The sequence below is a fragment of the Bradyrhizobium ingae genome (assembly GCF_055791185.1).
In genome coordinates this window covers 1-52711 of the sequence record NZ_JBVUBB010000023.1, presented here as the reverse complement: position 1 = coordinate 52711, position 52711 = coordinate 1, and the positions used below count along the sequence as shown (strand labels likewise).

The 52711-nt window shown below is 63.9% G+C and carries 63 protein-coding genes and 1 riboswitch (1 of these 64 cut by a window edge); of the genes, 29 read left to right on the top strand and 34 right to left on the bottom strand.

Annotated features, from left to right (window positions below; all coding sequences use genetic code 11):
• On the bottom strand, positions 1-320 hold the 5' portion of the coding sequence (locus ACV1FX_RS27560; protein WP_473120711.1) for a VOC family protein. It extends 583 nt beyond the left edge of the window; the window shows 320 of its 903 coding nt (coding positions 1-320); the start codon lies at positions 318-320; the stop codon falls past the left edge of the window.
• A gap of 173 nt (positions 321-493) precedes the next feature.
• Here ACV1FX_RS27560 and ACV1FX_RS27555 point away from each other — a divergent pair, with 173 nt between their 5' ends.
• Positions 494-1222, top strand: a complete 729-nt coding sequence (locus ACV1FX_RS27555; protein WP_473120710.1) for a GntR family transcriptional regulator — start codon at positions 494-496, stop codon at positions 1220-1222.
• Here the strand turns inward: ACV1FX_RS27555 and ACV1FX_RS27550 are convergent.
• Both ACV1FX_RS27550 and ACV1FX_RS27545 read right to left on the bottom strand, forming a co-directional pair.
• Positions 1204-2697 carry a flavin-containing monooxygenase gene (locus tag ACV1FX_RS27550; protein ID WP_473120709.1) on the bottom strand — a complete coding sequence of 498 codons (1494 nt, stop codon included), beginning with the start codon at positions 2695-2697 and terminating at the stop codon, positions 1204-1206. The genes ACV1FX_RS27555 and ACV1FX_RS27550 overlap by 19 nt on opposite strands.
• A gap of 108 nt (positions 2698-2805) precedes the next feature.
• On the bottom strand, positions 2806-3255 hold the full coding sequence (locus ACV1FX_RS27545) for a cupin domain-containing protein (RefSeq protein ID WP_473120708.1): 450 nt from the start codon (positions 3253-3255) through the stop codon (positions 2806-2808).
• A gap of 174 nt (positions 3256-3429) precedes the next feature.
• Between ACV1FX_RS27545 and ACV1FX_RS27540 the strand changes: the two genes are divergently transcribed.
• Both ACV1FX_RS27540 and ACV1FX_RS27535 read left to right on the top strand, forming a co-directional pair.
• Positions 3430-4455 carry an AraC family transcriptional regulator gene (locus ACV1FX_RS27540; protein WP_473120707.1) on the top strand — a complete coding sequence of 342 codons (1026 nt, stop codon included), beginning with the start codon at positions 3430-3432 and terminating at the stop codon, positions 4453-4455.
• Positions 4456-4680: 225 nt separating this feature from the next.
• The gene (locus ACV1FX_RS27535) at positions 4681-6192 is read left to right on the top strand and encodes a helicase HerA domain-containing protein (protein ID WP_473120706.1); all 1512 of its coding nucleotides are present in this window, start codon (positions 4681-4683) and stop codon (positions 6190-6192) included.
• A gap of 36 nt (positions 6193-6228) precedes the next feature.
• On the opposite strand, the gene ACV1FX_RS27530 is transcribed toward ACV1FX_RS27535, so the two are convergent.
• Both ACV1FX_RS27530 and ACV1FX_RS27525 read right to left on the bottom strand, forming a co-directional pair.
• Positions 6229-8118, bottom strand: a complete 1890-nt coding sequence (locus tag ACV1FX_RS27530; RefSeq protein ID WP_473120705.1) for a hybrid sensor histidine kinase/response regulator — start codon at positions 8116-8118, stop codon at positions 6229-6231.
• Between the two features lie 219 nt (positions 8119-8337).
• A complete protein-coding gene (locus tag ACV1FX_RS27525; RefSeq protein WP_473120704.1) occupies positions 8338-9561 on the bottom strand; it encodes a polyhydroxyalkanoate depolymerase in 1224 nt (407 codons plus the stop codon).
• A 173-nt stretch (positions 9562-9734) separates the two neighbouring features.
• Between ACV1FX_RS27525 and ACV1FX_RS27520 the strand changes: the two genes are divergently transcribed.
• Positions 9735-10391, top strand: coding sequence for a glutathione S-transferase family protein (locus ACV1FX_RS27520; protein WP_473120703.1), 657 nt, complete (start codon positions 9735-9737; stop codon positions 10389-10391).
• Positions 10392-10647: 256 nt separating this feature from the next.
• Here ACV1FX_RS27520 and ACV1FX_RS27515 read toward each other — a convergent pair whose 3' ends face one another.
• Complete coding sequence (locus tag ACV1FX_RS27515; protein ID WP_473120702.1) at positions 10648-10872, bottom strand: hypothetical protein; 225 nt, start codon at positions 10870-10872, stop codon at positions 10648-10650.
• A gap of 189 nt (positions 10873-11061) precedes the next feature.
• On the opposite strand from ACV1FX_RS27515, the gene ACV1FX_RS27510 reads away from it, so the two are divergent.
• The 6 genes from ACV1FX_RS27510 to ACV1FX_RS27485 all read left to right on the top strand — a co-directional run bounded on the left by ACV1FX_RS27510 (position 11062) and on the right by ACV1FX_RS27485 (position 16545).
• Entirely contained in the window at positions 11062-11424 is a 363-nt protein-coding gene (locus ACV1FX_RS27510) for a hypothetical protein (RefSeq protein WP_473120701.1), read from the top strand.
• A 217-nt stretch (positions 11425-11641) separates the two neighbouring features.
• Positions 11642-12481, top strand: a complete 840-nt coding sequence (locus tag ACV1FX_RS27505; protein ID WP_473120700.1) for an AraC family transcriptional regulator — start codon at positions 11642-11644, stop codon at positions 12479-12481.
• A 220-nt stretch (positions 12482-12701) separates the two neighbouring features.
• Entirely contained in the window at positions 12702-13628 is a 927-nt protein-coding gene (locus ACV1FX_RS27500) for an SMP-30/gluconolactonase/LRE family protein (RefSeq protein WP_473120699.1), read from the top strand.
• Between the two features lie 109 nt (positions 13629-13737).
• Positions 13738-14331 (top strand): GNAT family N-acetyltransferase, encoded by a 594-nt coding sequence (locus tag ACV1FX_RS27495; RefSeq protein WP_473120698.1) that lies wholly within the window; start codon positions 13738-13740, stop codon positions 14329-14331.
• A gap of 16 nt (positions 14332-14347) precedes the next feature.
• The gene (locus tag ACV1FX_RS27490; protein WP_473120697.1) at positions 14348-15994 is read left to right on the top strand and encodes a GMC family oxidoreductase; all 1647 of its coding nucleotides are present in this window, start codon (positions 14348-14350) and stop codon (positions 15992-15994) included.
• 182 nt (positions 15995-16176) lie between these two features.
• On the top strand, positions 16177-16545 hold the full coding sequence (locus ACV1FX_RS27485) for a hypothetical protein (RefSeq protein ID WP_473120696.1): 369 nt from the start codon (positions 16177-16179) through the stop codon (positions 16543-16545).
• 260 nt (positions 16546-16805) lie between these two features.
• Here the strand turns inward: ACV1FX_RS27485 and ACV1FX_RS27480 are convergent, their stop codons facing one another.
• Positions 16806-17648 (bottom strand): AAA family ATPase, encoded by an 843-nt coding sequence (locus ACV1FX_RS27480; RefSeq protein WP_473120695.1) that lies wholly within the window; start codon positions 17646-17648, stop codon positions 16806-16808.
• Between the two features lie 93 nt (positions 17649-17741).
• Positions 17742-17987 carry a GlsB/YeaQ/YmgE family stress response membrane protein gene (locus tag ACV1FX_RS27475; RefSeq protein WP_473120694.1) on the bottom strand — a complete coding sequence of 82 codons (246 nt, stop codon included), beginning with the start codon at positions 17985-17987 and terminating at the stop codon, positions 17742-17744.
• 123 nt (positions 17988-18110) lie between these two features.
• Here ACV1FX_RS27475 and ACV1FX_RS27470 point away from each other — a divergent pair, with 123 nt between their 5' ends.
• The 3 genes from ACV1FX_RS27470 to sseA all read left to right on the top strand — a co-directional run bounded on the left by ACV1FX_RS27470 (position 18111) and on the right by sseA (position 20689).
• Complete coding sequence (locus ACV1FX_RS27470) at positions 18111-19286, top strand: vWA domain-containing protein (protein ID WP_473120693.1); 1176 nt, start codon at positions 18111-18113, stop codon at positions 19284-19286.
• A 37-nt stretch (positions 19287-19323) separates the two neighbouring features.
• Positions 19324-19737 (top strand): rhodanese-like domain-containing protein, encoded by a 414-nt coding sequence (locus tag ACV1FX_RS27465; protein ID WP_254097743.1) that lies wholly within the window; start codon positions 19324-19326, stop codon positions 19735-19737.
• 97 nt (positions 19738-19834) lie between these two features.
• Positions 19835-20689 (top strand): 3-mercaptopyruvate sulfurtransferase, encoded by an 855-nt coding sequence (sseA, locus tag ACV1FX_RS27460; RefSeq protein ID WP_473120692.1) that lies wholly within the window; start codon positions 19835-19837, stop codon positions 20687-20689.
• A 7-nt stretch (positions 20690-20696) separates the two neighbouring features.
• On the opposite strand, the gene ACV1FX_RS27455 is transcribed toward sseA, so the two are convergent.
• Entirely contained in the window at positions 20697-21479 is a 783-nt protein-coding gene (locus tag ACV1FX_RS27455; protein ID WP_473120691.1) for a hypothetical protein, read from the bottom strand.
• 360 nt (positions 21480-21839) lie between these two features.
• Between ACV1FX_RS27455 and ACV1FX_RS27450 the strand changes: the two genes are divergently transcribed.
• Positions 21840-23078, top strand: a complete 1239-nt coding sequence (locus ACV1FX_RS27450; RefSeq protein WP_473120690.1) for a L,D-transpeptidase — start codon at positions 21840-21842, stop codon at positions 23076-23078.
• Positions 23079-23135: 57 nt separating this feature from the next.
• Here ACV1FX_RS27450 and ACV1FX_RS27445 read toward each other — a convergent pair whose 3' ends face one another.
• Complete coding sequence (locus ACV1FX_RS27445) at positions 23136-24098, bottom strand: D-2-hydroxyacid dehydrogenase family protein (RefSeq protein WP_473120763.1); 963 nt, start codon at positions 24096-24098, stop codon at positions 23136-23138.
• Positions 24099-24236: 138 nt separating this feature from the next.
• Positions 24237-24449, bottom strand: a complete 213-nt coding sequence (locus tag ACV1FX_RS27440) for a hypothetical protein (protein ID WP_473120689.1) — start codon at positions 24447-24449, stop codon at positions 24237-24239.
• Between the two features lie 238 nt (positions 24450-24687).
• Here ACV1FX_RS27440 and ettA point away from each other — a divergent pair, with 238 nt between their 5' ends.
• Both ettA and ACV1FX_RS27430 read left to right on the top strand, forming a co-directional pair.
• The gene (ettA, locus tag ACV1FX_RS27435; protein ID WP_473120688.1) at positions 24688-26337 is read left to right on the top strand and encodes an energy-dependent translational throttle protein EttA; all 1650 of its coding nucleotides are present in this window, start codon (positions 24688-24690) and stop codon (positions 26335-26337) included.
• A gap of 7 nt (positions 26338-26344) precedes the next feature.
• Positions 26345-27571, top strand: a complete 1227-nt coding sequence (locus tag ACV1FX_RS27430) for a lytic murein transglycosylase (RefSeq protein ID WP_473120687.1) — start codon at positions 26345-26347, stop codon at positions 27569-27571.
• Between the two features lie 85 nt (positions 27572-27656).
• Here ACV1FX_RS27430 and ACV1FX_RS27425 read toward each other — a convergent pair whose 3' ends face one another.
• Positions 27657-27938, bottom strand: a complete 282-nt coding sequence (locus ACV1FX_RS27425) for a hypothetical protein (protein ID WP_473120686.1) — start codon at positions 27936-27938, stop codon at positions 27657-27659.
• Between the two features lie 212 nt (positions 27939-28150).
• Positions 28151-28486 carry a hypothetical protein gene (locus ACV1FX_RS27420; RefSeq protein WP_473120685.1) on the bottom strand — a complete coding sequence of 112 codons (336 nt, stop codon included), beginning with the start codon at positions 28484-28486 and terminating at the stop codon, positions 28151-28153.
• Positions 28487-28637: 151 nt separating this feature from the next.
• On the opposite strand from ACV1FX_RS27420, the gene ACV1FX_RS27415 reads away from it, so the two are divergent.
• The 3 genes from ACV1FX_RS27415 (at position 28638) to bfr (ending at position 30029) form a co-directional block, all read left to right on the top strand.
• On the top strand, positions 28638-28964 hold the full coding sequence (locus ACV1FX_RS27415; RefSeq protein WP_473120684.1) for a hypothetical protein: 327 nt from the start codon (positions 28638-28640) through the stop codon (positions 28962-28964).
• Between the two features lie 170 nt (positions 28965-29134).
• Positions 29135-29407: a (2Fe-2S)-binding protein gene (locus ACV1FX_RS27410; RefSeq protein WP_473120762.1), complete on the top strand. Its 273-nt coding sequence runs from the start codon at positions 29135-29137 to the stop codon at positions 29405-29407.
• 133 nt (positions 29408-29540) lie between these two features.
• Complete coding sequence (gene bfr / locus ACV1FX_RS27405) at positions 29541-30029, top strand: bacterioferritin (RefSeq protein WP_027522416.1); 489 nt, start codon at positions 29541-29543, stop codon at positions 30027-30029.
• Positions 30030-30234: 205 nt separating this feature from the next.
• Here bfr and ACV1FX_RS27400 read toward each other — a convergent pair whose 3' ends face one another.
• Both ACV1FX_RS27400 and ACV1FX_RS27395 read right to left on the bottom strand, forming a co-directional pair.
• Complete coding sequence (locus tag ACV1FX_RS27400) at positions 30235-31296, bottom strand: alpha/beta fold hydrolase (RefSeq protein WP_473120683.1); 1062 nt, start codon at positions 31294-31296, stop codon at positions 30235-30237.
• Between the two features lie 161 nt (positions 31297-31457).
• Positions 31458-31865 carry a nuclear transport factor 2 family protein gene (locus ACV1FX_RS27395; RefSeq protein ID WP_473120682.1) on the bottom strand — a complete coding sequence of 136 codons (408 nt, stop codon included), beginning with the start codon at positions 31863-31865 and terminating at the stop codon, positions 31458-31460.
• A 144-nt stretch (positions 31866-32009) separates the two neighbouring features.
• On the opposite strand from ACV1FX_RS27395, the gene ACV1FX_RS27390 reads away from it, so the two are divergent.
• The 3 genes from ACV1FX_RS27390 to ACV1FX_RS27380 all read left to right on the top strand — a co-directional run bounded on the left by ACV1FX_RS27390 (position 32010) and on the right by ACV1FX_RS27380 (position 33393).
• Complete coding sequence (locus ACV1FX_RS27390) at positions 32010-32702, top strand: ArsR/SmtB family transcription factor (RefSeq protein WP_473120681.1); 693 nt, start codon at positions 32010-32012, stop codon at positions 32700-32702.
• Between the two features lie 91 nt (positions 32703-32793).
• Complete coding sequence (locus tag ACV1FX_RS27385) at positions 32794-33060, top strand: DUF2277 domain-containing protein (protein ID WP_271585394.1); 267 nt, start codon at positions 32794-32796, stop codon at positions 33058-33060.
• 114 nt (positions 33061-33174) lie between these two features.
• On the top strand, positions 33175-33393 hold the full coding sequence (locus tag ACV1FX_RS27380; protein WP_473120680.1) for a hypothetical protein: 219 nt from the start codon (positions 33175-33177) through the stop codon (positions 33391-33393).
• 11 nt (positions 33394-33404) lie between these two features.
• Here the strand turns inward: ACV1FX_RS27380 and ACV1FX_RS27375 are convergent, their stop codons facing one another.
• The 3 genes from ACV1FX_RS27375 to ACV1FX_RS27365 form a co-directional block, all read right to left on the bottom strand.
• The gene (locus ACV1FX_RS27375; RefSeq protein ID WP_473120679.1) at positions 33405-33941 is read right to left on the bottom strand and encodes a collagen-like protein; all 537 of its coding nucleotides are present in this window, start codon (positions 33939-33941) and stop codon (positions 33405-33407) included.
• Between the two features lie 118 nt (positions 33942-34059).
• Positions 34060-34308, bottom strand: a complete 249-nt coding sequence (locus ACV1FX_RS27370) for a helix-turn-helix domain-containing protein (protein WP_473120678.1) — start codon at positions 34306-34308, stop codon at positions 34060-34062.
• A 207-nt stretch (positions 34309-34515) separates the two neighbouring features.
• Positions 34516-35283 carry an SDR family NAD(P)-dependent oxidoreductase gene (locus tag ACV1FX_RS27365; RefSeq protein WP_473120677.1) on the bottom strand — a complete coding sequence of 256 codons (768 nt, stop codon included), beginning with the start codon at positions 35281-35283 and terminating at the stop codon, positions 34516-34518.
• A 115-nt stretch (positions 35284-35398) separates the two neighbouring features.
• Here ACV1FX_RS27365 and ACV1FX_RS27360 point away from each other — a divergent pair, with 115 nt between their 5' ends.
• Both ACV1FX_RS27360 and ACV1FX_RS27355 read left to right on the top strand, forming a co-directional pair.
• A complete protein-coding gene (locus ACV1FX_RS27360) occupies positions 35399-35695 on the top strand; it encodes a hypothetical protein (protein WP_473120676.1) in 297 nt (98 codons plus the stop codon).
• A gap of 134 nt (positions 35696-35829) precedes the next feature.
• On the top strand, positions 35830-36318 hold the full coding sequence (locus ACV1FX_RS27355) for a DnaJ domain-containing protein (protein WP_473120675.1): 489 nt from the start codon (positions 35830-35832) through the stop codon (positions 36316-36318).
• A 4-nt stretch (positions 36319-36322) separates the two neighbouring features.
• On the opposite strand, the gene ACV1FX_RS27350 is transcribed toward ACV1FX_RS27355, so the two are convergent.
• The 4 genes from ACV1FX_RS27350 to ACV1FX_RS27335 form a co-directional block, all read right to left on the bottom strand.
• A complete protein-coding gene (locus tag ACV1FX_RS27350; protein WP_473120674.1) occupies positions 36323-36964 on the bottom strand; it encodes a hypothetical protein in 642 nt (213 codons plus the stop codon).
• A gap of 88 nt (positions 36965-37052) precedes the next feature.
• Entirely contained in the window at positions 37053-37307 is a 255-nt protein-coding gene (locus tag ACV1FX_RS27345; RefSeq protein ID WP_473120673.1) for a hypothetical protein, read from the bottom strand.
• 248 nt (positions 37308-37555) lie between these two features.
• The gene (locus ACV1FX_RS27340; RefSeq protein ID WP_473120672.1) at positions 37556-37813 is read right to left on the bottom strand and encodes a hypothetical protein; all 258 of its coding nucleotides are present in this window, start codon (positions 37811-37813) and stop codon (positions 37556-37558) included.
• A 306-nt stretch (positions 37814-38119) separates the two neighbouring features.
• The gene (locus ACV1FX_RS27335; protein ID WP_473120671.1) at positions 38120-38503 is read right to left on the bottom strand and encodes a RidA family protein; all 384 of its coding nucleotides are present in this window, start codon (positions 38501-38503) and stop codon (positions 38120-38122) included.
• Positions 38504-39076: 573 nt separating this feature from the next.
• Between ACV1FX_RS27335 and ACV1FX_RS27330 the strand changes: the two genes are divergently transcribed.
• The gene (locus ACV1FX_RS27330; RefSeq protein ID WP_473120670.1) at positions 39077-39511 is read left to right on the top strand and encodes a hypothetical protein; all 435 of its coding nucleotides are present in this window, start codon (positions 39077-39079) and stop codon (positions 39509-39511) included.
• A gap of 139 nt (positions 39512-39650) precedes the next feature.
• Here ACV1FX_RS27330 and ACV1FX_RS27325 read toward each other — a convergent pair whose 3' ends face one another.
• The 3 genes from ACV1FX_RS27325 to ACV1FX_RS27315 form a co-directional block, all read right to left on the bottom strand.
• Positions 39651-40340 (bottom strand): glutathione S-transferase family protein, encoded by a 690-nt coding sequence (locus tag ACV1FX_RS27325; RefSeq protein ID WP_473120669.1) that lies wholly within the window; start codon positions 40338-40340, stop codon positions 39651-39653.
• A gap of 138 nt (positions 40341-40478) precedes the next feature.
• Complete coding sequence (locus tag ACV1FX_RS27320; protein ID WP_473120668.1) at positions 40479-41129, bottom strand: glutathione S-transferase family protein; 651 nt, start codon at positions 41127-41129, stop codon at positions 40479-40481.
• A gap of 212 nt (positions 41130-41341) precedes the next feature.
• A complete protein-coding gene (locus ACV1FX_RS27315; protein ID WP_473120667.1) occupies positions 41342-41854 on the bottom strand; it encodes a mismatch-specific DNA-glycosylase in 513 nt (170 codons plus the stop codon).
• 97 nt (positions 41855-41951) lie between these two features.
• On the opposite strand from ACV1FX_RS27315, the gene ACV1FX_RS27310 reads away from it, so the two are divergent.
• Entirely contained in the window at positions 41952-42497 is a 546-nt protein-coding gene (locus ACV1FX_RS27310) for an HD domain-containing protein (RefSeq protein ID WP_473120761.1), read from the top strand.
• Between the two features lie 124 nt (positions 42498-42621).
• On the opposite strand, the gene thiC is transcribed toward ACV1FX_RS27310, so the two are convergent.
• The 6 genes from thiC to ACV1FX_RS27280 form a co-directional block, all read right to left on the bottom strand.
• Positions 42622-44520 carry a phosphomethylpyrimidine synthase ThiC gene (gene thiC / locus ACV1FX_RS27305; protein ID WP_473120666.1) on the bottom strand — a complete coding sequence of 633 codons (1899 nt, stop codon included), beginning with the start codon at positions 44518-44520 and terminating at the stop codon, positions 42622-42624.
• Between the two features lie 189 nt (positions 44521-44709).
• A complete protein-coding gene (locus ACV1FX_RS27300) occupies positions 44710-45318 on the bottom strand; it encodes a thiamine phosphate synthase (RefSeq protein ID WP_473120665.1) in 609 nt (202 codons plus the stop codon).
• Positions 45305-46087: a thiazole synthase gene (locus tag ACV1FX_RS27295; protein WP_473120664.1), complete on the bottom strand. Its 783-nt coding sequence runs from the start codon at positions 46085-46087 to the stop codon at positions 45305-45307. Before ACV1FX_RS27295 ends, ACV1FX_RS27300 begins: the two co-directional genes overlap by 14 nt.
• A 156-nt stretch (positions 46088-46243) precedes the next feature.
• On the bottom strand, positions 46244-46441 hold the full coding sequence (gene thiS / locus ACV1FX_RS27290) for a sulfur carrier protein ThiS (protein ID WP_473120663.1): 198 nt from the start codon (positions 46439-46441) through the stop codon (positions 46244-46246).
• Positions 46432-47442 carry an FAD-dependent oxidoreductase gene (locus ACV1FX_RS27285; protein ID WP_473120662.1) on the bottom strand — a complete coding sequence of 337 codons (1011 nt, stop codon included), beginning with the start codon at positions 47440-47442 and terminating at the stop codon, positions 46432-46434. Before ACV1FX_RS27285 ends, thiS begins: the two co-directional genes overlap by 10 nt.
• A riboswitch (TPP riboswitch) is annotated at positions 47430-47572 on the bottom strand. (Overlaps the previous gene by 13 nt.)
• A gap of 141 nt (positions 47573-47713) precedes the next feature.
• Entirely contained in the window at positions 47714-48244 is a 531-nt protein-coding gene (locus ACV1FX_RS27280; RefSeq protein WP_473120661.1) for a transglycosylase SLT domain-containing protein, read from the bottom strand.
• A 251-nt stretch (positions 48245-48495) separates the two neighbouring features.
• On the opposite strand from ACV1FX_RS27280, the gene ACV1FX_RS27275 reads away from it, so the two are divergent.
• The gene (locus ACV1FX_RS27275) at positions 48496-48723 is read left to right on the top strand and encodes a hypothetical protein (RefSeq protein ID WP_473120660.1); all 228 of its coding nucleotides are present in this window, start codon (positions 48496-48498) and stop codon (positions 48721-48723) included.
• Positions 48724-48781: 58 nt separating this feature from the next.
• Here the strand turns inward: ACV1FX_RS27275 and ACV1FX_RS27270 are convergent, their stop codons facing one another.
• Positions 48782-50110, bottom strand: a complete 1329-nt coding sequence (locus ACV1FX_RS27270; RefSeq protein ID WP_473120760.1) for an ATP-binding protein — start codon at positions 50108-50110, stop codon at positions 48782-48784.
• Between the two features lie 16 nt (positions 50111-50126).
• Complete coding sequence (locus tag ACV1FX_RS27265) at positions 50127-50867, bottom strand: response regulator (protein WP_473120659.1); 741 nt, start codon at positions 50865-50867, stop codon at positions 50127-50129.
• 180 nt (positions 50868-51047) lie between these two features.
• Here ACV1FX_RS27265 and ACV1FX_RS27260 point away from each other — a divergent pair, with 180 nt between their 5' ends.
• Together ACV1FX_RS27260 and ACV1FX_RS27255 are read left to right on the top strand one after the other, a co-directional pair.
• Positions 51048-51641 (top strand): hypothetical protein, encoded by a 594-nt coding sequence (locus tag ACV1FX_RS27260; RefSeq protein WP_473120658.1) that lies wholly within the window; start codon positions 51048-51050, stop codon positions 51639-51641.
• A gap of 235 nt (positions 51642-51876) precedes the next feature.
• Positions 51877-52410: a PRC-barrel domain-containing protein gene (locus ACV1FX_RS27255; protein WP_473120657.1), complete on the top strand. Its 534-nt coding sequence runs from the start codon at positions 51877-51879 to the stop codon at positions 52408-52410.
• A 17-nt stretch (positions 52411-52427) separates the two neighbouring features.
• Here the strand turns inward: ACV1FX_RS27255 and ACV1FX_RS27250 are convergent.
• The coding region (locus ACV1FX_RS27250) for a hypothetical protein (protein ID WP_473120656.1) at positions 52428-52711 on the bottom strand (284 nt) is incomplete at its 5' end.

Sequence of the window (52711 nt, the reverse complement as noted above, 5' to 3'; positions counted from 1 at the left end):
AAATGCTCGCCGCCCGATGGCGCAAGTGACGGGCCGGGTGGCGTGATGATCTCGCAGGCAGATTCGCGTGCGCACGCGAACAGGCGATCGAGGTCCTCGCGCGAGCGTGCGCGAAAGCTGACCTTGCGGAGCGCTGCGCGCTCGCCTTGTGTCAGTTCGAGAACGTGGAAGTCCGCACCAGTGGCGGCGAGATAGATCGTGCCGTCGGCTTCCGCGGCGAAATCGAGCCCCCAGACCTTGGTGTAAAAATCGGCCGAGGCACTCAGGCGAGGCGTCGTGATCTCGACGCTGCGCAAGGCCGCCACCGGAAAATCAGACATCGGGCTTCCTCGTCAAAGGTTCAGGCTGTCCGAGAACGCCGGATCGCTACGAAACCTGTTGTTCTTGGTGCATCGATAATCTATATAAAAACGGTCGTAAAGAGAAAATTTATAAATTATCGTGTCCTTAAGCGCTGATGTACAAAAAACGCCGGTGAATCAGTGGGCCTCTCATGAGCTCTGACCTGTCGAGCCAGAAGATGGAGCAGCCGGCGACGCTGGCAACGAGCATCTATGCCCGTCTCAAGGCGGACATTCTGACCACGCGTCTCGCGCCCGGGCGCAAGCTCCAGTCGCGCTTCCTGATGGAGCACTACAATGTCGGGCAAACCCCGCTCCGCGAGGCGCTCAACCGCCTGACCACGGAGGAGTTCGTCGTCGGCATGGAGCAGCGCGGCTTCTATGTGAAGCCGGTCAGCAAGGATGAGCTTCAGGAGCTGACCAAGACGCGCTGCTGGGTCGAGGGCCTCGCACTTCGCGAGTCCATGCAGAGCGCGACCCAGGCCTGGGAGGAATCCCTTCTGGTCACGCATCACCGGCTCGACCGCACGCCGCGCTCGCTGGATCCCGAAAAATTCGAGGACAATCCGGATTGGGAGAAGGCGCACCGCGCCTTCCACGCGACGCTGATCGGGCTATGCGGCTCGCGCCCGCTGCTCGGCTTCTGCGAACAGCTCGCCGACCGGCTCTACCGCTACCGCATGATGTCGATCGCAAAGGCCTATCCGGTCCGCAAGGTGGGCACGGAGCATGCGCAGATCCTTCAGGCGGTGCTCGACCGGAAAACGGACGAGGCCGTCGCGCTGCTGCAACGGCACTATCAGCGTACGGCCGACGTGATCTACTCCGATCTGGAGACCGTGCTGCCGAAATCCGACGTGGCTCACGCCGCCGCGCGATAGTCCGGCGCCGAGGCCAGATATCTCGCATAGGCATCCGCATCGGGCGGTAGGAAGCGCTCCGCGAGGCCCCCTCGCTTCTGCTCCTTCGCGCCGATGTCGGCGATCAGCTCGTCGAAATGCCGATAGTGGTAGGGCGCGACGCAGAGGCCGCCATAGACCCCGGCTGCCGGACGCTCGACGCGCTTGAAGTGCAGCATCATCTCGATGTTGTCGCGCATCGTTTGCGCCGTGGGTTGGTTTGCGAGCTGCCCATCGGCGTAGCGCACGAGCCAGTTGGCGGCGAGGTCTGCGCAGAGCACCGTGCAGAACGACGAGTTGAAGCCGACAAAGCCCATGTCCGGCAGATCGGGGTTGGCGATCAGGCGATAGAGCCGGTACTGGCCATCGGCGTCGACCAGTTTTGACTGATAGGCCGCAGGCAGGAATGGCACGCCGAGCTTGTAGCCGATCGCGAGTACGGCGACGTCGGCCTCGACGCGCTCGCCGCCGCTCATCACGATTGTGTTGCCCTCGTAGTGATCGAACGTGCCGAACACCGCCTTGATGCGGCCGTCGGCGACCATCGGGTAAAAGCCCGGAGTTGCGATCGGCACCGAGCAGTTGACGCCGTCCTCGATACGCTCCTTCGGCACCATCCTGCATTGCTTGAGCTTGAGCTGCGCCTTGAGCAGGCTCTCCAGCCCGCGCCAGTTCGCCCATACCAGCGGCGCCGTGATGCGATGCGCCAGGCGCGCCAGCGCGCTCGCGCCCCAGCCTGGAAACATCTGTTCCTGGGCGCGGATGTAGAGGATGCGCTTGAAGTTGACGAGCCCGCCGATGAAATAGGGGATGCGCCAGACCGGCTCGCGAAATACGATCGTGACCTCGCGCGCGCCAGCTTTCACAGCGTTCACCGCGATGTCGGTCGCCGATTTCGAGCCGCCGAGCACGACGACGCGACGGCCCTTGGCGATCGAAGAGTCGTTGTACTTGGAGGAATGCAGGATCTGGCCGCCCTGCGCCTTGAAGGTCTCTTCGCCGGGACAGCTCAGCTCGCGTGGCTCGTTGAACTGACCGGTGCAGACGGCAACGAAATCGAAGTCCTCCTTCGACGTCGCACCGGCCTTGTCCGACAGCGCGAGCGTCCAGCCGGGCTTGCCGTCGTCGCGTCGCTCCATGCCCGCAACCTTGGTGTTGAGGCGCAACATGCGCTCGAGGCCGAAACTTTTCGCGTAGTCGTTGAGATAGGCGTGCACCTGCGGTCCCGTCGGCCATTCCGGATAGGCCTCCGGCATGGCGCGGTCGGTGTAGCGATAGAGATCCTTCGGACTTTGCGTCTGTACCTCCGGATAGGAGCGTGCCGGCTCCCAGACGCCGCCGAGGTCGGCGCTGCGCTCGACGATGGTGACCTTGTGGCCGCGGGTGGAGAAGGCTTTAGCGGTGGCGAGGCCGGAGACGCCGGCGCCGATCACGCAGACATGCTTGGGGCTGACCATGGGCTTGCTCGCAATTGGTGATGTTTTGGACGCAGCAGGTCCCGTTCGGCCGCAAAGCGCGGCCGCTGGACTCGCGACGGACATGAATTGGACGAGGAGGTGTGCCGTCTAGTCGTTGGCCTCGGGCGGCAGGAAATCCACTTCGTGCTGCGCCGAAATGCGCACGACCTCGGCCGGATCGGCGAGGTTGTGAAGCATGTTGAACAGCGCTTCCAGCTTCTGCATCGGCGAGACCCAGAACATCGCGCGCGCCGGCTTGTCGGACTTGTTGAAATAACCGTGGGGAATACCGCGCGGCATGCGTACGAGGTCGCCGGCCTTTGCCTTCGTCCACACCCCGTCGAGCTTGAGGTCGAGCACGCCTTCCTGCACCAGGATGAATTCGTCCTGGGTGGGGTGGATGTGCACCGGCACGAACTGGCCGGGCTCGCTGTTGGTCTCGAACGCGAAGGTGGAGTCGCAGATGGCTTTGGGGAAATAGAGCTGCCCTAAGACGTTCCAGCTCTTGCCGCCAAAACCCGTACCGCTTGCAGTAATGCCTTTTTCGAGTGCAGTCATGGCTCCCTCCATAAAAAGACCGGCGGGAAGGAGCATCCGTCCGGGGCGAGGGGCTGTCTATCCGCTAAACGAATCTGCTGCCCTGCAGCACGATGTTTTTGCGGGGCGGCTCTTTTCGGAGCTGTGGAACTATTATAGGCTTAAAATAATCCGCATCGCCAAGCATGGTCGACGATGTCCGCAGCCGAGCTGAAAATGGGCGCGTCCAGGTCCCGAGCCGAAAGGCTTGCGGCCTTTGCCCGCGTCGCGACCACGGAAGTCGACGAGGCGGCCGACCAGATCGGACGCATCTTCTGTCCGCATCAATTGCAGCCGCTTCAGGCGAGGGCGCCCGGCTTCTACGCCCGGCACAATTGCGCGGCCTTTGACGGCTTTTCCATCAATTATGTCGCCTATGGCGGCTCGGTCACGATCGATCCCGGGTGCCTCGAGCGCTTTTTCCTGGTGCAGATCCCGCTTCACGGATCGTCGCGGATCAGGGTCGGCGCACGCGATCTGGAGACCTCTCCCGCTTCAACCGCCTCGCTGCTGTCGCCGACGAGGCCGATCCGGATGGTGTGGGAGGATTGCGCGCAGCTCATCCTGCTGCTCGACCGCCGCCTGGTCGAGCAGCGTGCCGCCGCGCTGTCGGGGCGTGCCGTCGGCACGGTGGAGTTCAATCCGGCGATCGATCTCAATGCCCGGACAGCGCGTAGCCTGTGGGCAAAACTCGACGAGGTGATGACGCTCGCCGAGCACCTGGGGCCGGCCGGAAAGCTTCCGGCGATCGTCATTGCCGACTGGCGCGAGATGCTGCTCGATTGTCTCCTCAATGGCCAGCAACATGGCTTGTCCGACGCCATCCGCACCTTCTCAGGGCGGGCCGAACGGCTGCCGCGCGCGCTTCGCGCCGCCCGCGATTGCCTCGAGGCCAAGGCGGCTGAGCCGCTGGACCTTTCGCAGCTAGCCGCGTCCGCGGGCATCGGCATCCGCGCGCTTCAGCTTGGCTTCCGCCGGCATTTCGGCCTGTCGATTTCCGAGATGCTGCTCGACATGCGCCTTGCCGCGCTCCACGCGCGTCTGTCGCAGGGCGCGCCGGACTGCTCGATCACCGATGCCGCCTTCGATCTCGGCTTCACGCATTTGAGCCGCATGGCTGGGGCCTATCGTGAAAAATTCGGCGAGACGCCCTCCGCAACGCTCAAGCGCCGGCTGAGTTGAGGCGGCAACCTCATCACCTCACGCGAATTGTGCGAGGCCACGGCCGACGGACCAATTTTCTTTCTCCGCCTCGAGCACATGTTGATGAACACGTTCTCCGCTACGGCTCAACGAAAAAAGCCGCCAGCACGCTAGTTCCTTTTGAACACTGAGCGGTGGGCGCTCGACGGCTCGCCATCAGCTTGATAAGCCCCTCCTCCGCGAAGGAAGGGCTTGAGTCGGGACATGACCGTTGCGATCGAGATGGGGCATACGACGGCAGGCGCCCCGGCGACCCTGGACCTCGAGGAACTGCTGGCGACTCGCCTTCTCGTGCAGGGAAATTCGGGTTCCGGCAAGTCGCATCTGTTGCGCCGGCTCCTGGAGCAGAGCGCGCCCTGGGTGCAGCAGGCGATTCTCGATCCCGAAGGCGACTTCGTCACGTTGGCGGAGCAGTTCGGGCATCTCGTGATCGAGGCCGAGGATCACACCGAGCGCGGTCTTCAGGTCGCCGGCGAGCGCGCGCGCATCCATCGCGTCTCCACGGTGCTCAATCTCGAGGGGCTGGACGCGGAGAATCAGATGCGCCGTGCGGCCGCCTTCCTCGGCGGGTTGTTCGAGACCGAGCGCGATCACTGGTACCCGATGCTTGTGGTGGTGGACGAGGCGCAGCTCTTCGCACCGGCTGTTGCTGGCGAGGTGTCGGACGAGGCGCGAAAGCTCTCGCTCGGCGCGATGACCAACCTGATGTGCCGTGGCCGCAAGCGCGGGCTTGCCGGGGTGATTGCGACCCAGCGGCTGGCAAAGCTCGCCAAGAATGTCGCGGCCGAAGCCTCCAATTTCCTCATGGGCCGCACCTTCCTCGACATCGATATGGCGCGTGCCGCCGATCTGTTGGGGATGGAGCGGCGGCAGGCCGACGCTTTCCGCGACCTCGAGCGTGGACAGTTCATGGCGCTCGGCCCGGCGCTCTCGCGCCGTCCGCTCGGCTTGCGCATCGGCGCGACCGAGACGAAGCCCCGCAATGCGACCCCGCGGCTCCTGCCGCTGCCGGAAGCGACGCTCGCGGACGCCCGCGCAATCATCCTCGCCGCCCCGCCGCCCGAGGCGAACAGGCCGCAGCGCCGGCAGGCGCCGGACCTGCTCGGCCAGCTCATGGCGGCAAAGTCGGCGGCGCCGGAGATCCGTCCTGAACCGGTGGAGCAGCAGCCGAGTGCCGAGGAGCTGGCGGAGCGGCGCGAGCGCCTCGACCGCATCCTGCGCGCCATTCTGGCCGAGCCGGATGCAGGCTTCCGCGCCATCGGCGTGCTCTATCAGGAGTTTGTGGTCCGCTGCCGCATCGAAGGCCTCGGTTCGGCCGCGCCTGACTTGAGCGAATTCCGCCGCATGCTGACGCGCGCCCGCGCGGGCCTTGCTACCGATATCGCGGAGGACGATGCCTGGCAGGACGTCACGTTGCGTGCCTCGATCCTGCCGGAGGACATGCAGGGCGTCTTCATGATGATCGCTCGCGCCGCCAAGGAGGGCTGGCCATGTCCGGGCGATGCCGCGATCGCGCGCGCCTATGGCTCGCACTCGCTGCGCCGCGCGCAGCGTCTCCTCACTTATATCGAGGAGCAGGGCCTCATCGTCTGCCAGCTTGACGGAGCCGGGCGGAGAATTGTGACTCTGGTCGAGCTCGCCTGGGCAACTGCGCCGGGCGATCCCAACGCCGACGAGCTGCCGGCCGAGCAGAGTTGCAGCAGCGCGTCGCTGTGATGCGATGATCAGCGGCTCTCCGCTAAGGTTTGTGTCTCAGTTCCGCGTGCGTCCCCGCGCCGAGTCGTTGTCGGATGCCTGCTTGCGCAGAAAGCGATCGCGCTCCGCTTCGACGGAGTAGGGTGTGGGGATCGGGTCGCCGACCGAATCCACGGCCGTGTCGAGGCAGCGGCGCAGCATGCGCGCCAGCTCGGCCTTGCGGTAGGGTTTTGTCAGAAGCGGCGCGCCTTGCCCCGCACGGCCCTGCGCGTACAACGAGTCGGAGGCGTAGCCCGACGTAAAGAGGACGCGCAAGGACGGCCGTGAGGCCACCATCTGTTCGGCGAGCTGCAGTCCGTTCATGCCGCCGGCCATCACGATGTCGGTGAACAGCAGGTCGAATTGCGCACCTTCGGCTGCGATCGCAAGCGCCTCGGCAGCATTGGCGGCGGCAATGACCTTGTAGCCGAGGTGCTCGAGCTGGACCGTGACGTAGCTGCGCACGTCGCGGTCGTCCTCGACGCAGAGGATGGTCTCATGACCGCCGGGCACCTTGCGTGCGTCCTCGCCCATCGGACGACGCGCGCGTGTATCGGCTTTGGGGAGGTAGATCTTGAACGTGGTGCCGTGCCCTTCCTCCGAAGCGACCTTGATGCTGCCACCGGACTGCTTGGCGAAGCCGAACACCATGCTGAGCCCGAGCCCCGTTCCCTTGCCGACCTCCTTGGTCGAGAAGAACGGATCGAAGATGCGGTCGAGGATGGACTGCGGAATGCCGGTGCCGGTATCGGTGACCTCGATCTCGACATAGTCGCCGGGATAGCCGACACCGATCGTCACTGCTTCGCGCACGCCGAGCACGACATTGCGCGTTCTCAGCATGAGCTTGCCGCCCGCAGGCATCGCGTCGCGGGCGTTGATCGAGAGGTTGAGCAGCGCCGAGCTGAGCTGCCCGCGGTCGACCAGCGCAGGCCAGACCGCACGATCGAGACTGGTAATGATCTCAATCTGCCTGTCGAACGTCGCGCGCAGGAGTCGGGTGGCCTCTTCGATGAGGTCGTTGACATCGATCTCGGTCGGTTGCAGCGCCTGCTTCCTTGCGAAGGAGAGCAGGCTCGAGGTCAGCGCCGCGCCGCGGTCGGCGGCCTCGCTGATCAGCTTGGTGATGGTCGAAAGGTGCGGGCTGTCCTTCACGGCATCGGCGAGGATCTCGATCGTCCCCGTGATGACCGTAAGCATGTTGTTGAACTCGTGCGCGATGCCACCGGTGAGCTGGCCGACCGCCTCCATCTTCTGGGCCTGGATGAGCTGCTCCTCGGCGACGCGCTTCTGGGTGACGTCCCTTGCAAAGGTGTTGACGATGGTGCGAGCGTCGAGACGCAAGCCCGTGCTCGACGCCTCGATCAGGATCTCGTCGCCGCTCTTGTGAAGCATGACCGCTTCGAAGCGCATGCCGATCGGGGTTTCCGACAATTCGTTCAGGCGTCGTTTCATGCGCTGCCGGAAGGCGGCGCGGAGCGGCTCCGGCACCACCAGCTCGACGACGTCGGCGCCGACCGCCTCCGTTCGCGTCCATCCCGACAGCGCTTCGGCCTGAGGGCTCCAGGCGACGACGACGCCATCTTCATCGGTCTGCACGAAGGCGTCGAGCGCCGTCCGGATCACGGCCTGCGTTTGCCGCGCGCTGTCCGCAAGCGCTCGCCGTACCTCCGCTTGGCCAGCATCCACCGCAGCGATGCGCTTGCTCTGCGATCTTTCGATCACGCGCGCGCAGCCGAACGCGAGCAGCGGGGCAACGAGGCCGCTTGCCAGCAGGGCGAGCAGTTGTGCCATGCCGAGCGCACGCAGGCTGTCCGCGCCGATCATGACGTAGGACGCCAACATGGCGGCGGCGGTCACCGCGGCCTGCGCGGCTATCGCGAGGATCAGAAGCCCCCTGAGTCTCATGCTCTCATACCCAAGGCTTCAGACCCAAAACCGGGGTCGGTCCCGACCGCTGGCCGGTCAATTTTCGAGCAGATCAAGCGGAGGACTTTCCCGAGAAACGAACGTTCACGTCGGGATTGTAGCGCAGATGCAGCGCAACGTAATCCTGGGACGGCACGGCTGACGCCGATGTACCGGACGCGTTGCATGCCGTCCGGGTTGGGGAGGAGCGCAATTGGTTCAGGAGTTCACGTGCACGAAATCCCGCAGGAGAGGATAGATCTCGTTATTCCAACGCTTGCCTGAGAACACGCCATAATGGCCGACGCCGGCCTGCATGTGATGGACGCGGCGGTAGGCGCGCACGCCGGTGCAGAGATCTTGAGCTGCGAGGGTCTGGCCGATCGAGCAGATGTCATCCTTCTCGCCCTCGACCGTCATCAGCCCCATGCGGCTGACCGCCTTCGGGTTCACCTCCCGTCCGCGATAGGTCATCTTGCCGAGCGGCAGGAGATGCTCCTGAAAGACGTCTCGCACGGTCTCGATGTAGAACTCTGCGGGCAGGTCCATCACCGCGAAATATTCGTCGTAAAAGGTCTTGATGGTCGCAGCCTTCTCCTTCTCGCCCTTGGCGATATGGTTGGCGAGATCGAGATGCTGCTTGATATGACGCTCGAGATTCATCGAGACGAAGGCCGTGAGCTGCACGAAGCCCGGATAGACCTTGCGGAATGCGCCGCGGCACTGCACCGGCACATAGTTGATCAGATTGCGCTCGAACCAGGTGATCGGCTTGCTTTTGGCGAACTCATTCACCTTGGTCGGCGCTACGCGCGTGTCGATCGGGCCGGCCATCAGCGTCAGCGTCGCTGGCCGCGAGGGATGATTGTCCTCGCACATGATCGCGGCGGCTGCGAGGGCGGAAACCGAGGGCTGGCAGATCGCGACCATGTGCGGGCGCGGGCCGAGTTGAGCGAGGAAGTCGATGAGGTGCTCGGTGTAGTCGTCGAGGCCAAAGCGGCCTTCACTGCGCGGGATGTCGCGCGGATTGTGCCAGTCGGTGATGTAGACGTCGTGATCCTGCAGCAGCGTCTGCACGGTGCCGCGCAGGAGAGTTGAGAAATGCCCGGACATCGGTGCCACCAGCAGCATGCGCGGCTGCTCGGGGCCATCGTCCTTCTTGAAATGCAGCAGCGAGCCGAACGGCGTGGCGTAGGCGATCTCCTCCCGGACGCCGACCTCGCGATTTCCCACCATCACGCGGTCGATGCCATAGGCCGGCCGGTCATAGGTGATGGTCGAGCGCGAGATCAACTCCAGCGCAGCCGACAGGCGGCCGACCACGGCACCAGACATCCCCTGCGGCACCAGGTTGAGATATTTCAGGGCAGATGAAGCCCCGGCCCGCCATGGCTCCGTCAGATCCATGTGGTTCTGAAAGGCCTGATAATACATCGACATCATACTGATACGCCCACCCTGACCCAAGGCCATCATGCAATATCGACGCCAGATTCGAGTCAATTCGCCCTGAAAACTGGCACGTCGCTTGCTGTGGAATACGGGGAAGCACAAACCGTGGGCACCGCGCATATCGGGACGGCGGCGTCGGGAATTCAGGCGCGAGGGAAGGCCATATGGCGAAGGCGACACTGACCATCAGCAGCAAGAACTACTCGTCCTGGTCGCTGCGTGGCTGGCTTTTGACGAAATTCTCCAGGCTCGATTTCGAGGAGATCGTCACTGCGCCGGACGACCCGTCGGCGCGCGCCGAGATCCTGCTCTTGTCCTCCTCGATCCTGGTGCCGTGCCTGCGGCACGAGGGCGCCACCATCTGGGATACGCTGGCGATCGGCGAGTATCTCAACGAGGTAATGCCGGACGCCGGGCTGTTGCCGGCCGACCGCATCCAGCGCGCCCATTGCCGCTCGATCTGCGGCGAAATCCATTCCGGCTTCACCACGCTTCGCGCCTCGCTGCCGGTCAACCTCAAGGGCCATTTCCCGGGCTTCAAGATCTGGTCGCGGGCGCAGGCCGATATCGACCGGGTCTGGGCCATCTGGCGCGACTGCCTGGAACAGTCGGGCGGTCCGTTCCTGTTCGGCGAGAAGCGCACCATGGCGGATGCGATGTATGCACCCGTCGTGACGCGCTTTGTGACCTATGACGTCAAGCTCGAGCCGGAGCTCAAGGCCTATGCGGACACCATCATGGGCATGGATGAGATGCAGGAATGGATCGCGGCCGCCAAGGCAGAGCCGGCGGAGATCGAGGAGCTCGAGGTCGAATATTAGGCAGCGTTTTCCATGGGCTGCTTCCATGGGCTGCACGTTCGCGGGGCGCAATTAACCTTTGGCGTCGGCCGCGGGGCTGAGCCGTCGCGCATCTTTCCTTGATCTGGTACGTCGATGCTGCGCCGCGCCGACATCTAGCGGTGAACAGGTCGACAACGGAGCCCGGCGGCTGATTCGGACGCGATTCGTTCGGTCAGCGTTCCGTACCTTAAAATCCGGCCAGGCTCCGTAGCATTTTGAGACAGGTCGGCCAGCCTTACACGGCACCCGTCTGTTTCACTCGCGGCAGGCGCCAACCGATCACGGTCGCCTCGACGGCGATGCCTGCTTCGTGGTTTTGCCAGCGCCCGCCAACGTAACGGCAGGCAAAAGGCAGGGTGTAGGTTCCACTATGGTCTTCGCAAAGCACTTCGACCGGCATCCCAGACGGTGGTTCTCCCTCGCCATTGAATTCGGCCAGACGTCTTTCGCGCGTTGCCATTCTAAATAATCTCCCCTCAAAAAGAACGCGAGCAGAGCCGCCCCACTCTTTCGCGTCCGTTCGTTAGTCCTCCCACCCGGAGGAACCGCCCAAGCTCAACGCGAGAATGCGGTGCCAGTATGGTATCGTCGCGGGCATGCGCGTCGTCTGCGCAATTTGCCGTGATCAACATTCTTACAGGGAACCTGCATGCCGGGCCGGAATGCTTCGCTTTGTGTCGCCATTTTGCTGTTGGTGACGATGCCAACGGAACACGTCCGCGCGCAGGATGTTCCCGGCATCGAGATCTGCACGGTCGAGAAAACCTGGGAGCGGCGGACGAGTTGCCTGCAAAGCAATGTCGACTTTCTTCAGAAAACGATGAGCAAGCTCACCCTCGATCATCAGCAGAAGATCGACGCCGCCAATCGCCAGATCGACGCGTTGAAGGCGACGGTTGCGGGTTTGCAGAAGACTCTTGGCGATCTCCAGGCCGCGCAGCCCAAGGCGGCGGAGGATCCGAAGAAGAAGCAGGACGCGCCGGCGGCGAAGGACGCTACGCCGCCAAAGTAGAAGTAGGATGGGCAGTGCCGCACCTGCGCCGTGCCCATCACTTCTGTGTATGGCAACGAAAGTGGTGGGCACTCTTCCGCCTTCGCTCTTCGAGCTACGGCGGACAAGTCGCTTGGCCCGCCCTACGAAACTGTAGGTGTGCGACAGCAATCCCGATCAAGCGCGGCGTCTGCCATTCGTGCACGATGACCGTGCTTCGAATGAGGGCCCTTAGTCCATGAACCCAGCCCAGCGCGCGCTCTGGTACATCGAAAGCCATCTGGCCGAGCCGCTGACGCTCGACGAGATCGCCGAGATCGGCGGCGTGTCGCGCTTCCATATGGTGCGCGCGTTTGCGGCGGCGACCGGATTTCCGGTGATGCGCTATGTGCGGGCGCGGCGGCTCACGGAAGCCGCACGTTGCCTGGCGCGGGGCGCGCCGGACATTTTGTCGCTGGCGCTGGAAGCGGACTATGGCTCCCACGAAGCCTTCACGCGCGCGTTCCGCGACCATTTTGGCGTGACACCCGAAGCGGTCAGGGCGGCGACGTGCGTCAAACACCTCAAGCTTCAGGAGCCGATCCTCATGGACTCCACCATGCTCGACAATCTCGCACCGTCCCGTTTCGAAACCGCCAAGGCCTTTCTGGTCGCAGGCCCCGGTGAACGCATCTCCTGCGACAACGGCGCCGCCATTCCGGGCCTCTGGCATCGCTTCCATCAGGAGGTCGCCGACATCCCCGCGCGTGTGAGGCAAGATCAGGTTGCCTACGGTGTCTGCTGCAACGGCGATGATGCTGGCAATTTCGACTACATCGCCGGCGTCGAGGTTTCCGATTTCTCCGACCTGCCGCGGCGCTTCAGTCGCATCCGCATCCCCGAACAGCGCTATGCGGTGTTCACCCACACCGACCACGTCGCCTCGATCCGTCGCACCGTCAACACGATCTGGAATCAATGGCTGCCGGCCTCGGGTCTGAAGGCCGCCGACGCGCCGAACTTCGAACGCTATGCCGAAAAATTCGATCCCAAGACCGGCAATGGCGGCTTCGAGATCTGGGTGCCGGTGAAGGAGTAGCAGCATGATCCGGAAAAGTGCGCAGCGGTTTTCCGAAAAGATCATGCTCAAACAATAATCTAAGGCACGATGACCAATCTTGTCGCGCCTTAGCGCGCAACGCTGGCATACCCGGCCGCTTGCTTGGCAAGCTGGAGCGACTTTGCCATAACCGCGGGCAAGTCTTGCATGCGGACCGGCATCTCCCGTGCAAGCCATAACAAGCCGCCGGGAGGCCAAAATGTCCGACATCCGCATTCTCGCCACTGACCTCGAATTTCCGGAAGGGCCGGTGGTGTTGCCGGACGGCTCGGTCGTGCTGGTGGAAATTCGGGGCCAGCGCCTGACGCGCGTTTATCCCGACGGACGAAAAGAAATCGTCGCAAGGATTCCCGGCGGGCCGAACGGCGCGGCGCTCGGCCCGGACGGCAAGATCTATATCTGCAACAATGGCGGCTTCTCCTGGATCCCGACGGGCAAGATGATCATGCCGGGCCCGCAGCCCGACGATTATCTGGGCGGCTCGATCCAGCGCGTCGATCTGCAATCGGGCAAGGTCGAGACCGTGGTGACGAAGTGCGGCGAGCATGATTTGCGCGGTCCCAACGATCTCGTCTTCGACCGCCATGGCGGCCTGTGGTTCTCGGACCTCGGAAAACGTCGCGCGCGCGACATGGATGTCGGCGGGATGTATTATCTCAAGCCCGGCATGAGCGAGATCGTCGAGGTCGTGCACGGCGTACTGCCGGCGAACGGCATCGGGCTGTCGCCGGACGAGAACACCGTCTACATTGCCGAGACGCCGACCGCGCGGCTGTGGGCCTATGAGCTCTCCGCGCCCGGCACGCTGAAGCCGCGCGAGGTGATCTATCGCGGCGAGCGCGGCAAGCCGATCACGGGGCTCGGCGGCTACCAGATGTTCGACTCGCTTGCGGTCGAGGCAAACGGCAATGTCTGCGTCGCGACGCTCGTATCCGGCTGCATCTCGGTCATTGCGCCGGATGGCAAGCTGGTCGAGCAGGTCCCGACCGGCGACCGCGTCACCACCAACATTGCCTTCGGCGGCCCTGAGCTCAAGACTGCCTACATCACGCTGTCGGGCAAGGGCGAGCTGATCGCCATGGACTGGCCGCGTGGCGGTTTGCCGTTGAATTTTTTGAATAAGTGAGACAAGTCGTCGTTGCGAGGAGCGGAGCGACGAAGCAATCCAGGAATGCATCCGCGGAAAAATTCTGGATTGCTTTGCTTCGCTCGCAATGACGAAGGAGAGACCATCAATGCCCTGGCCTGATCCCATCACCCTCCGCGGCGAGCATGCGCGGCTCGAACCGCTGTCGCACGAGCATCGCGACGCCCTGGTGGAGGCCGTGAAGGACGGCGAGCTCTCCAAGCTGTGGTACACCGCAATCCCCAGGCCCGAGAACATGGCAAAGGAGATCGATCGCCGCCTTGGCTTGCAGACTGCGGGCTCCATGCTGCCTTTCACCGTATTCGACGCCGACGGCAGGATCGTCGGCCAGACCACCTATATGAACATCGATGCGACCAACCGCCGCGTCGAGATCGGCTCGACCTGGTACGCCAAGAGCGCGCAGCGCGGCCCCCTCAACACGCAGTGCAAGCTGCTGCTCTTGACCCACGCCTTCGAGCAGCTCAACTGCATCGCGGTGGAATTTCGCACGCATTTCTTCAATCACCAGAGCCGGCGCGCCATCGAGAGGCTCGGCGCCAAGCAGGACGGCATTTTGCGCAGCCACCAGGTCGGGCCGAATGGCACGCTGCGCGACACCGTGGTCTACAGCATCACCGCAGCCGAATGGCCGACAGTGAAGGTGCATCTCCAATATCAACTCAACGACAAGCCGCGCTGAGGCGGTTCGAGGCAAGATGGACAGATTCGACTATGTGATCGTCGGCGCGGGGTCCGCCGGTTGCGTGCTCGCCAACCGCCTGAGCGAGGATCCGAACACCAGTGTCTGCGTGCTCGAGGCGGGCCCGAGCGACTGGCATCCCTACATCCATCTGCCGGCGGGCTTCATAAAAACCTTCTACATGAAGAGCGTCAACTGGGCTTACCAGCAGGAGCCGGGGCCCTGGACCGGCGGTCGCAGTATCTACGCGCCGCGCGGCAAGACGCTCGGCGGCTCGTCCTCGATCAACGGCCACATCTACAACCGCGGCCAGAAGCTCGACTTCGACACCTGGGCGCAGATGGGCAACCGCGGCTGGAGTTATGCCGACGTTTTGCCGTATTTCAGACGGCTGGAGAAGCGCGTCGGCGAGGGAGAGGATCTCTATCGCGGCCGCGACGGCAGCCTTACCGTCACCACCATGGATTGGCGCGACCCGCTCTGCGAAGCCTTCATGGAAGGCGCGCTCAGCCTCGGCATTCCCCGCAATCCCGATTACAACGGCAAGACGCAGGAGGGCGTCTCTTACTGTCAGCGTACGATCGACAATGGTTTGCGCGTTTCCGGCGCGACCGCATTCTTGAGGCCCGCCATGAAGCGGGGGAACGTGCATGTGCAAACGCATGCGCATGCCACGCAGATCGTCCTCGAGGGCAAGCGTGCGGTCGGCGTACGCTACGTGAAGGGCGGCCGTGGCGGCCAGCCAGTCGAGGTGCGTGCCGACAAGGAAGTGATTTTGGCCGGCGGAGCCTACAACTCACCGCAATTGCTCCAGCTCTCCGGCGTCGGCTCGCCCGAGCTGCTACAGACGCACGGCATCGAGGTGCGTCACGCGCTCCCCGTGGGCGAGGGCCTTCAGGACCACTACGCGCCGCGTACCGTGGCCCGGGTGAAGAACATCAAGACCATCAATGAGCTTCGCCGCGGTTGGCATCTTTGGGTCGAGGCGATGAAATGGGCCACGACGCGGCGCGGCCTGCTGTCGCTGTCGCCGACCATGGTCTATTGCTTCTGGCACTCCGGCGTGAGCGCCGAGAGCTCCGACTTGCAGCTCACCTTCACGCCGGCCAGCTACAAGGAAGGCGTGCAAGGCCAGCTCGAGGACGAGCCCGGTATGACCGTCGCCTCCTGGCAACAACGTCCCGAGAGCCGCGGCTACGTGCGAATCCGCTCGGCTGATCCCTTTGCGCCGCCGATCATCCAGACCAACTATCTCGATCACGAGCTCGACCGCCGCGTCATCGTCGCCGGCATGAAGCTCGCGCGAAAGCTGCTGAAATCCGCGCCGCTGGCGCCTTACTACGCCAGCGAGGATTTCCCCGGTCCTGACGTCAACACCGATGACGAATTCCTCCACGCAGCGACGGAGCGCGCCAACACTACGTTCCACCCCGGCTGCAGCTGCCGCATGGGTCCGGCCGAGTCCACTTGGGCGATCGTCGACGACCAGCTCCGCGTCCACGGCCTGGAAGGTTTGCGCGTCATCGACGCTTCCGTGATGCCGCGCATGATCTCTGCGAATTTGAACGCGTCAACGATGATGATCGCCGACCGCGCGTCGGATTTGATCCGGGGCAAGGTGCCGCTGGAGGCGGCGAACGTGCCGGAGACGGCGGTGGCGTGAGGGCTGCTTCGTGGGAACGCTTCGTAGGGTGGATTAGCGATAGCGTAACCCACCTCTTTGCTTTCCGCCTGTTGTAGAAGTAGTGGGTTACGCGAACGCTAACCCGCCCTGCGCTCTCGCTAGCGTTATCCCATCGTGCGGGCTACGGTGGCGTAGGGTCGATATCAGCCGAAGACGTTGTCTTGAGCACAGAGCAAAATCGTCCTCTCACGGATGCCGAGCACGATCTTGCTCGCTGGATGCTTCAGCACGGCACGGATGAAGCAAAGCAGTATCTGGATCAGCTTGAGCTGGCCGAAGTCACGCCTTGGCGATGTCCATGTGGGTGTGCCAGCATCAACTTTCAAATCAGGGGGCACGCCGAAGCGCCGCCGGGGGCCCTCATTCTCGGTGAATTCCTGATCAATGATGGCGACCACAAAAGCGGAGTGTTCATCTATTCGAGTGGTGGTTTGCTGAGCGGTATTGAAATCTATGGCTTGACGGGTGATGCGCCGCCGCTACTGCCTCGTCCTGAAATTTTGTCTGTCTTTGAGGCCGACGGCTCATAGCGGGCCGATGACACGCTCTCCGAAGCAATCCAGCGTCTTGTCGCGGGCGGATTCTGGATTGCTTCGCTTCGCTCGCAATGACGAGGTGGGACTTGTGTTCGCATCCCAAACTGTCATCGCCCGCGAAGGCGGGCGATCCAGTATTCCAGAGGCGGTCGTGGGATACGGTTAGGCCGCGGCGTACTGGATTCCCCGCCTTCGCGGGGAACGACAGCGGCGTTTGAAGCTACGGCAGCGCGCTATCGCGGAGCGCGCCACGCTCAAACCTCTCTTCGGCTCAGGAACGCCAGCCGCTCGAACAGATGCACGTCCTGCTCGTTCTTGAGCAGGGCGCCGTGCAGCGGCGGGATCAGTTTTCGCGGGTCGCGTTCGCGCAGTTGCTCCGGCGTCATCTCCTCGTTGAGCAGCAGCTTGAGCCAGTCGAGCAGCTCGGAGGTCGACGGCTTCTTCTTCAGGCCGGGCACCTCGCGCACCTCGAAGAAGATGCGCAGGGCTTCTTCGACCAGGCGCTTCTTGATGCAGGGGAAGTGGACGTCGACGATGCGGCCCATGGTCTCGGCATCGGGGAACTTGATGTAGTGGAAGAAGCAGCGGCGCAGGAAGGCATCGGGCAGCTCCTTCTCGTTGTTGGAGGTGATCATCATGATCGGGCGCTGCTTGGCCTTGATCGTCTCGCCGGTCTCGTAGACATGGAATTCCATGCGGTCGAGCTCGAGCAAGAGGTCGTTGGGAAACTCGATGTCGGCCTTGTCGATCTCGTCGATCAGGAGCACCGGACGCTGCTCGGCGGTGAAGGCGTCCCACAGCTTGCCGCGCTTGATGTAGTTCTTGATGTCGGACACGCGCGCATCGCCGAGCTGGCTGTCGCGCAGGCGCGACACCGCGTCGTACTCGTAGAGGCCCTGCTGCGCCTTGGTGGTGGACTTGATGTGCCAGGTCAGAAGCGGCGCGTTCAGCGCTTTGGCGACTTCTTCGGCCAGCACCGTCTTGCCGGTGCCGGGCTCGCCCTTCACCAGCAGCGGACGCTCCAGCACGATCGAGGCATTGACGGCGACCTTGAGATCGTCAGTCGCAACATAGTCCTTGGTGCCGGTAAACTTCATCGCGCGTCCTTGTCGGTCATCGGGCGAGGTGCACCTCTGCCACAACATGGGAACGGCCGCTCCGAGCGGCCGTTCCGGGTTAGGTCAAGCTTTTCAGGCCCGTCTTATCAGCGAAAGGACGACCAGCACAATCACCGCGCCGATCGTGGCGTCGAGGATGGCGCCGAACGTGCCCGTGGCGAGCGCAATGCCGAGCTGCGGCAGGATCCAGCTCGCGACCAGCGCACCGATGATGCCGACCACGATGTTGCCGATCAGTCCAAATCCCGCGCCGTGGACAATTTTCCCCGCGAGCCAGCCGGCGATCGCCCCAATGATCAGCGCTGCGACAATTCCCATGCCAAAGATCCCCAAAACCAAGCCTCAAGCCCGGCAATTCTAGAGCAAAAAGCCTCACGGTCCAGACCTCGACCGAAAGCTGCGCCCCTTGACGGGAGCCATCCGACGGGCAATCTGTCGCCTATGTTCCTGCAATTCTTCACCTCATTGCGCGATGCGCAGGTCCCTGTGACGCTGCGCGAATACCTCACGCTGATGGAGGCGCTCGACGCCGACCTCGCGGACTACACGGTCGAGAATTTCTACTACCTGTCGCGCGCCTCGCTGGTGAAGGATGAGCGCAACCTCGACAAGTTCGACCGCGTCTTCGGCACTGTCTTCAAGGGACTGGAAAGCCTGCTCGAGGCCATGGACAAGGCGGAGATCCCCGAGGAGTGGCTGAAGAAGCTCGCCGAGAAGTACCTCACGGAAGAAGAGAAGAAGCAGATCGAGGCCATGGGCTGGGACAAGCTCATGGAGACCTTGAAGAAGCGGCTCGAAGAGCAGAAGGGCCGCCATCAGGGCGGCAGCAAATGGATCGGCACCGCCGGCACCTCGCCGTTCGGCGCCTATGGCTACAATCCCGAAGGCGTCCGCATCGGGCAGGAGAAGAACCGCAACAACCGCGCCGTCAAGGTGTGGGACAAGCGCGAGTTCAAGGACCTCGACGGCAATGTCGAGCTCGGCATCCGCAACATCAAGGTCGCGCTGCGCCGCCTGCGCAAATTCGCGCGCACCGGTGCGCCGGACGAGCTCGATCTGGACAATACGATCAAGCAAACGGCCAACCACGGCTATCTCGACGTCGTCATGCGTCCCGAGCGGCGCAACGCGGTCAAGCTGCTGGTGTTCTTCGATATCGGCGGCTCGATGGATTCGCATATCGAGCAAGTCGAGGAGCTGTTCTCTGCGGCGAAGAGCGAATTCAAGCACATGGAGTATTTCTACTTCCACAACTGCCTCTATGAGGGCGTGTGGAAGCAGAACAAGCGGCGCTTCACGGATCGCACGCCGACCTGGGACGTGCTGCACAAATATCCGCATGACTACAAGGTCGTTTTCGTTGGGGATGCCTCGATGTCGCCGTACGAGATCATGGTGCCGGGCGGCTCGGTCGAGCATGTCAACGAGGAGCCGGGCTCGGTCTGGCTCGAGCGCATCATCCGCACCTATCCGCATGCGGTGTGGCTCAATCCTGTGGCACAGAAGCACTGGGATTATTCGGAATCGACCACCATCATCCGCCGCATTTTTGCGAACCGCATGTTCCCGATCACCATCGAGGGACTTGAGGGCGCGATGAAAGAGTTGACGCACTAGCCACTCGCCCCGGAATGACAACAAGAGGGAGAAGCACATGCCCCAGAACATCACCCGCGGCATCAAGGCGCTGATTGACGAGGCCAATGCCGAGATCGAGACGCTGTCGGCCAAGGACGCCATCGAGATTTCCAAGAACGGCGACGTCGTCATCGTCGACATCCGGGATCCCCGCGAGATCGAGCGCGACGGCCGCATTCCCGGCGCGTTCGCATGTACCCGCGGCATGCTCGAATTCTGGATCGATCCGCAGAGTCCCTATGCGAAGCCGATCTTCCAGGAGGACAAGAAGTTCGTCTTCCACTGCGCCGGAGGCTTGCGCTCCGCGCTCGCCGCCAAGACCGCGCAGGACATGGGCCTCAAGCCCGTTGCCCACATCGCCGGTGGCTATGCAGCCTGGCGCGACGCCGGCGGCCCGGTCGAAAAATGGGAGCCGAAGAAGAAGGGGTAAGACTCGTCACAGGCGGGCTTGACCCGCGTGTCCATCCCCTCAAGAAAATGGATTGCCGGGTCAAGCCCGGCAATGACGACTGGAGAGATACGCGATTATGACCCCCACCGACCCCCTCGTCTCCACCGAATGGCTCGCCGCCCACATCAACGATGCCGATTTGAAGGTGCTCGACGCCACCTTCAAGCTGCCGGGCGTGCTGCCGCTGCCGAAGGACGACTACCTCGCCGCGCATCTGCCGGGCGCGGTGTTCTTCGATGTCGACGTGGTGTCCGATCACTGGAGCCCGCTGCCGCACATGTTTCCGAGCGCCGAGCAATTCGCACGTGACGTCGGCAGTCTCGGCATCGGCAATGCCGATACCGTCGTGATCTACGATGCCGGCGGCTGGGTTGCCGCGCCGCGGGCGTGGTGGATGTTTTTGTCCTATGGCCACAGCAACGTGCGTATTCTCAATGGCGGCTTGAAGAAGTGGCGCGCGGAGGGCCGTCCCGTCGAAGGCGGTGAGGCAAAGCCGAAGGCCCAGACCTTCAAGGCGAACTATGATCCGAAGCGCGTGCGCAGCATGCAGCAACTGATCGCGAACGTCGAAAGCCGTGCCGAGCAGGTGATCGATGCGCGCCCAGCGGAGCGCTTCGAGGGCCGCGCCGCGGAGCCGCGGCCGGGCATCCGCTCCGGCCACATCCCCGGTGCCCGCAACGTGCCCTATGCCCAGTTGTTCGATGCGGCGACCGGCGAAATGAAACCGCTTGCCGATCTGCGCGCTGCCTTCACCGGTGCCGGCGTCAAGCTCGATGCGCCGATCGTGACGAGCTGCGGCTCCGGGGTCTCGGCCGGCGTGCTGACGCTCGCGCTGTACCGTCTCGGGATCACCGACACCGCGCTCTATGACGGCTCATGGTCGGAATGGGGTCAGGAAGGCGGCCCGGTGATCGCGACGGGGCCGGCGTGAGACCTGCTCAGCGGGCGCGGGTGGTCGCCGCGTAGGCCGGCTGCTGATATTGCTGCAACGGCTGCGTGGCGAAGGGATTGAAGGTCTGCTGCACCTGCACCGGCGGTGGACGCCGCACCATGCGGTGCCGCTTCTTGGCCCGATGCGCTTGAGGTTTGGCAGCCTGCTTGTCGGACGTATCGGTTGCCGTCTTGGTTTTTGCCGGTGCGGCTTGAGCCGCCGTGGGCGCGGGATCGGCCAGCGCTGCGACCTGGGCGGTTGTCTCGGGCGCTGTGACTGCGATGGTCGCATCGACCTGTTGCGGCTCCGGCGAGGCGACCGGGGTCGGCGTTGTTTCGCCCGGAGTGGCGGGCGCAGTCTCGCTGACTGACGGCGCAGTCTCGGCCGATGCAGCCTGCGGCGTCGGCGTCTCGGCCGGTGGAACGGCGGCCTCAGCGTGGGCCGGGTCGCCGGCCGGTGCATTCGTTGCGGGAGCAACCGGCTCGCTGCTCACCTCCGACGTCAGTGCGGCAGCCTGCTCCGGTCCGCTTTCGGGCAAGCCGACGGTCGGGATGTCGTCGCGCACCGAGGTCGAGGGCGGCAGCGGCTCGGCGCGGAGCGCCGCGAGCACCGGTTGCGCCGGTTCGCTCGCTTGCGCGAACACCTGCTCCTGCGGGCCATTTCGCCAGGACGGATTGCTGACGAACTGCTCATGCGTCGCCCGCAGAAGTGCGGCGGCCCCTAGGCCGAACACCAGGATGGAGGTTGACAACAAAATCGCGGCAAGCAGGAAACGAAAGCCGGGCAGCATCGAAGGGCGATTTCCGCCTTGGCAGGTTGCTGCCGAGGCCCTTGAGCCATCTGAACGCGGTGACGGTACTGACTTGCCGCGTTCGCCGCGCGAGAAACAGGTCAAAGCGAAGGCGAATCAGGCTGATTCGAGAATACCCGAACACTCCTGGGCCGTTCCGTAAAAATCGGGAGCTGAGAGTCCGGCAACCTGCGGGACCGCTTGATTTCCACTCCGTGATGCACCTGAGCAACGGTCGCATCGCCGATCACAAATCGCCAAATCAGGCCAAATCGGCCGGTTTTGTCTTGAATGCGCCGCGATCTTCGTCCATGTGCCGTTAACGGTCCGGTCGGGCCGGGGGACTAAACTAGGGCGATGATGATCAAACATTTTCTGACGATTTGCGCTGCCGCAACAGTCGCTGCGGCGGGAACCTCGCTCGCGCAGGCTCAGCAGGGCTATCCGGTTCAACAGGCTCCGACCTATCAGCAGGGCTACCCGTCGGAATATCGTCCCGGCGACCGCGTGCCGAATTTCGACGCACTCGAGGATGATGACGACGCGATGCCGCCGCAGCCGCGGAACTCGGCAGCGTTGCCGCCACCCGGCCTGTCCGGTCCGGTGATGTCGCCTGACGATCCGCGCTACGGCCGCCCCGCCGGCGCCCCGCCGGTCTACTCGAACAACGCTCCGCAGGGACCAGTGGTGTCGCCGGACGATCCGCGTTACGGCCGTCCGGCCGGTGCGCCGCCCGTCTATTCCAACAATGCGCCGCAGGGGCCGGTGATGTCGCCGGATGATCCCCGCTATGGTCGTCCCGCGGGCCCGCCTGCAGTGATCTATGCCGACCGCCCGGCCGCGCCCCAGGGTGCCGACGACGGTCTGCGGCCGCCGGAAGGCGTTGGTGGACCCGCCGCGACCGGCGCCGTTCAGCAACAGCAGCCTGCCGGACCGAATGGCCAGCCGATGACGGTTGCGGCGCTTCCGCCCGAGGAGCAGCCCGACGCGGCGCCGACGCAATTGCCGCCGAACCTGCGCCGCCAGGAGGTCGCGTTCCAGACCAAGGAGCCGGCCGGTACGCTCGTCGTCGATACCCCGAACACCTACCTCTATTACGTGCTCGGCAACGGCCGCGCGATCCGCTACGGCGTGCGCGTCGGTCGCGACGGTTTCACCTGGACCGGCGTGCAAAAGATCACGCGCAAGGCGGAGTGGCCGGATTGGCATCCGCCGACGGAAATGATCGAGCGTCAGCCCTATCTGCCGCGCTTCATGGCTGGCGGTCCCGGCAATCCGCTTGGTGCGCGCGCGATGTATCTCGGCTCGACGGTGTATCGCATCCACGGCACCAACCAGCCCTCGACGATCGGCAAGTTCGTCTCCTCGGGTTGCATCGGCATGCTGAATGAGGACGTCTCCGACCTCTTCGATCGCGTCAAGGTCGGCACCCGCGTCGTCGTCATGCCGGGCGGTCCGCCGCCGGGAACGGCGACTGCATCTGCTGCGCCGACGCCCGGCGCTGCTGCGCCCGTGCCGATGGCCGCCCAGGCCGGTCCGGCCCCGAGCATACAGCCGACGGTGGTGCCGCCGCTGCCCGCCCCGGTCACCGTGCGCTGAGCGCTGCGAGACAATTCAGATTTGCGAAGGGCGTGCCATCGGCGCGCCCTTTTTGTTTCAGGCCAGCCGCTTCGGCGGCTCGCTGCCCTTGGTCCAGGCGTCGATCGCCTCGACCATCTGCCCGTAATGGATACGCAGCCCGTCCGCGGTGGCGTAGCCGAGATGCGGCGTCAGCACGACATTGTCGAGCTTGCGGATCGGATGATCGGTCGGGAGCGGCTCGACCGAGAACACGTCGATGCCGGCGCCTGCGATCTTCTTCTGTTGCAGCGCCTCGAGCAGCGCCGCCTCGTCGACGATCGGCCCACGCGCGGTGTTGACGAGGTAGGCGGTCGGCTTCATCCGCGCGAGATCGGCGGCGCCGACCAGTCCCCGCGAGCGCTCGCTCAACACCACATGGATGGTGATGATGTCCGCTTTCGCAAACAACTCCTCCTTGCTGGCGTAGCCGACGCCGGCCTCCTTGCATTTCTCGGCGGTCAGATTGGGGCTCCAGGCGATGACGTTCATGCCGAACGACTTCGCGATGCCGGCGACCTTGCTGCCGAGCTTGCCGAGCCCGACGACGCCAAGCGTCCGGCCCTCGATCTCGATGCCCGCAAAACTCTGCCAGGGCTCGCCCGCATGCATGCGCGCGTTCTCGCGGCCGATGCCGCGGGTCAATTCCAGGATCAGGCCCATGGTGAGCCCGGCGGTCGGATCGCGGGAATATTGCGTGCCGCAGATCACGACGTTGCGCGCTTTCGCCGCTTCCATGTCGATCGCGGCGTTGCGCATGCCGGAGGTCAAGAGCAGTTTCAACTTGGGGAGCGCCTCGAACAGGCTCCTTGGAAACGCCGTGCGCTCGCGCATCGCGCAAATAATCTCGAAATCGGCGAGGGCGCTGGCTGCGGCCTGCTCGGAGGCGAAGGGGTGATTGAACACCGTGACGTCGACACGGTCGGAGATCCTCGGCCAGTCGGCGACGTCTTGGGCGATGTTGAAATAGTCATCGAGAATTGCACAGCGCAGCCGCGTCATCGGGAAAACCGTCCATCCATGGCGAGGGGCGATGGCGCGCGCGAAAGGCGCCATCGATCGAACCTCGCCATGCTTGCGCGCAATCGGCTGGCGGCGCAAGCGGCGGGCCGCTTCAAAAATCCGGTAGCGGGCGTGGTGTCAGAGGTCGCGCGGTTTCAGGCGGAACGGTGCGTCCATGCCGTGCTTGGCGCGCCAGGCGGGGCCGGGGCCGCGCATGTAGTGCAGTTCCGGGCGGTAGGGATTGAAAGCCGTGGCAAAGAACCGGACCCAGAAGGCGCGGAGTTCGGCGAAAAGGGTGGAGCCTCCGCCTCCTGCCGGAACGGGATGAGAGCTTGTCTCGATCATTGCCATGGTGCGGCCTCGCTGTTCTCCCCGCTGCTTCTGCCGCGGGTGGCGCTTTTTGTGGCGCCGCGAACCAGCTTTGGCCTGCTTTATTAAAAAATGGTTTCAATTGTAGTGACCGGCTGCCCGGATGGTATCCAACCCGTATTCATCCGTGGTGAACGGAGGGAAAACGTTGCCCTTTGGAGGCAGGATCGCTACATCGGCGGCAAGCAAATTTCCTCAAATCGAAGGTTTCACGGGACCGATGGCGCGCCAGTTCGTCTACTTCATGGAAGGCCTGACCAAGAGCTACCCGACCCGCAAGGTGCTCGACAACATTCGCCTGAGCTTCTACCCGGACGCCAAGATCGGCGTGCTCGGCGTCAACGGCTCGGGCAAGTCCACTTTGCTCAAGATCATGGCCGGCCTCGACAAGGAGTACACCGGCGAGGCCTGGGTCGCCGAGGGCGCCCGCGTCGGCTATCTTGAGCAGGAACCGCAACTCGATCCCAAGCTCTCGGTGCGTGAAAACGTCATGCAGGGCGTCGCCAAGCAGAAGGCGATCCTCGACCGGTACAATGAACTCGCCGTCAACTACTCGGACGAGACCGCCGATGAAATGACCAAGCTGCAGGACGAGATCGAGGCTCAGGGCCTATGGGATCTCGACAGCAAGGTCGATCAGGCCATGGACGCCTTGCGCTGTCCGTCCGATGACGCCGACGTCACGAAACTCTCCGGCGGTGAGCGCCGTCGCGTCGCGCTGTGCCGGCTGCTGCTCGACCAGCCCGAGCTTCTTCTGCTGGACGAACCGACCAACCATCTCGACGCGGAATCCGTGTCGTGGCTTGAAGGGCACTTGCGCAACTATCCCGGCGCGATCCTGATCGTGACCCACGACCGCTACTTCCTCGACAACGTCACGGGATGGATCCTCGAGCTCGATCGCGGCCGCGGCATTCCCTACGAGGGCAACTACTCGTCCTGGCTGGTGCAGAAGCAGAAGCGGCTCGAGCAGGAAGGCCGCGAGGAGGCCGCGCATCAGAAGACGCTCGCCCGTGAGCAGGAATGGGTCGCGTCCTCGCCCAAGGCGCGCCAGGCAAAATCCAAGGCGCGCTATCAGCGCTATGAAGAGCTGTTGAAGCAGGCGAGCGAGAAGCAGACCCAGACCGCGCAGATCATCATTCCCGTCGCCGAGCGGCTCGGCGCCAATGTCGTCGACTTCGAAGGCCTCAGCAAAGGCTATGCCGACCGCCTGCTGATCGATGATCTCACCTTCAAGCTGCCACCCGGCGGCATCGTCGGCGTGATCGGCGCGAACGGCGCCGGCAAGACCACGCTGTTCAAGATGATCACCAAGCAGGAAACGCCGGACAAGGGCACGATCACGGTCGGCGAGACCGTGCATCTTGGCTATGTCGACCAGTCGCGCGATGCGCTCGACGGCAAGAAGACCGTGTGGGAGGAAATCTCCGGCGGCAACGAGCTGATCCTGCTCGGCAAGAAGGAAGTGAATTCGCGCGGCTACTGCTCGTCGTTCAACTTCAAGGGTGCCGACCAGCAGAAGAAGGTCGGTGCGCTTTCGGGCGGTGAACGCAACCGCGTGCATCTTGCCAAGATGCTGAAGTCCGGCGCCAACGTGTTGCTGCTCGACGAGCCGACCAACGATCTCGACGTCGATACGCTGCGCGCGCTCGAAGAGGCGCTGGAGGATTTCGCCGGCTGCGCCGTCATCATCAGCCACGATCGCTGGTTCCTCGACCGCATCGCGACCCACATTCTCGCCTTCGAAGGCGATAGCCATGTCGAATGGTTCGAGGGTAACTTCCAGGACTACGAGAAGGACAAGATGCGCCGCCTCGGCCAGGACAGCATCATCCCGCATCGCGTTAAGTACAAGAAGCTGACGCGGTGATCTTGGCATGATGCGGCGGGCGCTCATTGCTGCGGTGGTCGTGATCACCTGCGGCTGGCCGTCCGCCCGTGCCGCCGACGCGGCCTTCACCCAGTTCATCGCCTCGCTCTGGCCGGAGGCGCAGGCCGCCGGCGTGTCGCGCGCGACGTTCGATCGCGAGACCACAGGGCTCGAGCCTGATTACAAGCTGCCCGATCTGATCCTGCCGGGACGGCCCGCGACCGGCGCGCCGTCGCAGGCCGAGTTCGTTCAGGTGCCGGCTGACTACATCAAGGAAGCCTCGATCACGCGGCTTGCCGGCGAGGGACAGCGGCTGCTGCAAAAATATCGCGGCGCGCTCGCCCAGATCGAGAAGAGCTCCGGCGTGCCTGCTACCGTCATGCTCGCGATCTGGGGACGCGAGACCGACTATGGCCGCTATACGCTGCCTTATGACCTCGTGCGCGTGCTCGGGACCCAGGCCTATGTCGGCCGGCGCAAGGACACGTATCGCAACGAGTTCATCCTTGCGCTGAAAATCCTCGGCGAGGGCGTGGTCGCGCGCAAGGACATGCGTTCGTCCTGGGCCGGCGCCACGGGCCTCACGCAGTTCCTGCCGTCGGAATACTACAAGCACGGTGTCGATTTCGACGGCGACGGCCGCATCGACATCTGGCACTCGGTGCCGGACGCGCTGGCCTCCGCCGCGCAGCAGCTCGTCAACAAGGGTTGGCAAAGTGGCGTACGCTGGGCCTATGAGGTGCAGGCACCGACGAAGGTCGATTGCACCGTTGGCGTACCGGAGGTGACCAAGCCGATCGGTGAATGGTTGCGCGAAGGCTTTGTGCCGGTGCGCGGGCAACGCTTGAGCGCGGCCGAGCAGGCGCAGCCGGCGTCGCTGTTGCAGCCTGAAGGCATCTACGGCCCGTCGTTCCTGACGACGAAGAACTACTTCGTCATCAAGGAATACAATTTCTCCGACCTCTACGTGCTGTTTGTCGGCCATCTCAGCGATCGCATGACGAGCCCGCTGTCGTTTGCGACGCCCTGGTCGGCCTCGAAGCAGTTGCGCACCAGGGATGTCGAGGAGATGCAGCGCGGGCTGACGCGGATCGGGCTCTACAAGGACAAGCTCGACGGCAAGGCCGGCATGCTGACGCGGGCCGCGCTTGGTGCCTATCAGAAATCGGCGGGGCTGAAAGTCGATTGCTGGCCGAGCGAAGAGGTGCTGCGCTCGATTCAGGCGGCGCGGTAGCAGGACCTAACGCTTCAAAGAAAAAAGCCCGGCCGATGGTCTCGGCCGGGCTTCGATCGTGGCGCGCTTGCGCCGTGCGATCAGATCAGTAGCAGACGCGGACCGGGCGTACGACCCAGCCGTAGCCGTCCCAGTAACGCTGGCGCTGCCAGTAGCAGGGCGCAGGCGGCGGGGGCTCGGCCACATAGACCGGTCCGCCATAGGCCGGACGGCTCGACGCGATGGCGCCGCCGACGATGGCGCCGCCGATCAGGCCGGCTGCGATGCCGGCGCCGACGCCGTCATGGGCCTGGGCGGGCGGAGTGGCGGTCGCCAGCGAACCGGCGATCGTCGCAACCGTGAGGGCGGCAACAAAAGTCTTCTTCATGCTCTTGGCTCTCCTGGGAGAATTGACGCTCCTTGTTAGGAGCGCCAGGGGTTCAAAGGTTCACGCAGACTGTGATGGAATTGGCCTCTGGGCTAGGAAGCGCGCAAATGGTCAATCCACGGTAAACGCACGCGGAGCTGTGACGAGAAAAAGCGGTCTTTTTCGGGCCCGGAGATGAACGGGTCGTCCGTAATGAACCGGCTTTTTACGTGTCAGCCACAGACCCGGACGCGGCGCGAGCGCCAGGCATAGCCGTCCCAGAAGCGTTGCCTCTGCCAGACACAGCCGCTGCCGTAATAGTCGTCGGCGACATAGCCCGGGCCCGGGCCATAGTAGCGGGGCGGAGGCGCATAGCCGGGACCGTAATAGTAGCCGGGGCCAGGTCCGTAATAATACGGGGATGCCAGCGCGCCACCGACGATGGCGCCGCCGATGATGCCAGCGGCGACGCCCGCGGCAACACCGCGCTGCGCATGGGCCGGCGCAGGCGCAAGCGCCGATGCGGCCAGAGCGGCGGCGGCAGCGAGTGCCAGGAGCGATTTCTTCATGCCTTTGACCTTTCAACAGCGGACGCGGACGTCGTTCCGCACCCAAGGTTCCATATCCTGCTTGAATGATCAATGAACGGAAGGCCTGCGGGGGGCGACGAATGCGTGCGGGAGGCGGCTCCCGGAAGGCAGGAAATCCGAGCAACAGGCCATGAGCAGTCTGATGATGAGCGCCCTGATCGCCGTCGGAGCCACCTTGGCCATCTGCTTCGTCCTGATGACCCATGTGCAAAACCGCAGCCGGCCCCGCTCGCGTGCGGGTGCCGGAGTCGACGGCGGCGACAGCTACTCCGGAACCAGCGATGGTTTCTCGCTGGGAAGCTGGTTTTCCAGTGAGAATTCGTCGGTCGATGGTTCCGGCAATCCGATCGACAGCAGCTCCTGTAGCAACAGCAATGACAGCGTCAGCAGTGACAGCGGCGGCGGTGGCGATTGCGGCGGAGGCGGGGACAGCGGCGGCGGCGGAGGGGGCGACTAGGCCCGCACTCGGTCGCATGCTTGATCCAGCGCAAGTTGTCTTTTTAGACCCGTTCTAGGCTGAATCGCGGCTCAGTTTGGAATAGCTTCAAATACCGGTTTTTCCTTTTGCATCCGGCCGAGCCCTTAAATATCGATGATGGCGCATCACCGAAGGGCCTGCCACTTTCCATGATCGTCTGTTCCTGTAACGTGTTGAGCGATGACGACATCCGCGCCGCCGTCGCCGATTCCGACGACGCCGTGCGTCATGCAAAGCAGGTCTATGGCTGCCTCGGTTGCAGCGCCGAATGCGGACGCTGCGCGCGCACCATCAAGACCATCATCGATGAAGCCCTCGGCCCGTGCGCGAAGTCTTGCTGTGCCGGCTGCCCGCACAACCACCAGGTCGCCGCCAACGACGAGATCGTCGAGGCCGCCGAGTTCGCGCTCGCGGCCTGCTAACTTCTTTTTCTTCAATCGGCTGAGCTTATCCCCGGGTGCGACCCTGGGATGGGTTGCTCCCGTTCCAAACTTGTTTTAGAAGCGTTCTAAATTCGGTTTATTACCGATGAGGCCGCAAGAGCTGGAGTGAATCATGCAGGGCGACGCGAAAGTTATCGAATATCTCAACAAGGCACTGCGTCACGAGCTCACCGCGATCAATCAATACTGGCTGCACTATCGCTTCCTCGACAATTGGGGCCTGCGCGACATGGCCAAGGTCTGGCGCAAGGAATCCATCGAGGAGATGGAGCATGCCGACAAGCTCACCGAGCGCATCCTGTTCTTCGACGGCTTTCCGAACATGCAGGTGCTCGATCCCCTGCGCATCGGCCAGAACGTCAAGGAGATCATCGATTGCGATCTCGCCGCCGAGATCAGCGCGCGTGCGCTCTACCAGGAAGCGGCCACCTACTGTCACAGCGTGAAGGACTACGTCACGCGCGATCTGTTCGAGAAGCTGATGAGCGATGAGGAGCACCACATCGACTTCCTCGAGACCCAGCTCGATCTGATCGGCCGCATCGGCCTCGAGCTCTACACCCAGAAGCACGTCGGCGGGCTCGAGGGCGAGGGGCATTAGTTCGCGCATCCGCGCCACACTCTCCGCTGTCGTCCCGGCGCAGGCCGGACCCATAGCCTCAGGGAGAAGTTGTGGCGCGCAATTGGCAACCACGAGTCTTCGCCAAACCAAATCCCGTGGTTATGGGTCCCGGATCCGCGCTCCGCTTCGCTGCGCTTGTCCGGGACGACACTGTGGTTGTTGCCCGAGCTACAACTGCGTCCGCTCACATCGTGCGCTGCGGCGCCGTCTGCAACAATTGCCGCAGTTGCTCGATGTAGAACTTTGCGTTGCCGGTGGTGCCGTGACCGCGAGTCTCCGTGCTCGCAGGGATCAGGTACAGGCGGCCGTTCTTGACCCGCTTCATCGCAGCTTCCGTGACGCCCGTCTCCGGCGGATTGCGCTCGTCGTCGGCAGCGTTGATCAGCAGCAGTGGCGCCTCGATTCGCTCCAGCCGCTCCGAGGCGTTGTAGTCGTGCGAGGATTCCCACTGCCAGACGAAGTCGTTGGCATCCGCGGTGATTGGTGCAGCGAGCCGTTCATCGACCATTTTGTCGGCCTTCGCCGCCGTCGGAGTCTGCTCCTGATAGGCCAGTGTTCCGCCGATGCTGGCGATGCCATAGGCGACGATGGCGTATTTCATCATTCGCGGCTGGCTCGTGTAGTTGCCGCCGTTGTAGTCGGGATCGCTGCGGATGGTGTCGAGCATGATCCGGCGCATCATCCAGTTGCGTGATGCCATCTCGGTCGGCTGCGAGGCCATCGGCACCAGCGCGTCCATGCTTTGCGGATACTTCTCGCCCCACAGCCAGGTCTGCATGCCGCCCATGGAATTGCCGATCACGAGGCGCAGATGCTTGACGCCGAGGCCTTCCGTCACGAGACGGTGCTGCGCCTCGACCATGTCGTCGTAATCGTACTTCGGAAAGCTCGTCTTCATACCGTCGGACGGTTTCGACGACTTACCGTGGCCGACCGCATCGGGAATGATGATGTAATATTTGGACGCATCGAGCGGCTGCCCGGCGCCGAACAATTCGCCCGCGAAGGCAGGCGTCAGCATGCCGGCGGCGGATTGGCCGGTCCCGTGCAGCACCAGTACCGGCTGACCGGTCGGCTCGCCGATCGTGGTGTAGTGCAGCTTCAACTCGGCCATGGTCTCGCCGGTGTGGAATTTGAAATCCTTGGCGATCCAGTCGCCTTGTTTCGGGGCTGGATAGTCGGCGGCCATCGCCGACATCGAAAAGGACAACAGGGCAGCCGACAGCACCGCGCACGAAGCTTTCATGGTTCTTTCTCTCCAAGGCAGCTCGTTTCGGGCCGCTTCGCGGGCGATCTTATCAGCGTTGTCTTAGGGATCGAGAGCGGATGCACGGCCGCCGGAACATTTTCGCAATGGTGCATCGCATACGCGGCATATTTCGGCAGCCGGCCCACAAGCCTGCCGGCTCATTCGTGCTTGAGAAAGCCGAGCGCGTACCAGCCCCAATAAACCCTGTGGCGCTGGATCAGGCCCTTGTCGATCTCCATGATCTCGACCAAATCCATCTGGTCGCCGTCGGGAGAGGCGCGTGGATATTCCCAGGTGACGATACGGCCGTCCGTGAAGAAACCCTGCTTGAAGCGCTTGCGCTGAGGCGGATTGGTCTGGAAGACGCGCGCAATGAAGCTGCGCAGATTGGCCCTGCCTTTGACGATTCCGCTCGAGGTCTTCAGAAGGTGTTGGACCAGCGGGCTTTCGATGGATGCGTCATCGGCATAGAGCGCGAGCGCTGCCTCGAGGTCCTTGTTGCCGAGGGCCTCGTCCCACAGCCTGCAGATGCGTTCGGCGTCGCCTTGGTGTGCTTCCTTGATCATGATGTAATCCTCGGGGCTCGGGGGGACATTTCCCATGGATCGCAGAGGCTGTGCCGCCAAAGTTTCACGGAATTCTGAAATGACCGCGCTTTGGAGGATTGCGATGAAGTAGGGATACGCCCAGATCAAGGGCGGGAGTTTGTGATGATGGTCGCACGAGTGTCAGTGCAATCCGGATTTTCGCGACTCACCGAAGCTTTGAGCGATCCGGCGCGCGAGGCCATGGTGAGTGCGCTGTTCGGTGGCAAGGCCTTGCCGGCGGGCGAGCTGGCCTTGCTTGCCGGCGTGTCGCCGCAGAGCGCCAGCGCGCATTTGCAGAAGCTGACAGACGCACGTCTGCTCTCGGTGTGGCAGCAGGGCCGCTTCCGCTACTATCGGATCGCGGATGATGAAGTCGCGGGCCTGATCGAGAATCTCGTCAATCTTGCCGCCAGGGCCGATCATGCCGAGCGGACGCGACGCGTGCCGATACCGCTCCGGCAATCGCGGACTTGCTATTGCCACCTCGCCGGCCAGCTCGGTGTGGCGCTGCTGGACGGTTTGGCGTATTCCGAACTGATCACGCTGCGCGGCCGGGAGGGCTCTCTCACCGAGCGGGGCCTTGCCTGGTGTCGCACCGAGGAAATCCACTTCAAGCCGGGCCGTGATCCTCACCTGCGCCTGTGCAATGATTGGACCGAGCGTGTTCCGCATCTGGCGGGCCCATTTGCCAATGCGCTCCTGAAGCGGCTGCTCGAGACGCACGCGCTCGCGCCGCATCGCATTCCACGTGCGCTTCGTCTCACGCCGAAGGGACGTGCCTTCTTCGGGCGGCTTGGCGTCCTCGTTCCATTCTGACCCGCGTGGCCGATGACTTCGGCGCACCCGGCATGTAGCATTGGGCTGACGCCGATCGTCCTCGAACAGGAGCGCCTTTCAGGAGGAACTTATGTGCCGCAACATCAAGACGCTGTTCAATTTCGAGCCGCCGGCGACCGAAGACGAGATCCAGGCCAGCGCGTTGCAGTTCGTACGCAAGCTGTCCGGCTTCAACAAGCCGTCGCAGGCCAACGAGGCAGCGTTCGATCGCGCGGTGGCGGAGGTGTCTGAGGCGGCGCGGCGGCTTCTGACCTCGCTGCACACCCATGCGCCGGCGCGCGATCGCGAAGTGGAGGCCGAGAAAGCGAAAGAGCGCTCGCGGCTGCGCTTCGGCTAGAGCATGCTCCGGATCTCATTGCGTTTTAGCCTTGCGTGATCTGGCTCACGGTCCGTCGCATCGTGAGGTGCGATGATGACCGCCGGGGTTTTCGAGCGAACCCGGAGCACAACCATGAGCCGCCCCCTGATCTCCCTGAAGGCCGGTGCCGTCATCTTCACGGTGCTGTGGACCACGTGGATGATGTGGTGGAGCGGTTCCTACAGCAGCGCCAACCTCGTCATCCTGGCGCTCTGCGGCGCGTTGGTCGGCTATGTCTGGTATCGCGCCATGCGCTGGCAGTTCGAGCGCATGGGCATGTTGTCGCACAGGGATGACGGCTCCGTGCGATAGGCGCGCGCCTGTCACGAATCCTTGTGCTTCTTCTTTTTCTTCTTTTTCTTGCGGTCGTCGCCGTCCGTCTCACTGTCGTCATCGGCAAAGGCGTCCGCATCCCCATCGTCCTGGACGGCGGCCTCCAGCGCCTCGCGCTCGGCGGCTTCGCGCTCGCGCTGGCGGCGCCGCTCGTCCCAGGCATCGAAGAGCTGCTCCAGCCATGGCAAAACCTGCTCGATCTGGGGCAATTGACCGGGCGGGCCGGGCTCGCCGCGCGGGCCTTGCGGACCGGCAGGTCCCTGAGGTCCGGCGGCCCCTTGCGGCCCGCGGGCACCGGCTTCCCCTGGCTTGCCTTGCACACCGGCCTTGCCTTGCGATCCGGGTTTTCCGACCGGTCCGGGCTTTCCGACCGGTCCAGGCTTTCCGACCGGTCCAGGCTTGCCGCGCTCGCCGTCCGGGCCGCGCCGCCCGGGATGTCCCTGCGGGCCGGCCCGTCCCGGCTCACCTTGCCGTCCACGCGGCCCCTGAGGTCCCTGTCGCCCTTGCCGCCCCTGATCGTCTGCCACGCCACTACTCCTGATCGAGAAGCCCGTTAATTAGCGGCGTTTCACGACAGCAGCAATTGCGCGGGACCGGTTTGGCGGCCTCGGTCAACATCAAGAGGGCGAGCTGCGGTCTCTCGTCCTAATCGTGATAGGTGGGCACGTCGATGCCCTCGGCAGCATAGATCCGGATCTTGTTGCGCAGTGTGCGCACCGAGAGGCCGAGCACGCGTGCCGCGCGCGTGCGGTTGCCGTCGCAGCGGGCGAGCGTCTGGAGCACGAGCTCGCGCTCGATCTCGCCGACGGTCGCGCCGATCAGAAGTGGGACAATTTCATTGGGAGCAAGGGACCGCGCAACTGAAGAAGACGCAGCCGAATGAACGATGGTCATAAACACCTCCCGATCAACGCCCGCTTCCAGCGTCGGAAGCGGATCGAGAACAAAAACGAACCCCAAGCCCGTAGATGTACGGTGGGCGGGTTTGGTTAACGGAAGGTTAACAACGGCTAAACGCCTGAATTTACCTTGGGATAGCCGTAAAGCAGCCGCCATTGGCACAGTCTGCACGGCAATTTGGGCCAGTGGCGGTGCGGCCGCTCACACCGTGCCGTAGCCGCCGTCGACCATCACGATCGTGCCGGTGACGTAAGCTGACAGATCCGACGCCAGGAAGATCGCAGGTCCGACGATATCCTCCGGTCTGCCGGTGCGCCCAAGCGGGGTGTGATCGACGAAGGTCTGCACCAGCGTCGTATTGGTGGCGCGCACCTGGGCATTCAGCGGTGTCTCGATGAAGCCCGGTCCGATCGCATTGACGCGCACGCCCTCCTTGCCGAGTTCGGCGGCGAGCGCCCTGGTGAAGCCGAGCACGCCGTGTTTGGAGGCGGTGTAGGCGGCTGAGCTCGGCGTGCGCAGATGCAGGAAGGACTGGATCGAGCCGATATTGACGATGCGGCCGCGCGTTGCCCGCAACGGCGCCAGATAGGCCTGTGTCATGTTGAAGACGCCGTTGAGGTTGAGCGAGATGATGTCGTGCCAATCCTTGGCGACCGCCTCGGTGTCCGCCGTGAAGGCGTTGCGGCGGGCGATGCCGGCATTGTTGACGAGGATCGAGACCTGCCCGATTTTTTCCGTGACCTCCTTTGCCAGTGCAAAGCAGGCGTCGCGGCTGGTGACGTCGAGAGCAAAGCTGTCGGCGGTTCCGCCGGCGCTGCGGATCGCCTCAGCAGTCTCCGCTGCCGCAGCCGCGTTGATGTCGAACAGCGCCACGCGCGCGCCTTCGCGCGCATAGCCCGTCGCGATCGCTCGGCCGATGCCGGAGCCTGCGCCGCTGACGACTGCGATGTGGTTGGCGAGCAGGGACATGGCGCTTCCTCGACTGTTTTTTTCTGGTGTTGCCGACAAGCTAATTCAAAACCGAACCAATCGAAACGCCAACCCACCTTTGCGCGTTGCAGTCATCGCGTTTTGGACGAAGCGCATGGACCCGCATGTCAGACGGTGGAAGCTCGAAATCGAGCGCTGCGCATCGGCGCCCGCCCCCGATTATGGCAAGATGGCCGAGATCGTCGCCGAGATCGCGAGCTCGAGCCGCGACGAGACGCTGCGGCAGGCGGCAACCCAGGTGCTGCCGAGCCACGCAGCCGCGAAATCGGCACCGCGCAGCGTCCGGGAGATCGCCCGGCAGCGGCTCGGCATGATCCAGGACGCCCTGCATGTGGCGACCGCACCAAAATTCGGCAAGCGCGGCCGCGACACGCCGATCAGGCCCGATTGAGGAGCCGGTGCCGGCAAGATGCGCGGAAATTCGCGCCGGATTCATGTCGAAGTTTCGCGAAAGGCTAACCCGAAATTAAGACGTCGGAAACGCTGCGCTTGGCATACTGGCTTTCATTGCTAAGTGTTGCGCGCATGATGGACCGGATTGAATCCTGGAAGCTGGCTCTCGAACGCCTGCGGACCGCCCACACCGTCGACTGGAACGAGGCGGGCCGGGTCGCGGCCGAGATCGCGCGCGCAAGCACAGACACGACGCTGCGCCAGGCGGCCGAGCAGGCGATCCCGATCCTGCGTCAGGCTGCACATGACGGCCAAGCCTATGACATCACGGTCGCGGCACAGCGGCGCCTCGGTGTCGTGCTCGAGGTGATCCACGGCCTGACCGCGCCGCGTTTCGGCCGCCGCAATGCAATGCCAAAGAAGCTGACCAACGAAGAACGCGCGCGCCGCACACTCGGCCTGCCGCTCGCCGTGCAGCTCACCTGCGACGACATCCACCAGGCCTATCGCCGGCTCGCCAAGACCATGCATCCGGACCGCGGCGGCAGCGAGCAGGCCTTCATCGACCTCGCTGCCGCGCGGGACATCTTGATCCATCCCGGCGCACACAAGGACGCGTGAGAGGTCAACTCCTGTTCACGCAGCTCGGATAGGGCGCCTTCTCGCCCGCGACGATCGGGCAGAGATCGATCGGACGCAGCTCGCGCAGGCGTGCCGACCATTTCTCGTCGTCGAGCCGCGGCTTGTCGGCGGCTGATCCCCGCTCGGCCCACTGGATGGTGTAGTAGTCGGCGTCGCCCTTCAGCGTGATCAGCAGCGCGGTTTCGCTGTGGCGCTCGGGACCGGTGTCGACGCTGCCACAGCCGATCACGGCGATGAAGGCATCGAAGCCGCCGAACCTGGTGGTGCCGAGCGCCTTCGCGGCAAAGCTCTCGGGGCAGGCGGATTTGAAGCCGCCGGCGATGTTGCCGGTAAATCTTTCGGGCGTGAGCGAGGAATTGCCAGCGACGCCTTTCTCGCCGGTGACCGTGATCATCTGGCTCCAGGCTTGCGCGCTCTCGCCCTTCAGCACGGCCTCGCGGATGTAGTGGCCGCCCTTTGTGTTTTCGAACACCGCGGCAAAATTCGACGGCATCGCAAAGCTGACGAGCTGGCTGAAGATCGGCGAGATCACGCGGAAGGATTGCGGGGCCTGCGCCTGCACCGGCATGGCCAGTCCCAGCAGCGACAGTCCGAGAACTGCAGTCTTCGTCAATGCAGTGCGCATCAAGCTGTCCCACTCGTCAGAATGCGAACGGGCAAGGACGCGGCTCGCGCCCTTGCCCGCATTCAAAGGTCCGCCGATCGGCGATGGCTTAGAGAGTGCAGTGGCCCTTCTTCAGCGCATGCTCCTTCAGGGCGAGCGCGTCGACGAAGGTCGGAACGGAGCCGCTGACGCGGTGATAGTCGGACGGCCACGGCGTGGTCGCAAGGCTCTCGTCCCAGATCTGGCAGATGCCGGTGTTCTGCCAGCGGATCAGGTGATAGCCGGTGGCTTCAGCAGGGCTGGTGGCAACGAAGGCAGCAGCAGCAACGCCGACAGCGGCACACAGCATGGAAAAACGACGCATGGTAGCTCCTCAAATGAACGATGTGATGCTCCTCCCGACAATGTCCGGGGAGGCGTGGCGCGGACCGTTTGGAGGGTGCGGCCCGGACAACAGGTGAGTAGTTCCCTGGACGCCACAGGTTCAAAGCCGGCGCAATGGAAATCGCAGGAATTTGGCTGGAAATGAGGGTTGACGTGAACGCCAACGAAAAGGCGGATGACGCTGTCAGCGCATCCGCCCTCGCAAAATCGATAAGATGCGCTTCGCGCTTACAGCGTGCAGCGGCGCTCAGCCCGCAGCTTGAGCTGCACGTCATTGGCGGCGGTGAATGTCTGGAACGACTTGCTGACAACCTTGTAGGTCGACGGCCACTCCGTCGGCTTGTAACGCAGGTCCTCATTCCAGATCTGGCAGATGCCGGTGTTGTCCCAGCGGATTACGTAATAACCGACCTTGGCGGACGCCGGCATGGCAAAGACCGATGAGGCGATGCCGGCGACGGCACAAACAGCAAGAACGCGACGCATTGAAATATATTCCCTTGTTGATGTGTGAAGTCCGCAAGTCTCGTGCGGCAAAAGCGGGTCCGTTGCAAGCCGATGCCGCCGCCGTTCACGCATATGTCAGTTGGCAAGGGTGAGAACGAAAAGATCATGCCGGGATCTCAAGACATGTGCGGAAACATCTCGCCGCAATAATCTCGTTATTGCGAGCGCAGCGAAGCGATCCAGAATTTCTCCGCGGAGATAGCCTGGATTGCTTCGTCGCAAGTGCTCCTCGCAATGACGATGTGGAGGCGCTGGTGCGCTGCTGCTTGCGCCGGCATCCGCTCGTCACTTCGCCAGCGACGCCACCGCCTCGATCTCGATCAGCATCCTCGGGTCCGGCAGCGCGTGTACCACGCACGTGGTGCGCGCCGGATAGGGTGGCGGGCCGAACGCGCCGGCATAGAGCGCGTTCATCGGCGCCACGTCGGAGGCGCGCGTCAGCAGCACGTTGACCTTGGCGAGTTCTCGCCTGGAGCTGCCCGCCTCGGTCAGCACCCGCTTGATGTTGATGACGACGTTGGCGAACTGCGCCTCGAAGCCCTCGGGCAGCGCGCCACGGGCGTCGAAACCGGGAATGCCCGAGATGAACAGGAGATCGCCGACGCGGGTGGCAAACGAGAGCGGCGGCGCCTTGACGTGGGGCGGGGGCGCGAAATGCTGGATGGTCATGGGAGGCTCCGAGCTGGAATGCAGGTTGCGGCAGCCTAGCTGCATGTGAGGGACTTGCAACGACATCCGCGTCCGCAGGCCTCTTCGTGGTCGAGAAAGAGACCCCTCCGACAAGAATGTTGAAAACAACCCCATGCAAAGTGGAAATGGGCGGAAGGCGAGTATTTGGGAAGACCGAAATAAAGGTTTGACGCGTCGGGGCAAATCGCCAGCACAATTCCATGATGGCGTTTCCTTCCGTTGCCTCTCCCCGCTGCGGCACGGCGATCGCATATTATTTCTGCTGCTCATGCCGCAGCCGATTCAACAAGTTCGGTATCGTCCCGGCGAAGGCCGGGGCCCATGACCCCAGGCTGCGGTTGTGGCGCGAGATGGTGGTGCCAGTCTTCGCCAAACACAATCTTGGGGTTATGGGGCTCGCGCTTCGCGCGCCCCGGGACGACGATGTGCCCTGCTGTCGTCCTCGCGGAGCTTCCTCCTCACCTTCCGAACATTTTGCCGCCGCGATCCATCGGATAGATTTGCGCGTCCTGATTCGCTTTCTCCTCCCAAACATTTTTCGGAGCCTGCCTCATGAAGTTCGCAACCACCCTCCGCGCCGCGCTTGTCGCTATCGCAGCCTTCGCCGGCCTCTCCACCGCCGCACGGGCCGACAGCGGCTTTGTGACGCTGACGATCTACAAGGCCGGCTGGATCATCGGCGGCTCGGGCGGGTCGGGCGTCCTGAACTTCCGCGGCCGCTCCTATCCGCTCTCGACCGGCGGCCTCGACTACGGCCTCGTGTTCGGTGGCTCCAAGACCGTGCTGCGCGGCCGTGTCAGCAATATCAACCGTCCCTCCGACGTCGCCGGCGTCTACGGCGCCGCCGGTGCCGGCCTCGCGGTCGGCGCCGGTGCCCGGGCCATCGTGCTGACCAATCAGAAGGGCGCCGTGCTGGAGCTCTCCGGGACGCAAGTCGGCCTGATGGCGAATGCGGACCTCAGCGGCCTTGCAATCACGATGCGGTAGGGCGTGGTGCGGCGGGTAGGGTGGGTTGGCCCTGCGGCTGCGCGAAGCGCAGTCCGCTAGGCGTAACCCACCTCTTTGCTTTCCGCGCGTCGAGAAAAGAGGTGGGTTACGCTTCGCTAACCCACCCTACGACCTACGATCAACTGACCGCCGCATGAATCCTCTCGCAATGCGCGACGAGATTGTCGTGCGCATCGACGAAGGCCTTCAGCGGCGTCGGGATCGGAAAGAAGTGGATGTTGGCGAGAAATCCGTAGACGCCAGCATCGACGCTGGTCGGCGCCGCCCCGTGCACGAAACCCTGTGCAGGCACGATCTCCGCCAACACCTCAAGATCCGCGATCCCGCGCGCATAGGCCTGCTCCGGCGTGTAGCGGCCGATCCCCTGATAATAATAGCGCTGCGCGTTGTAGGCCTTCGCCTTCTCCAGCCCATCAGCATCCACTTTCGGATGCTGCGCCATGAACGCGTCGCAAAACGCCTGGACATAGCGCTCGTCCTTCCAGCGTGAATAGGACATCACCCAGTAGAGATCATCCAGCATGCGCGTGACGAAGAGATTGGTCCGGCGCTGCTCCGCTGAAAGCGCGGCATCGATCGTCAGGCGATATTTCGCGATAACATGCGCGATGATGGTCTCGCTGTCGCCAATCGTCTCGCCGTCGTCGACGATGTAAGGCAGCTGCCCCCGCGGCGCGGCGGAGGCGTCGAACACGTGCTCATGCACGAATGGCACACGAGCGAGCTTCAGGAACGCGTAGACCTTGAGGCCGTAGCCGTTGTTGTCGGCGACGCCGAACAGTTCCGGGTAGGAATAGAGGGTCAGCATGGCGGCGGCTCCTCTGTGTTGGCGGAAGCAGCATGCAGGGGTGTTGCGGCGGACGCAACGGTTGAGTGTGGCGCAACTCTCGTAGGGTGGGGTTAGCCGCGCGGACTGCGCGTCGCGCCGCCGCCGTGCCACCCCGCTTTACGAACGCGACGCGGCGGTGAAGACCGCCAATTGGGCATCGAAAGCCCGCCGGAAAGCCGGCCGTGCTTCGCCGCGGGCGACATAGGCGGCGAGGGCAGGATATTCCTCCAGCAGGCCCGATGTGCTCAACCTGCGCAGCACGGTTACCATCAGAAGATCCCCGGCGCTGAAGGCATCGTCGAGCCAGTCGGCATCGCCGAGGCGAAGGGACAACTCGCCGAGCCGGGCACGGACGCGATCCTTCAGGACAGGCAGGCGCTCCGCGTACCAGCTCTTGTCGCGTTCGAACAGCATGGCCATCCCGAGATCGACGATCGGCGGCTCCAGCGTACTCAATGCGGCAAACATCCACGCGATTGCGCGCGCCCTCGCATTGGCATTATCCGGCAGCAGGCCGGCGTGGCGCTCGGCGATGTGGAGCACGATCGCGCCCGACTCGAAGAGTGCGAGATCGCCGTCCTCATAGGTTGGAATCTGTCCAAACGGATGCAGCGTACGATGCGCCGGCGCCTTCATCGTCTCGAACGAGACGAGGCGAACGTCGTAGGGCTGACCGACCTCTTCGAGCGCCCAACGAACGCGCATGTCGCGCGCCTGGCCCCGGCCGCGGTCGGGCGAGTTTTCAAACGCGGTGATGATGGGAAGCATCTGGGGGCTCCGTGGTGATCTGGCTCGGCTTGCAGAGGACGAATGATACTCGCCGTTTCCGACAGACTGCCGCGTTTTTTGGGTGGGTAGGCGCTGCGGTGATCCACTCTACGGGCCTCGTAGTTTGGCAGGATAGCGTTGCCAAACTCACGGTGTTGTCCTGGCGAAAGCCAGGACGACGGCTGAGCTCGGGGCGCCATCCCTAATCCAACCTAGCCGACAATCGATTCCGCCAACTCCCGCCACGGCTCCAGCGTCCAATGCCCGGACGCAGCGCCCGATGGCGACGGCAACACGAACACCTCCGCCGGGCAGTCACCGCGCTGCTGCCGCCCAAGTGAAATCACGCTTGACGGCTTGCCATAAAACAGGCTCGCAGCCTTCTTGCTGGTGAAGGCAATCGTCTTCGGACGATACCTCTCGATCTTGGCCCTGAAGCCGGGCAGGTCGATCGACTCCGTCGCGATCTGGTGATCCATCCCGGCGCCCGTCTTGGAGAGATCAGTGAAGCCGATCCCGAGCTCGAGCAGCGCCGCGAACTCGCTCGGCTGATAGCGGCGTGGCGTGATGCCTGCCTCATGGATCGCGCGCCAGAAGCGGTTGCCGGGATGGGCGTAGTAGTGCCCGACCGCTGCTGAGCGCGTGCTGGCGGCAGTGCCGACGAAGACGAGGCGGAGGCTCTCGCGGAGCTGGTCGGGGAGGCGGTGGAGACCGCTGTCGAACATCGAAGAGCCCTGAGCTTGCATGCGGTGGGCGAACCGTTCGTCCGGTTGCTCGGACCAACGGCTACCATTTCTGCTCGTCGCGTCCTATACCTTGCCGATGACCCGCGAAGAATTGGCTGCTGCCTATGCGGCACCTGGCCGCCACTATCACAACCTCTCGCATATCGAGGACTGCCTCGCAGCGCTCGCGCGGGCGGACGGTCTGTCTGCGGCCGAACGCGAGATCCTGACGGAAGCAATCTGGTGGCACGACGTTGTCTACGATCCGACCCGATCGGATAACGAAGAACTCAGCGCTGAGCTGGCCGAACGGCACGTCCGTGCCGATATCAGCCCCGAGGTCGGCCGCCTGATCCGCTTGACGAAAACGCACGAGGTCAAGGCGGATGATCGCCTTGGCGCGATCCTGATCTCGATCGATCTCAGCATCCTGGGCGCGGAGCCTTCGCGCTACGATGCCTATGCCGCGGCCATCCGGCAGGAGTTCATCCATGTCAGCGATAGCGACTATCGCGCTGGCCGGGCCGGGGTGTTGCGGCGGTTCGCAGCGCGGCCGGTGATCTATCCCGATGCGGGTTTTGCCGCGACGTATGATCGGCGCGCCCGCGACAATCTCGCGCGTGAACTGGCGTCGTTGAACTGAGGTTGCGATCGCGGCCGCTTAGGTGCTTCTCTGTAGGCGTCAAACAGAAGCCGGGCTTTCGCCCGGCTTCTTCACTTCCGATGGATGCCCGAGGCAAGTCCGGGCATGACGAGCAGAGCGAATCTCACAATGCCCTGTTGCTCTCCTTCACCTTCTCCGCATCCAGATACACGCTCGAGCCCATCTCCTTGAACTTCTCGCTCATCTTGGCCATGCCGTCCTCGATGGTGCCGGCGACGGACATGCCGACGCTGTTCGGATCGTTCAGCGTCGCCGCATAATCCCGCACGTCCTGCGTGATCTTCATCGAGCAGAACTTCGGGCCGCACATCGAGCAAAAGTGCGCGACCTTGTGGGCTTCCTTCGGCAGGGTCTCGTCGTGGAAGTTTTTTGCGGTGTCGGGATCGAGGCCGAGGTTGAACTGGTCGGTCCAGCGGAATTCGAAACGGGCGCGCGAGAGCGCGTCGTCGCGGAGCTGGGCGGCCGGGTGGCCCTTGGCGAGATCGGAGGCGTGCGCGGCGATCTTGTAGGTGATGACGCCGGTCTTGACGTCGTTGCGGTCGGGTAGACCCAGATGCTCCTTCGGCGTGACGTAGCAGAGCATGGCGCAGCCGAACCAGCCGATCATGGCGGCGCCGATGCCTGAGGTGATGTGGTCATAGCCCGGCGCGATGTCGGTGGTCAGCGGCCCAAGCGTGTAGAACGGCGCTTCGCCGCACTCCTTGAGCTGCTTGTCCATGTTGATCTTGATCTTGTGCATCGGCACGTGGCCGGGGCCTTCGATCATGACCTGGCAGCCCTTGTCCCACGCGATTTTTGTCAGTTCGCCGAGCGTTTCGAGTTCGGCAAACTGCGCGCGGTCGTTCGCGTCGGCGATCGAGCCCGGACGCAATCCATCGCCCAACGAGAAGGAGACGTCATATTTGCGCATCAAGTCGCAGATTTCGTCGAAGTGCGTGTAGAGGAAGCTCTCCTTGTGATGCGCCAGGCACCACTTCGCCATGATCGAGCCGCCGCGCGACACGATTCCGGTGACGCGGTTGGCGGTGAGGTGGATGTATTGCAGGCGAACGCCGGCGTGGATGGTGAAATAGTCGACGCCCTGTTCGCACTGCTCGATCAGCGTGTCCTTGTAGAGCTCCCAGGTCAGCTTGACGGGATCGCCGCTGCACTTCTCCAGCGCCTGATAGATCGGCACGGTGCCGATCGGTACCGGCGAGTTGCGCAGGATCCATTCCCGCGTGGTGTGGATGTTGCGGCCCGTCGAGAGGTCCATCACGGTGTCGGCACCCCAGCGGATCGCCCACACCATCTTCTCGACCTCCTCCTCGACCGACGAGGTCACCGCCGAGTTGCCGATATTGGCGTTGATCTTGGTCAGGAAGTTGCGGCCGATGATCATCGGCTCGAGCTCACTGTGATTGATGTTGCTCGGAATGATGGCGCGGCCGCGCGCGATCTCGGAGCGGACGAACTCCGGGGTGATGAAGGCCGGCACCGCAGCGCCGAAGCTTTCACCATCGGCGAGCGCCTGCTCAGCGCGCTCGAGTTGCTGCTTGCGGCCGAGGTTTTCACGCGCGGCGACGTAGATCATCTCCTTGGTGATGATGCCGGCGCGGGCGAATTCGAGCTGCGTGATCTTGTGGCCGTCGAGGCCGCGCAGCGGCTTGTGATAGGCCGAGAAGGCGCGCGCCGCCTTGTCGGTGGAGACGCCGCCATTGTCCTCCGGCTTGATCGTGCGGCCCTCGTATTCCTCGACGCCGCCGCGCTCCAGCACCCAGGCCTTGCGGTCGCGGGCAAGGCCGGCGTTGACGTCGATCGTCACCGAGGGATCGGTGTAGGGGCCGGAGGTATCGTAGACCGGAAGGTTCGGTTCGCCCGCGCCTTCGGAGAGAATGATCTCGCGCAGCGGCACGCGCAGATCCGGCGCGGCCTCAGGCGAAGCAAAGATCTTGCGCGAGGAGGGCAGCGGGCCGGTGGTGACGGCGGGGACGGTTTTTTCGGGGTTGGAGCGGATGTTCATGGGATCCTCCTTACTAATTCGTTGGCATCGCTGTGCGAGAGACAAGTAGCGCTGTCATCCCCGCGAAAGCGGGGATCCAGTATTCCAGAGGCCGTGCCGTGATACGGAGAAGCCGCGGCGTACTGGATCGCCCGATCAAGTCGGGCGATGACGGCGGAGTGTGTGGTGCTAGGGTTCGGAAATGGGGTATCACGCAGCCTCCTTCGCGAAGCCCAGCCACTGCCGTACCCGCGCATCGGGATCGGTGTTCTGCGTGACGTCGCTGACGACGGCGATGGAATCGGCGCCGGCCGCAAAAATCTCGGCGGCGTGCTCGAACTTGATACCGCCGATGGCAACCAGCGGGATGGTGCCGACGCGCTTCTTCCATTCCGTGATCTTTGGAATGCCCTGTGGCTCGAAGCGCATCGATTTCAGCGTGGTGAAGAAGATCGGGCCCAGCGCGACGTAGTCGGGCTGCGCGTCGAGTGCCGTCGCAAGCTCTGCGTCGTCATGGGTGGAGATGCCGAGCGTCAGGCCGGCATCGCGGATGGCTTTGAGATCGGCGTCGACCAGATCTTCCTGGCCGAGATGAAGGTGCTTTGCGCCCGCGACGATCGCCGCGCGCCAATAATCGTTCACCACGAGCTTGGCTTGCGTGCCTGCGGTCAGCGCAAGCGCATCGGTGACGATCTGGAGTGCTTCCGCGTCGTTGAGATTTTTGGCGCGGAGCTGGATCGTGCCGACGCCGAGCTTGGCCAGGCGCTCGACCCAGGCGAGGCTGTCGACGACCGCGTAGAAGGGATCAGGATACGGCATGCCAGAACGGGGTCCCAACGACAGGGGTGGATGGGGAGGCGAAGTCGCGGGCGTTCATCAGCCCGGCTTCATAAGCGGTGCGGCCGGCCTCGACGCCGAGGCGGAAGGCGTTGGCCATCGCGACGGGATCGGCGGCTTTGGCGATCGCGGTGTTGAGCAGCACGGCGTCATAGCCGAGCTCGAGTGCGTGCGCCGCGTGACTCGGCGCGCCGATGCCGGCGTCGACCACCAGCGTGATGTCGGGCAGCCGCTCCCGCAGCAGTTTTAGCGCGTCGCGATTGGTGATGCCCTTCGCGCTGCCGATGGGAGCTGCCCACGGCATCACCACCTTGCAGCCGGCGTCGACCAGGCGGTTGGCGACGGAGAGATCCTCGGTGCAGTAGGGAAAGACCTCAAAACCGTCCTTGATCAGGATGCTGGCGGCCTCGACGAGGCCAACGACGTCGGGTTGGAGCGTGTCGTTGTCGGCGATGACTTCGAGCTTGATCCAATTGGTGCCGAACAATTCGCGCGCGAGCTTGGCGGTGGTCACCGCCTCGCGCACGCTGCGGCAGCCGGCGGTGTTCGGCAGTACGGTGACGTCGAGCTCGCGGATCAGATTCCAGAAGGTGTCGCCCGTCTTGCCGCCGGCGGCCTCGCGCCGCAGCGACACCGTGACGATGTTCGAGCCGGAGGCGCGGATCGCCGCCTGCATGATGGCGGGCGAGGGATAGAGCGCGCTCCCGATCAGCAGGCGGGAGGCGAAGGATTTGCCGTAGAAGGTCACCATGTGGTTGGTGTCTCCTTAATGATCGCTGTCATCCCCGCGAAAGCGGGGATCCAGTATTCCAGAGGCCGTGCCGTGATACGGAGAAGCCGCGGCGTACTGGATCGCCCGGTCAAGCCGGGCGATGACAGTGGAGTGTGGGGCGAGTGCATCATCACCTCACCCTCCCTGCCGCGGCGTGATGATCTCGATTTCGTCGCCGGCCTTGAGGCTTGTCTCGGCCCAGCGGCTTTTCGGCACCACGTCATAATTGAGTGCGATGGCGAAATGCGTGCCCTCGTAGTCGAGCTCGGTGAGCAGCGCGCCGACGTTCACCGCGCTCACCTCGCGTTGCTCGCCGTTGATGATCACGCGCATTGCATCACCTCATTGTCGATCTGGCCGCGCTCGACGTAAGCGAGCGTCAGCTCGGCGAGGGCCGGCGCGAGCAGGAAGCCGTGGCGGTAAAGCCCGTTGACCGCGATCCTGTCGCCGCGAACGCCGATGCGCGGCAGATTGTCGGGGAAGGCGGGGCGAAGACCGGAGCCGAATTCGACGATGCGGGCTTCGCCAAAGGCCGGATGCACCGCATAGGCCGCGCCGAGCAGCTCCAGCGCCGAGCGGACACTGACGCCGGTGTCCTCCGCCTCGATCGAGGTCGCACCTAGCATGAACAGGCCCGCCTCGCGCGGGATCACGTAGAGCGGCCAGCGCGGATGGATCAGCCGTACCGGGCGGGCAAGCTGCACCTCGCTGGTCTCGATCAGGACCATCTCGCCCTTGACGCCGCGCAAGCCGGGCTGCTCGTCGCGGGCTACGAGCCCGCGGCAGTCGATCACCAGCCCAGTGAGATCCTTGGCGCTGACGTCGCTGGAAAACTTGATGGTGCCGCCGGCCGCGCGGATCCGCTCATGCAGTTTCGGCAGCACGCGGCGCGGTTCGACATGGCCCTCTGTCGGGAAGAACAGCGCCTCACGGAAACGCCCTTCGAGCGACGGCTCGAGCGCGGCAAGGCCGGCGGCGTCGAGCCGCTGATGGCCCTCCGTCATCCTCGCAAAACGCTCGAAATCGTTGCGCTCGCGCGGGAGCGCCACGACCAGCGAGCCGTTGAACGGGGTATCCGGCAATTCGCGCCGCCAGATATCGAGGGAGCGCAGGCCCAGCCGGCTGATGACGGGCTCGGCGACCTCCGCCTCGCAATAGGGCGCGAGCATGCCGCCGGCCCAGTGGCTGGTGGCTTCCGTCATGCCTACGTCACTGCGCTCGTGCAGGGTGACGGCGTGGCCGGCCTGCGCGAACAGCAGCGCCTGCCAGGCCCCTGCGATGCCTGCGCCGATGATGGAAACCGGTGAATCCGGCCGTTTGGTCGTCTGGTACATCCCTGTCCCTTCGCCGGCATGACCCGGATCAGGTTCAAAGGGTCACCGCGGTCTTGAGCGGGCCAGTCTTGGGCGGCCTGCCCATTTAGCGGTATCTCAGCTCCTCCTCGGAGCACCCCTCGGAACGGCGCTAATGTATGCCAGTGACGCTGTGTGTCAACGCGGGATCGCGCCTCATCCGCATCGTCATTGCGGGGCGGTCCGCAGGACTGAGCCCGGAATCTCGAGATTCCGGGCTCGATGCTGCCGCATCGCCCCGGAATGACGGTGGCTAGTGGGGAACCTGCGCCCGCGCGTTGGCGACGTTTCGCGCCAGGTGTTTGCGCGGGGCGAACGCCGGCTGCGGATTGCCGTTCGGCTCAAGCCAGGCGTTGCCGAAGGCATCGGCCTGCTCGGCCATCTGCATCCGTTGCTGCTTTGCGGCGTAGTAATAGCCGCCTGCATAATAACGAATGGCTCGGCCGTAATCGCCGTTGGCGGCGCGGTAGGCGCCGGCCAGATATTTCACGGCATAGGTGAGGTTGGTCTCGGGATCGCGCAGGCCCGCGGCATCCCCGCTGTAGCCGACCCCGCGGGCGGTCGCGAGCTTGATCTGCATCAGCCCGATCGTGCCGCCGTGGCCGATCAGATGCGGCTGATAGCGGCTTTCACGCATGATGACGCGATGCACCAGCGCTTCCGGAACGCCGTTCGCGCGGGCATGCGCCGCAACCATCTCGGCATATTCCGCTTCGCCCGCGATTGCAGCGTGCGGAAATGACAATCCGGCCGCAATTGCGGCAGCAGCGACTAAAGCTTTCATCGAATATCTCTCGGTCTGATTGACCTGTATCCGTGCGTTAGGCCTGTGGAACACGGCGATGATGTGGCGAAACGCCGCCGTGAAAGATTTTGGTCGTGCCGTCGTCTTTACGACTTAAACATGCGTTAGGATCGCGTGAGGTGAGGTGCAGCAGGCTGAAGGCCGCACGCGACAGCGGACCTGCCCATTCGCGCACCCGCCCAAGATCGGCTAAAAAAAATCAAACCAAAAAACGTATCGGGAGACGTGCCATGACCAGATCAGATTTGATGCAATCAGACCTGACTCACGCGGACATCGGCGAAATTCCCAGCCAGAACCCCTGCGCGCAATGCGGCACGCCGATTGCGCATCCCGACTGGATCGAGCCGGGCAGTGGCCGGGTTTCCTATCTCTGGAAATGCCGCGCCTGCGGCTATCGCTTCGAGGCGATCGCGATCTACGACGAACCGGCTCCCGAGCACGCGCTCGCCGCCTGAGGCCGCGCGCACGATCTCCTTATGCCCCTCCCCGCTGGGGAGAGATGAAGCGGGAACGTCACGCTGCCAGGCTGTTCGGCTGCCAGATCGGCAGCTGCATGCGAACGATCAGGCCGTTCGGCTGGCGATCATGCAGCGACAGCTCGCCGCCATGGGCGATCGCGATCGCGCGCGCGATGGAGAGGCCGAGCCCGAAGCCGGTGGTGTCGTCCATGTTGCGCGCATCGTCGCCGCGCACGAACGGCTCCAGCATCGCCTGCTTGCGCTCGTCGGAAATGCCTGGACCGTCGTCTTCGACGTCGATGGTCAGCTTGGTGCCGGAGACGCTGAGGCGGATCGTCACCTCCGCGCCGAAGCGCACGGCGTTCTCGACGAGATTCGTGATGCCGCGATGCAGATCGTCAGGCCGGGCCGCGGCGGTCGCCTGCGCGGGGCCGTCGTAATGAACGGTGTGGCCCATGTCGGCGAACTGGTCGGCGATCAGTTGCAGCGTGCTTGCGATGTCGACCAGCGTCACCGCCTCCATCCTGCGGTCGTTGCGGAGCAGCGAGAGCACCGATTCCAGCATCGCGCGCATCTGGTCGAGGTCGATCAGCATGCGCTTGCGATGCGTTTCGTCCTCGATGAACTCGGCGCGCAGGCGCAGCCGCGTGATCGGCGTGCGAAGATCATGGCTGATCGCCGCCAGCATCTTGGTGCGGTCGGCCATCAGCCCGGCGATCCGCTCCTGCATGCGGTTGAGCGCACGCGCGACCGAGCGGATCTCTTCAGGCCCGCGCTCGGGCAGCGGCTCGGCAGTGCCGTCGAGGCTGAAGCCTTCGGCTGCGCGCGCAAAGGATGACAGCGGGCGGGCCAGCGCATGTGCGGCCCACAGACCAAGCATGGTGACGCTGATCAGCACGAACAGGAGCGTCATCATCCAGGGGCCGCCCCAGAATCGCGGCGGCCACTGCACCGGCTCGACGCGACCGGCGATCATCGTGCCGTCGGGCAACTGGACGCCGACCCGATGCTCGCCGCCGTCGGGGGATAGCGCAATCACCTTGTAGCCGTGACCGAGGTGTCGGCGCATACCGTGCAGGTGCTGGCCTTCGGTGTCCTCGATTGCAGTGGCCGTGCCTGGCGCAAGCTCGACGATGTCGAGTGTGGGAAACGCGCGGGCGATATCGGCGATCAACCGCGGCCGCTCGCTCGCGCCGGCACTGCCGAGCAGCACCGCGGCATTGGCCAGTTGATGCGAGCTGTCCGGCGGCATCTCGGCGCGATCCGGCCGGCTAATCAGGAAGCTGGCGGTGAGGATGATATGAAGAGCGATGATCGACGCCACGACGAGGGCGGCGATCTGTCCACCGATGCTCCTGAGATGAAAGAACCCGAACAGATTCATCACGGGCCGCTTCGGGTCAGCTGTTCAGGGACGCCGCAACCGCTTCCGTCCTCGGCGTGAACAGATAGCCGCCCGAGCGCACCGTCTTGATGATGGTGGGATCCTGCGGGTTGGGTTCGATCTTGCGGCGGATGCGGCTGACCAGCACGTCGATGGAGCGCTCGAACGAACCGGTGGCACGGCCCTGGGTGAGGTCCAGCAGGCTGTCGCGGGACAGCACGCGGCCGGGCCGCTCGCAGAAGGTCCGCAGCAGGTCGAACTCCGCGCTGGTCATTGCGACGCGCGCGCCGTCAGGGTTGCGCAGCTCGCGCAGGCGCAGGTCGATGCGCCAGCCCTCGAACGCCAGCGCGCTTGCGCCTTCGATCGAGCTGGCGGCCTGAGCCGCAGCCTGCCGGCGCAGCACCGCGTTGATGCGCGCGAGGAGCTCGCGCGGATTGAACGGTTTCGGCAAATAGTCGTCCGCGCCCATCTCGAGCCCGACGATGCGGTCGACGTCCTCGCCGCGCGCGGTCAGCATGATGATCGGCGTCTGCGCCTCCGAACGCACCTTGCGACAGAGGCTCAAGCCGTCCTCGCCGGGCAGCATGACGTCGAGGATGATCAGGTCGACGCGATGGTCGGCCATCGCGCGCGTCATCTCGCGGCCGTCGCTGACGGCAGTGACGTTGCAGGCGTTGTTGCGCAGGTATTTCGCAATCAACGTCCGGGTTTCGCGGTCGTCCTCGACGACCAGGATATTGGGCGACGGAATAGCCATGTGTTCTGTTTGTCGGAGATTCGGTGGGAGCGGCGAATTTTTTTGTTTCCGGATGTTTCCATAGGCTCCTTCTGAAACGTCCGGAAACGACCCGAAGGGGTAACGGCAAGGTCCCGTTAACGCCGTTAAACATACCGTGACGCCGTCAGTTAAGAAACCCCGCAAACCCACGGAGCCATCATGACTTCGATCTCGGCGGCCTCCGCCGGCACCTACCAGTCGCCGCTGCAGCGGCTGCAGCAGGAGTTGCAGTCGGAGGTCTCGGCCGGCACGATTTCCTCGTCGGATCAATCCGCGTTGTCGACAGCGCTCACCGACATCGATTCGGCGATCCAGCAGAGCCGCTCGAGCGATTCGTCCAGCGGCACCGCATCCAGCCCCGAGGACATGAAGTCGAAGATCGACGACCTCATCGCCAATGAGGTCTCGAACGGCACGCTGACCTCCGACCAGGCTACCGAGCTGAAGGGCGTGTTCCAGTCCGCCTTCGCAAATGGCCCGGGCGGCGCCGGCGGTCCAGGTGGTCCGGGCGGACCGCCGCCCGGCCCACCGCCATCGGACGACGGCTCGTCCACCTCATCCAGCTCCTCGACGGACTCGACCAGCAGCACCTCGAGCGACAGCACGACCACCGCCGAGATCCTCCAGCAATTCCTCCAGGCGCTGCAGCAATCGATTTCGTCGACGTCGTCGTCCTACGGCGCTTCCGGAAATACGAACAGCTCGTCGAACAGCTCGCAGATCTCCGCGCTGCTCATCGACTACAAGACCTGACCGCGACGCCAGGTCGGCGCAGTCCCCGTCGTCTCTCACGCGTCGCCCAGGACGCATGACGAGTCGGCGGGGAACTGTGCGTGCCTCGCGCGTTCGATTCAAAATCTTCTCGTTCGGGAACTTGCTTCGCGATGCAACGCGCGCGAAACGCGTGACGAAATTGCCGCAGGTTTGGAACTGCCGGCCAACATGCGCGGTTCTCTCCGCACAAGTTTTCGATCAAGGAGAGGACACCATGTTGATGAAATCGATCGCGGCCGGTCTTGCCGGTTCCGCGCTGCTTGTAACTGTCGCGTTTGCTCAGAATCCGACGACCACCACCGACAAGGCATCGAACGCGGCGGCCACGACCACGGCAACGACGTCGCCCTCAGGCGACTGGCGCGCGTCGAAAGTGGTGGGCTTGAAGGTCTACAATGACGCCAACGAGAGCGTCGGCTCGATCAACGATCTGTTGATGGACAAGAGCGGCAACATCAAGCTCGTCGTGCTCGGCGTCGGCGGCTTCCTCGGCATGGGCGAGCACCTCGTCGCGGTGCCATTCGACAAGGTGAAGTTCTCGACCGAGCCGGTCTCCTACAGCGGCACGGCCACCAACACCAAGCCGCCAGGCAGCCCGGCCTCGACCACGACAACGGGCGCTGCCCCGACCACCAGCACGGCGCCGGCTTCGTCGTCGTCTTCGTCGAAGTGGTACCCGGACCACGCAGTGTTCAACGCAACCAAGGACGATCTGAAGAAGATGCCGGAGTTCAAGTACTCCGAGTAATGCCGCTCAGTTGACGTTCAAACGCAGCGCGCCCGGTTCGTCCGGGCGCGCTGTCGCGTCTTTCGACATTGCGAGTCGCCACCGGGTCCGGCCTTCGGCCGGCCCGATGACAGGCTCCGCGACGAAGCAATCCGGAGTTCGCCACCGCGGATGCATTTCTGGATTGCTTCGCTCCGCTCGCAATTGTGCAAGTTCATTAATTCGGTGATCGAATCCAGCCCAGCAGGGAGGGTTCGATGCGCGACAATAGCTTCGATCGGACGATTGAACGGAATTACCTTCAGAAATGGCGGTTCCTGAT

Bases quoted from the DNA above. Each gene is read 5' to 3' on its own strand.
- ACV1FX_RS27265 (WP_473120659.1), bottom strand. From the start codon at position 50,867: ATGGCTATTCCGTCGCCCAATATCCTGGTCGTCGAGGACGACCGCGAA.
- bfr (WP_027522416.1), top strand. From the start codon at position 29,541: ATGCAGGGCGACGCGAAAGTTATCGAATATCTCAACAAGGCACTGCGT.
- ACV1FX_RS27555 (WP_473120710.1), top strand. From the start codon at position 494: ATGAGCTCTGACCTGTCGAGCCAGAAGATGGAGCAGCCGGCGACGCTG.
- ACV1FX_RS27320 (WP_473120668.1), bottom strand. From the start codon at position 41,129: ATGCTTCCCATCATCACCGCGTTTGAAAACTCGCCCGACCGCGGCCGG.
- ACV1FX_RS27350 (WP_473120674.1), bottom strand. From the start codon at position 36,964: ATGCGCACTGCATTGACGAAGACTGCAGTTCTCGGACTGTCGCTGCTG.
- ACV1FX_RS27335 (WP_473120671.1), bottom strand. From the start codon at position 38,503: ATGACCATCCAGCATTTCGCGCCCCCGCCCCACGTCAAGGCGCCGCCG.
- sseA (WP_473120692.1), top strand. From the start codon at position 19,835: ATGACCCCCACCGACCCCCTCGTCTCCACCGAATGGCTCGCCGCCCAC.
- ACV1FX_RS27400 (WP_473120683.1), bottom strand. From the start codon at position 31,296: ATGAAAGCTTCGTGCGCGGTGCTGTCGGCTGCCCTGTTGTCCTTTTCG.
- ACV1FX_RS27520 (WP_473120703.1), top strand. From the start codon at position 9,735: ATGGCGAAGGCGACACTGACCATCAGCAGCAAGAACTACTCGTCCTGG.
- ACV1FX_RS27510 (WP_473120701.1), top strand. From the start codon at position 11,062: ATGCCGGGCCGGAATGCTTCGCTTTGTGTCGCCATTTTGCTGTTGGTG.
- ACV1FX_RS27390 (WP_473120681.1), top strand. From the start codon at position 32,010: ATGATGGTCGCACGAGTGTCAGTGCAATCCGGATTTTCGCGACTCACC.
- ACV1FX_RS27385 (WP_271585394.1), top strand. From the start codon at position 32,794: ATGTGCCGCAACATCAAGACGCTGTTCAATTTCGAGCCGCCGGCGACC.
- ACV1FX_RS27535 (WP_473120706.1), top strand. From the start codon at position 4,681: ATGACCGTTGCGATCGAGATGGGGCATACGACGGCAGGCGCCCCGGCG.
- ACV1FX_RS27365 (WP_473120677.1), bottom strand. From the start codon at position 35,283: ATGTCCCTGCTCGCCAACCACATCGCAGTCGTCAGCGGCGCAGGCTCC.
- ACV1FX_RS27490 (WP_473120697.1), top strand. From the start codon at position 14,348: ATGGACAGATTCGACTATGTGATCGTCGGCGCGGGGTCCGCCGGTTGC.
- ACV1FX_RS27395 (WP_473120682.1), bottom strand. From the start codon at position 31,865: ATGATCAAGGAAGCACACCAAGGCGACGCCGAACGCATCTGCAGGCTG.
- ACV1FX_RS27345 (WP_473120673.1), bottom strand. From the start codon at position 37,307: ATGCGTCGTTTTTCCATGCTGTGTGCCGCTGTCGGCGTTGCTGCTGCT.
- thiC (WP_473120666.1), bottom strand. From the start codon at position 44,520: ATGAACATCCGCTCCAACCCCGAAAAAACCGTCCCCGCCGTCACCACC.
- ACV1FX_RS27420 (WP_473120685.1), bottom strand. From the start codon at position 28,486: ATGAAGAAATCGCTCCTGGCACTCGCTGCCGCCGCCGCTCTGGCCGCA.
- ACV1FX_RS27480 (WP_473120695.1), bottom strand. From the start codon at position 17,648: ATGAAGTTTACCGGCACCAAGGACTATGTTGCGACTGACGATCTCAAG.
- ACV1FX_RS27330 (WP_473120670.1), top strand. From the start codon at position 39,077: ATGAAGTTCGCAACCACCCTCCGCGCCGCGCTTGTCGCTATCGCAGCC.
- ACV1FX_RS27475 (WP_473120694.1), bottom strand. From the start codon at position 17,987: ATGGGAATTGTCGCAGCGCTGATCATTGGGGCGATCGCCGGCTGGCTC.
- ACV1FX_RS27285 (WP_473120662.1), bottom strand. From the start codon at position 47,442: ATGTACCAGACGACCAAACGGCCGGATTCACCGGTTTCCATCATCGGC.
- ACV1FX_RS27310 (WP_473120761.1), top strand. From the start codon at position 41,952: ATGACCCGCGAAGAATTGGCTGCTGCCTATGCGGCACCTGGCCGCCAC.
- ACV1FX_RS27445 (WP_473120763.1), bottom strand. From the start codon at position 24,098: ATGACGCGGCTGCGCTGTGCAATTCTCGATGACTATTTCAACATCGCC.
- ACV1FX_RS27430 (WP_473120687.1), top strand. From the start codon at position 26,345: ATGATGCGGCGGGCGCTCATTGCTGCGGTGGTCGTGATCACCTGCGGC.
- ACV1FX_RS27515 (WP_473120702.1), bottom strand. From the start codon at position 10,872: ATGGCAACGCGCGAAAGACGTCTGGCCGAATTCAATGGCGAGGGAGAA.
- ACV1FX_RS27340 (WP_473120672.1), bottom strand. From the start codon at position 37,813: ATGCGTCGCGTTCTTGCTGTTTGTGCCGTCGCCGGCATCGCCTCATCG.
- ACV1FX_RS27545 (WP_473120708.1), bottom strand. From the start codon at position 3,255: ATGACTGCACTCGAAAAAGGCATTACTGCAAGCGGTACGGGTTTTGGC.
- ACV1FX_RS27500 (WP_473120699.1), top strand. From the start codon at position 12,702: ATGTCCGACATCCGCATTCTCGCCACTGACCTCGAATTTCCGGAAGGG.
- ACV1FX_RS27255 (WP_473120657.1), top strand. From the start codon at position 51,877: ATGTTGATGAAATCGATCGCGGCCGGTCTTGCCGGTTCCGCGCTGCTT.
- ACV1FX_RS27315 (WP_473120667.1), bottom strand. From the start codon at position 41,854: ATGTTCGACAGCGGTCTCCACCGCCTCCCCGACCAGCTCCGCGAGAGC.
- ACV1FX_RS27380 (WP_473120680.1), top strand. From the start codon at position 33,175: ATGAGCCGCCCCCTGATCTCCCTGAAGGCCGGTGCCGTCATCTTCACG.
- ACV1FX_RS27300 (WP_473120665.1), bottom strand. From the start codon at position 45,318: ATGCCGTATCCTGATCCCTTCTACGCGGTCGTCGACAGCCTCGCCTGG.
- thiS (WP_473120663.1), bottom strand. From the start codon at position 46,441: ATGCGCGTGATCATCAACGGCGAGCAACGCGAGGTGAGCGCGGTGAAC.
- ACV1FX_RS27495 (WP_473120698.1), top strand. From the start codon at position 13,738: ATGCCCTGGCCTGATCCCATCACCCTCCGCGGCGAGCATGCGCGGCTC.
- ACV1FX_RS27550 (WP_473120709.1), bottom strand. From the start codon at position 2,697: ATGGTCAGCCCCAAGCATGTCTGCGTGATCGGCGCCGGCGTCTCCGGC.
- ACV1FX_RS27465 (WP_254097743.1), top strand. From the start codon at position 19,324: ATGCCCCAGAACATCACCCGCGGCATCAAGGCGCTGATTGACGAGGCC.
- ACV1FX_RS27505 (WP_473120700.1), top strand. From the start codon at position 11,642: ATGAACCCAGCCCAGCGCGCGCTCTGGTACATCGAAAGCCATCTGGCC.
- ACV1FX_RS27370 (WP_473120678.1), bottom strand. From the start codon at position 34,308: ATGACCATCGTTCATTCGGCTGCGTCTTCTTCAGTTGCGCGGTCCCTT.
- ACV1FX_RS27470 (WP_473120693.1), top strand. From the start codon at position 18,111: ATGTTCCTGCAATTCTTCACCTCATTGCGCGATGCGCAGGTCCCTGTG.
- ACV1FX_RS27295 (WP_473120664.1), bottom strand. From the start codon at position 46,087: ATGGTGACCTTCTACGGCAAATCCTTCGCCTCCCGCCTGCTGATCGGG.
- ACV1FX_RS27355 (WP_473120675.1), top strand. From the start codon at position 35,830: ATGATGGACCGGATTGAATCCTGGAAGCTGGCTCTCGAACGCCTGCGG.
- ACV1FX_RS27455 (WP_473120691.1), bottom strand. From the start codon at position 21,479: ATGCTGCCCGGCTTTCGTTTCCTGCTTGCCGCGATTTTGTTGTCAACC.
- ACV1FX_RS27280 (WP_473120661.1), bottom strand. From the start codon at position 48,244: ATGAAAGCTTTAGTCGCTGCTGCCGCAATTGCGGCCGGATTGTCATTT.
- ACV1FX_RS27440 (WP_473120689.1), bottom strand. From the start codon at position 24,449: ATGGCAATGATCGAGACAAGCTCTCATCCCGTTCCGGCAGGAGGCGGA.
- ACV1FX_RS27540 (WP_473120707.1), top strand. From the start codon at position 3,430: ATGTCCGCAGCCGAGCTGAAAATGGGCGCGTCCAGGTCCCGAGCCGAA.
- ACV1FX_RS27260 (WP_473120658.1), top strand. From the start codon at position 51,048: ATGACTTCGATCTCGGCGGCCTCCGCCGGCACCTACCAGTCGCCGCTG.
- ACV1FX_RS27325 (WP_473120669.1), bottom strand. From the start codon at position 40,340: ATGCTGACCCTCTATTCCTACCCGGAACTGTTCGGCGTCGCCGACAAC.
- ACV1FX_RS27525 (WP_473120704.1), bottom strand. From the start codon at position 9,561: ATGATGTCGATGTATTATCAGGCCTTTCAGAACCACATGGATCTGACG.
- ACV1FX_RS27425 (WP_473120686.1), bottom strand. From the start codon at position 27,938: ATGAAGAAGACTTTTGTTGCCGCCCTCACGGTTGCGACGATCGCCGGT.
- ACV1FX_RS27275 (WP_473120660.1), top strand. From the start codon at position 48,496: ATGACCAGATCAGATTTGATGCAATCAGACCTGACTCACGCGGACATC.
- ACV1FX_RS27450 (WP_473120690.1), top strand. From the start codon at position 21,840: ATGATCAAACATTTTCTGACGATTTGCGCTGCCGCAACAGTCGCTGCG.
- ACV1FX_RS27360 (WP_473120676.1), top strand. From the start codon at position 35,399: ATGGACCCGCATGTCAGACGGTGGAAGCTCGAAATCGAGCGCTGCGCA.
- ACV1FX_RS27415 (WP_473120684.1), top strand. From the start codon at position 28,638: ATGAGCAGTCTGATGATGAGCGCCCTGATCGCCGTCGGAGCCACCTTG.
- ACV1FX_RS27410 (WP_473120762.1), top strand. From the start codon at position 29,135: ATGATCGTCTGTTCCTGTAACGTGTTGAGCGATGACGACATCCGCGCC.
- ACV1FX_RS27530 (WP_473120705.1), bottom strand. From the start codon at position 8,118: ATGAGACTCAGGGGGCTTCTGATCCTCGCGATAGCCGCGCAGGCCGCG.
- ettA (WP_473120688.1), top strand. From the start codon at position 24,688: ATGGCGCGCCAGTTCGTCTACTTCATGGAAGGCCTGACCAAGAGCTAC.
- ACV1FX_RS27270 (WP_473120760.1), bottom strand. From the start codon at position 50,110: ATGAATCTGTTCGGGTTCTTTCATCTCAGGAGCATCGGTGGACAGATC.